This is a genomic window from Flagellimonas meridianipacifica (genome assembly GCF_003001695.1).
Classification (GTDB): Bacteria; Bacteroidota; Bacteroidia; order Flavobacteriales; family Flavobacteriaceae; genus Flagellimonas; species Flagellimonas meridianipacifica.
Window position 1 is genome coordinate 230,686 of record NZ_PVYX01000001.1, and the last position, 57,671, is coordinate 288,356.

49 protein-coding genes (2 of these 49 only partly in view) are annotated in these 57,671 nt (G+C 40.6%); 21 read left to right on the forward strand and 28 right to left on the reverse strand.

Annotated features, from left to right (window positions below):
- The 3 genes from CLV81_RS01025 to CLV81_RS01035 form a co-directional block, all read right to left on the reverse strand.
- A protein-coding gene (locus tag CLV81_RS01025) for a CusA/CzcA family heavy metal efflux RND transporter (protein ID WP_106143210.1) crosses the window boundary here: on the reverse strand, positions 1-744 show its 5' end (the start). The gene continues 3,600 nt to the left of window position 1, outside the view; only the first 744 of its 4,344 coding nucleotides appear in the window; its start codon is at positions 742-744; its stop codon lies beyond the left edge, outside the window.
- A 123-nt stretch (positions 745-867) separates the two neighbouring features.
- The gene (locus CLV81_RS20880; RefSeq protein WP_106143211.1) at positions 868-1,176 is read right to left on the reverse strand and encodes a DUF6660 family protein; all 309 of its coding nucleotides are present in this window, start codon (positions 1,174-1,176) and stop codon (positions 868-870) included.
- Positions 1,177-1,406: 230 nt separating this feature from the next.
- Entirely contained in the window at positions 1,407-3,269 is a 1,863-nt protein-coding gene (locus tag CLV81_RS01035; protein WP_106143212.1) for a tetratricopeptide repeat protein, read from the reverse strand.
- Positions 3,270-3,575: 306 nt separating this feature from the next.
- Here CLV81_RS01035 and CLV81_RS01040 point away from each other — a divergent pair, with 306 nt between their 5' ends.
- Positions 3,576-5,624, forward strand: coding sequence for a thiol-activated cytolysin family protein (locus CLV81_RS01040; RefSeq protein ID WP_106143214.1), 2,049 nt, complete (start codon positions 3,576-3,578; stop codon positions 5,622-5,624).
- Between the two features lie 342 nt (positions 5,625-5,966).
- Here the strand turns inward: CLV81_RS01040 and CLV81_RS01045 are convergent, their stop codons facing one another.
- The 11 genes from CLV81_RS01045 to CLV81_RS01100 form a co-directional block, all read right to left on the reverse strand.
- The gene (locus tag CLV81_RS01045) at positions 5,967-7,256 is read right to left on the reverse strand and encodes an agmatine deiminase family protein (RefSeq protein ID WP_146129798.1); all 1,290 of its coding nucleotides are present in this window, start codon (positions 7,254-7,256) and stop codon (positions 5,967-5,969) included.
- 245 nt (positions 7,257-7,501) lie between these two features.
- Positions 7,502-8,467 carry a proline iminopeptidase-family hydrolase gene (locus tag CLV81_RS01050; RefSeq protein WP_106143216.1) on the reverse strand — a complete coding sequence of 322 codons (966 nt, stop codon included), beginning with the start codon at positions 8,465-8,467 and terminating at the stop codon, positions 7,502-7,504.
- A gap of 149 nt (positions 8,468-8,616) precedes the next feature.
- Positions 8,617-9,921: a serine hydrolase domain-containing protein gene (locus tag CLV81_RS01055; RefSeq protein ID WP_106143217.1), complete on the reverse strand. Its 1,305-nt coding sequence runs from the start codon at positions 9,919-9,921 to the stop codon at positions 8,617-8,619.
- 176 nt (positions 9,922-10,097) lie between these two features.
- Positions 10,098-10,589 (reverse strand): nuclear transport factor 2 family protein, encoded by a 492-nt coding sequence (locus CLV81_RS01060; RefSeq protein ID WP_106143218.1) that lies wholly within the window; start codon positions 10,587-10,589, stop codon positions 10,098-10,100.
- Between the two features lie 225 nt (positions 10,590-10,814).
- Positions 10,815-11,195: a hypothetical protein gene (locus CLV81_RS01065; protein WP_106143219.1), complete on the reverse strand. Its 381-nt coding sequence runs from the start codon at positions 11,193-11,195 to the stop codon at positions 10,815-10,817.
- Between the two features lie 13 nt (positions 11,196-11,208).
- A complete protein-coding gene (locus CLV81_RS01070; RefSeq protein ID WP_106143220.1) occupies positions 11,209-12,114 on the reverse strand; it encodes a serine hydrolase domain-containing protein in 906 nt (301 codons plus the stop codon).
- Positions 12,108-12,401: a hypothetical protein gene (locus tag CLV81_RS01075; protein ID WP_106143221.1), complete on the reverse strand. Its 294-nt coding sequence runs from the start codon at positions 12,399-12,401 to the stop codon at positions 12,108-12,110. Before CLV81_RS01075 ends, CLV81_RS01070 begins: the two co-directional genes overlap by 7 nt.
- 88 nt (positions 12,402-12,489) lie before the next feature.
- On the reverse strand, positions 12,490-12,798 hold the full coding sequence (locus CLV81_RS01080; protein WP_158259051.1) for a helix-turn-helix domain-containing protein: 309 nt from the start codon (positions 12,796-12,798) through the stop codon (positions 12,490-12,492).
- 1,011 nt (positions 12,799-13,809) lie between these two features.
- Positions 13,810-14,319, reverse strand: coding sequence for a hypothetical protein (locus CLV81_RS01090; RefSeq protein WP_211297979.1), 510 nt, complete (start codon positions 14,317-14,319; stop codon positions 13,810-13,812).
- A gap of 543 nt (positions 14,320-14,862) precedes the next feature.
- Positions 14,863-15,318: a hypothetical protein gene (locus tag CLV81_RS01095; protein WP_106143224.1), complete on the reverse strand. Its 456-nt coding sequence runs from the start codon at positions 15,316-15,318 to the stop codon at positions 14,863-14,865.
- Positions 15,319-15,705: 387 nt separating this feature from the next.
- A complete protein-coding gene (locus tag CLV81_RS01100; protein ID WP_106144857.1) occupies positions 15,706-16,059 on the reverse strand; it encodes a tRNA-binding protein in 354 nt (117 codons plus the stop codon).
- A gap of 304 nt (positions 16,060-16,363) precedes the next feature.
- On the opposite strand from CLV81_RS01100, the gene CLV81_RS01105 reads away from it, so the two are divergent.
- From CLV81_RS01105 to CLV81_RS01115, 3 genes are all read left to right on the forward strand, one after another.
- Complete coding sequence (locus CLV81_RS01105) at positions 16,364-16,927, forward strand: Crp/Fnr family transcriptional regulator (RefSeq protein WP_106143226.1); 564 nt, start codon at positions 16,364-16,366, stop codon at positions 16,925-16,927.
- Between the two features lie 193 nt (positions 16,928-17,120).
- On the forward strand, positions 17,121-17,510 hold the full coding sequence (locus CLV81_RS01110; protein WP_106144858.1) for a RidA family protein: 390 nt from the start codon (positions 17,121-17,123) through the stop codon (positions 17,508-17,510).
- Between the two features lie 12 nt (positions 17,511-17,522).
- A complete protein-coding gene (locus CLV81_RS01115; protein ID WP_245911884.1) occupies positions 17,523-18,554 on the forward strand; it encodes an alpha/beta hydrolase in 1,032 nt (343 codons plus the stop codon).
- Between the two features lie 323 nt (positions 18,555-18,877).
- Here the strand turns inward: CLV81_RS01115 and CLV81_RS01120 are convergent, their stop codons facing one another.
- The 8 genes from CLV81_RS01120 to CLV81_RS01150 all read right to left on the reverse strand — a co-directional run bounded on the left by CLV81_RS01120 (position 18,878) and on the right by CLV81_RS01150 (position 24,274).
- A complete protein-coding gene (locus CLV81_RS01120; protein WP_106143228.1) occupies positions 18,878-19,081 on the reverse strand; it encodes a hypothetical protein in 204 nt (67 codons plus the stop codon).
- A 12-nt stretch (positions 19,082-19,093) separates the two neighbouring features.
- Positions 19,094-20,137, reverse strand: coding sequence for a relaxase/mobilization nuclease domain-containing protein (locus CLV81_RS01125; protein WP_106143229.1), 1,044 nt, complete (start codon positions 20,135-20,137; stop codon positions 19,094-19,096).
- A complete protein-coding gene (locus CLV81_RS01130) occupies positions 20,118-20,474 on the reverse strand; it encodes a plasmid mobilization protein (protein WP_146129799.1) in 357 nt (118 codons plus the stop codon). The genes CLV81_RS01125 and CLV81_RS01130 overlap by 20 nt, the downstream gene beginning before the upstream one ends.
- A gap of 171 nt (positions 20,475-20,645) precedes the next feature.
- Positions 20,646-21,131 (reverse strand): hypothetical protein, encoded by a 486-nt coding sequence (locus tag CLV81_RS01135; protein WP_106143231.1) that lies wholly within the window; start codon positions 21,129-21,131, stop codon positions 20,646-20,648.
- A complete protein-coding gene (locus CLV81_RS01140) occupies positions 21,128-21,916 on the reverse strand; it encodes a hypothetical protein (protein ID WP_106143232.1) in 789 nt (262 codons plus the stop codon). The genes CLV81_RS01135 and CLV81_RS01140 overlap by 4 nt, the downstream gene beginning before the upstream one ends.
- Positions 21,917-22,130: 214 nt before the next feature.
- Positions 22,131-22,577 (reverse strand): JAB domain-containing protein, encoded by a 447-nt coding sequence (locus CLV81_RS01145; protein ID WP_106143233.1) that lies wholly within the window; start codon positions 22,575-22,577, stop codon positions 22,131-22,133.
- A gap of 246 nt (positions 22,578-22,823) precedes the next feature.
- Complete coding sequence (locus CLV81_RS20425; RefSeq protein WP_146129800.1) at positions 22,824-23,063, reverse strand: hypothetical protein; 240 nt, start codon at positions 23,061-23,063, stop codon at positions 22,824-22,826.
- A gap of 401 nt (positions 23,064-23,464) precedes the next feature.
- Entirely contained in the window at positions 23,465-24,274 is an 810-nt protein-coding gene (locus CLV81_RS01150) for a M23 family metallopeptidase (RefSeq protein WP_106143234.1), read from the reverse strand.
- A gap of 104 nt (positions 24,275-24,378) precedes the next feature.
- Here CLV81_RS01150 and CLV81_RS01155 point away from each other — a divergent pair, with 104 nt between their 5' ends.
- From CLV81_RS01155 to CLV81_RS01235, 17 genes are all read left to right on the forward strand, one after another.
- On the forward strand, positions 24,379-25,590 hold the full coding sequence (locus CLV81_RS01155; RefSeq protein ID WP_106143235.1) for a hypothetical protein: 1,212 nt from the start codon (positions 24,379-24,381) through the stop codon (positions 25,588-25,590).
- A gap of 112 nt (positions 25,591-25,702) precedes the next feature.
- Positions 25,703-26,518, forward strand: coding sequence for a hypothetical protein (locus CLV81_RS01160; protein ID WP_106143236.1), 816 nt, complete (start codon positions 25,703-25,705; stop codon positions 26,516-26,518).
- Between the two features lie 66 nt (positions 26,519-26,584).
- Positions 26,585-27,919, forward strand: coding sequence for a toprim domain-containing protein (locus CLV81_RS01165; protein WP_106143237.1), 1,335 nt, complete (start codon positions 26,585-26,587; stop codon positions 27,917-27,919).
- A 9-nt stretch (positions 27,920-27,928) separates the two neighbouring features.
- The gene (locus CLV81_RS01170; RefSeq protein WP_106143238.1) at positions 27,929-30,394 is read left to right on the forward strand and encodes a type IV secretory system conjugative DNA transfer family protein; all 2,466 of its coding nucleotides are present in this window, start codon (positions 27,929-27,931) and stop codon (positions 30,392-30,394) included.
- Positions 30,394-30,792, forward strand: a complete 399-nt coding sequence (locus CLV81_RS01175) for a helix-turn-helix domain-containing protein (RefSeq protein ID WP_106143239.1) — start codon at positions 30,394-30,396, stop codon at positions 30,790-30,792. Before CLV81_RS01170 ends, CLV81_RS01175 begins: the two co-directional genes overlap by 1 nt.
- 360 nt (positions 30,793-31,152) lie before the next feature.
- Complete coding sequence (locus CLV81_RS01180) at positions 31,153-31,836, forward strand: ParA family protein (protein WP_158259052.1); 684 nt, start codon at positions 31,153-31,155, stop codon at positions 31,834-31,836.
- 3 nt (positions 31,837-31,839) lie between these two features.
- Positions 31,840-32,310, forward strand: a complete 471-nt coding sequence (locus CLV81_RS01185; RefSeq protein WP_106143241.1) for a hypothetical protein — start codon at positions 31,840-31,842, stop codon at positions 32,308-32,310.
- A gap of 173 nt (positions 32,311-32,483) precedes the next feature.
- Positions 32,484-32,663 (forward strand): hypothetical protein, encoded by a 180-nt coding sequence (locus tag CLV81_RS20430; protein WP_146129801.1) that lies wholly within the window; start codon positions 32,484-32,486, stop codon positions 32,661-32,663.
- A gap of 303 nt (positions 32,664-32,966) precedes the next feature.
- Positions 32,967-33,278: a DUF4133 domain-containing protein gene (locus CLV81_RS01195; RefSeq protein WP_158259053.1), complete on the forward strand. Its 312-nt coding sequence runs from the start codon at positions 32,967-32,969 to the stop codon at positions 33,276-33,278.
- Positions 33,263-35,821, forward strand: coding sequence for a TraG family conjugative transposon ATPase (locus tag CLV81_RS01200; RefSeq protein WP_106143245.1), 2,559 nt, complete (start codon positions 33,263-33,265; stop codon positions 35,819-35,821). Before CLV81_RS01195 ends, CLV81_RS01200 begins: the two co-directional genes overlap by 16 nt.
- On the forward strand, positions 35,808-36,425 hold the full coding sequence (locus CLV81_RS01205) for a TrbJ/VirB5 family protein (RefSeq protein ID WP_106143246.1): 618 nt from the start codon (positions 35,808-35,810) through the stop codon (positions 36,423-36,425). The genes CLV81_RS01200 and CLV81_RS01205 overlap by 14 nt, the downstream gene beginning before the upstream one ends.
- Positions 36,426-37,340, forward strand: a complete 915-nt coding sequence (locus CLV81_RS01210; RefSeq protein ID WP_106143247.1) for a TraJ family protein — start codon at positions 36,426-36,428, stop codon at positions 37,338-37,340.
- Positions 37,341-37,344: 4 nt separating this feature from the next.
- Positions 37,345-37,971, forward strand: coding sequence for a hypothetical protein (locus CLV81_RS01215; protein WP_106143248.1), 627 nt, complete (start codon positions 37,345-37,347; stop codon positions 37,969-37,971).
- Positions 37,968-39,002, forward strand: a complete 1,035-nt coding sequence (gene traM, locus CLV81_RS01220) for a conjugative transposon protein TraM (RefSeq protein ID WP_106143249.1) — start codon at positions 37,968-37,970, stop codon at positions 39,000-39,002. The genes CLV81_RS01215 and traM overlap by 4 nt, the downstream gene beginning before the upstream one ends.
- Positions 38,999-39,991, forward strand: coding sequence for a DUF4138 domain-containing protein (locus CLV81_RS01225; protein ID WP_106143250.1), 993 nt, complete (start codon positions 38,999-39,001; stop codon positions 39,989-39,991). The genes traM and CLV81_RS01225 overlap by 4 nt, the downstream gene beginning before the upstream one ends.
- A gap of 3 nt (positions 39,992-39,994) precedes the next feature.
- Positions 39,995-40,543, forward strand: coding sequence for a conjugal transfer protein TraO (locus CLV81_RS01230; RefSeq protein ID WP_106143251.1), 549 nt, complete (start codon positions 39,995-39,997; stop codon positions 40,541-40,543).
- Between the two features lie 18 nt (positions 40,544-40,561).
- Positions 40,562-43,603: a TraQ conjugal transfer family protein gene (locus CLV81_RS01235; RefSeq protein WP_106143252.1), complete on the forward strand. Its 3,042-nt coding sequence runs from the start codon at positions 40,562-40,564 to the stop codon at positions 43,601-43,603.
- Positions 43,604-43,637: 34 nt separating this feature from the next.
- Here CLV81_RS01235 and CLV81_RS01240 read toward each other — a convergent pair whose 3' ends face one another.
- From CLV81_RS01240 to mads5, 6 genes are all read right to left on the reverse strand, one after another.
- Positions 43,638-44,126 carry a hypothetical protein gene (locus tag CLV81_RS01240; RefSeq protein ID WP_106143253.1) on the reverse strand — a complete coding sequence of 163 codons (489 nt, stop codon included), beginning with the start codon at positions 44,124-44,126 and terminating at the stop codon, positions 43,638-43,640.
- 378 nt (positions 44,127-44,504) lie between these two features.
- Positions 44,505-45,212 carry a PP2C family protein-serine/threonine phosphatase gene (locus tag CLV81_RS01245; protein WP_106143254.1) on the reverse strand — a complete coding sequence of 236 codons (708 nt, stop codon included), beginning with the start codon at positions 45,210-45,212 and terminating at the stop codon, positions 44,505-44,507.
- The gene (gene mads8, locus CLV81_RS01250) at positions 45,209-50,554 is read right to left on the reverse strand and encodes a methylation-associated defense system ATP-binding protein MAD8 (RefSeq protein ID WP_245911886.1); all 5,346 of its coding nucleotides are present in this window, start codon (positions 50,552-50,554) and stop codon (positions 45,209-45,211) included. Before mads8 ends, CLV81_RS01245 begins: the two co-directional genes overlap by 4 nt.
- A gap of 106 nt (positions 50,555-50,660) precedes the next feature.
- Positions 50,661-52,214: a methylation-associated defense system protein MAD7 gene (mads7, locus tag CLV81_RS01255; RefSeq protein WP_106143256.1), complete on the reverse strand. Its 1,554-nt coding sequence runs from the start codon at positions 52,212-52,214 to the stop codon at positions 50,661-50,663.
- A 2-nt stretch (positions 52,215-52,216) separates the two neighbouring features.
- Positions 52,217-56,953: a methylation-associated defense system protein kinase MAD6 gene (gene mads6, locus CLV81_RS01265; RefSeq protein ID WP_245911887.1), complete on the reverse strand. Its 4,737-nt coding sequence runs from the start codon at positions 56,951-56,953 to the stop codon at positions 52,217-52,219.
- Positions 56,941-57,671 carry the 3' portion of a methylation-associated defense system restriction endonuclease subunit S MAD5 gene (gene mads5, locus CLV81_RS01270; RefSeq protein ID WP_106143257.1) on the reverse strand. Its footprint extends 682 nt past the window's final position, so only the last 731 of its 1,413 coding nucleotides appear in the window; its start codon lies off the right edge, out of view; its stop codon occupies positions 56,941-56,943. Before mads5 ends, mads6 begins: the two co-directional genes overlap by 13 nt.

Genomic DNA, 57,671 nt, shown 5'->3' on the forward strand with positions numbered 1-57,671 from the left:
TCTGATGTCATCAAGGTTACGTACCAAACCTTCCCCACGGATGAAGTTGGCCTGGTGGTTTTTCTCGATGTAGGCACCGCCCGTATTTTTATTGTTCGCTTCCAAGGCTTTGTAAACATCTGTGATCGCAAGACCTATGGCTTTTAGTTCATTGGGGTCCAGGGCCACTTCGTATTGTTTTATTTTTCCGCCGATGGCGTTGATTTCAACAACCCCCGGGACCATTGCCATTTGCCGCTGAACGATCCAGTCTTGCATCGTGCGCAAATCTGCCAGGGAATATTTGTCCTCAAACCCAGCTTCGACTTTCAGCGTATATTGATATACTTCCCCCAAGCCAGTTGAAATGGGTCCCATAGAAGGTTGGCCCAGTTCTTCGGGAATCTGCTCACGCACTTCGGTCAGTTTCTCGGAAACTAGTTGACGTGGCTGATAGGTTCCCATATCATCATCAAACACGACCGTTACCACGGAAAGCCCAAATCGTGAAATCGAACGGATCTCCTTGACATCGGGAAGATTGCTCATTGCAACTTCTATGGGATAGGTCACGAATTGTTCGATATCCTCTGTGCCCAGATTGGGCGATTGCGTGATGACCTGTACCTGGTTATTGGTAATATCCGGTACGGCATCGATGGGAACTTGGGTCATACTATAAATACCTGCACCAACTAATGCAAGCGTAAGCAGACCAATAATAAATTTGTTGTTGATTGAAAAATCAATGATTCTGTTAATCATAAAAAATTGGGTGTTAATTCAGTTGACCTATGGCGCACTTTTCGCAAAAACAAAATGTGCAATTGACGTTTTCCAAAAAGGGAAAACCTTAAAAATGGATATAGCTATCCTATAAAAACTGAATTATACCTGCGGAGGCTGAAAAAGAGAATGATAAAAGTTACTCCCAAGGCTATCGAGATAGTTGAAAGACTCTTTTGGCACTTCGGGTTGATAAGGTTCGAATGAAGGCAAACTAAAACTTATCGTGTGAACGTGACAACAATGGCAATGACAAAAAGGCGAACAAAGTTCACAGTCTTCATCGTGTTCCCCACCATAGTCAACAACAGAAACTACCTGGGAATCATCATTACTCTTCTCTATATCACTACAAGGCACTACATTGAGCGCCAAGAAGTAAGTCGATAATATGATTGCCAAAAATTTCACGATGTAAAGATAAAAAGTTTTTCGTGCAACAGTGTTGCAAAAAATTATGAGGTTTCAAAAAACGGTAAGTTCATGGGGCAGAATGGAAAGAATTATAGGATTCCCTAGACCCGTTTTTACAATTGGGACAAAAGACGGAGGACGTAATTATTTATGTCAGAATTAAAATTGTATGGATTATTTTACTCCAATTGTTGTCTTTTTTTCTCCAGCATGATTGTTCCTAGCTTTTATAGACCTTTAACAAAGTGATCAAAGTCAATATCTTTATCAATATTCAGTTTTTGTTTTAGCCTGTATTTTGAAGTGTGTATACTTGCAGGAAGCACGTTGAGGATTGTGGCAATTTCATTGTTATTCAGCCCCATTTTAACGTAAGCGGCCAATCGAAGCTCTTTATCTGTGATTTTGCTGGACAAAGACTTCAATTTTTCTTCAAAATCTTGGTGAACTTCTGAGAAATACGACTTAAATACTTCCCAATCCTTATCCGCTGCGCTTTGTTTTTTTAGAAGCATCACCAGACGTTTAAACTCAAGCTTGAACTTTTCGGGGGAGTCCTTTATGTTTTCCAAATTCTCTTTGATCTCCGCTATAAATTGACTTTTTTGAACCAAGTGCAAGGTCTGGCTGGTCAGTTCTTTTTGTTTGTGTTCTAATTCCTTGGTAATTTTCTCTCTTTCAGCTTTGTTCTTTTTAATGCGTTGTCGAAACCCAAAAACCAAAACTCCTGTAAGGGCAAGGGCAGAAGCCATACCGCTTGCATAAAGTCCCTTAGTCAATTTATCAACCTTGGCTTTTTCATTTAAGGTCTTAATTTCCTCTTGTTGTAGGGAGATTTCAGCTTCTTTTTGTTCGGTTTCAAAAATTGCCCGTAGTTCCTCTATTTTTTTGATTTTTTCTGAATCAATTAAAGAGTCATTGATCCTTTTGAATTGCTTGTACTGAGAAAGAGCTAAAGTGGTTTTGCCAAGAGCTTCGTTGGACCTGCTGCTAAGTTCAAGTGTTTTTTTTAAAATGGATTGATTTTCGGTTTTTACTGCGTAGCGCCTGACCACATCAAGGATGTTGCTGGATGCGGTTGGTTCATCCAGCAAGAGATAAGCCTCTGCCAGCTTGTTCTTTGCGATCGCAGCCTTTCTTAAACTATTGATCTTCTCTGCTTTTTCGATAGCGTCATTTAGGAACTGAACCGCCAATAAAGGTTTTTCTAGTTTAATATGCGTTGAGCCAATGTTTGTCAAGGCTGTGACCTCCAGTGTTTCTACTTTTACCTCTTTTGACTTTTGGATACTCCTTTCAAAAAATCCCAACGCCGTTTTTTGTTCGCCAAGTAAATGGTGCATTAAGCCTATATCATTTAGGGCCTGCGCTTGGTAATAAATGTCTTCGTAATCTTCGTAAATTGCTAAAGCTCTTTTGTTATATTCCAAAGCTTTATCAAAGTTTCTTAAGTTATGTTCGAGTATAGCCAGATGATTATAACAATCGGCTATGCGTATTGAATCTCCTATTTTTTCGAAAAGATTTAGACTCTTAAGGGCATATTTTAATCCAATTTCGTAAAAACCCTTGTTTTGATTTATATTTCCTTTGAAGCCATAAGACAATGCGATTCCAACAGTATCCCTTAGTTTGATGACATTTTCAAGATCCATATTGTTGATGCTATCCGCGGTTTTCAGATTACCTTGAGTGAACTCCAAAATGCCCAAACCACGATATACTTTAGATATGTAAAGTCCATTATTTATCTCTTTTGCAAATTGAAGACTGGTCTTATAGTAGTATCGAGCCGAATCAATTTTGTCAAGGTTATAGTAAATTATTCCCAAATGGTAGTTTGCAAGGGATATTCCAGAATCGTAGTCCAGCTTATTTGAAAACTCTAGCTCTTTATTTGCAAATTGTTTCGCCTGCTCTGGATCTCTATACATGTAGTGGTTAACGATGTTCTTTATAGTTTTGATTTTTAGGGTATCCAAAGGTTGCTTCTTGAATTGAAGCAATAGGCTATCAATATCCATTCTGTTTTGTGCAAACGTTGACCCGAATACAAAAAAAGTAAAAAGGGTAATTTTCAATGCATTCATCGTAGATTATTTGTCCTTGCAAGATACCTATTATAGCTACTGGTCCAGCAAATTACGTCTTGGCCTACGTCCCTATGTACATATATAGTCTAGGAATTCCAATAAGGTTGCACCCCCTAAAACCTTTGCTAAGGCCTATTTTTGTTGATGTTTGAGGTTTTATTGAATTTTTTCAAAATTGACTTGTCTATAAAGTTGTTAGATAAGGTTTGTCTGTTCTGTCTAGGGTTTGTCTAGCTTGGTTTTTAGGTTTCAGCTTACGGGGCTTCTAGTTTTGGAGTGTTGAATCTTAAAAACTAAGGAATTATGAAAACAAATCAAACGCTCTTGACAAAAATCATGGTCATAATGCCGCTAATACTCGTCTTTGTTGTGTATTCGTGTAGCAAAGATGAATCACCTAGCGTTGACCCCACTGAGCCAGAAGCGCCGGGAGGTTCAGTCAGCGAACTATCTATTTCCGAAGTGTTAGCGAGGGGAGTAGTTGAAGATTATCCCGTGGAACGGGTTGCAGACACTCTTGAAGTTTCTGAGCCCTATTATGAAGAGTACCTGGAAAGTACTTCCGATGGCGACGTAACAAACACCTACTTCTGTACCACTAAAAAAGTGAGTGTCCTGGACGGAAATGGTCAGTTCCCACTTTTTAACCCAAATGCCGAGGCGATATGGCCTGGTAATCTTTTACAGGGTAAGACCCTTAGTAAAAATTCTCAATCTAGCATTAATGTCGATAGAGCTGGTGGCACCGTATCCATCAATTTGCTTAATGGTAATAGCGCATCTGCGATAACTGTTGATGAAGTGACAAAGGGCAATATGCAAATTGCAATGAATGAAATTATTGCCAATGATCCCAATATAGTTCCAGCCAACTTTCAATTAGAGGTTGAAGAAGTCTATAGTCAAGAACAAATGGCATTGGAATTGGGTGTTAGTTATGAGTCATTTAACATCAATGCATCCGCCAATCTTTCTTTTTCAAATGAGAAAGAATATAATAGGGTACTAGTGAAATTAACACAACAGTACTATACTATGTCTATGGATCAAATCAATGGTCTGGGTGATATTTTTGCGCCGGAAGTAACAGGTGAAGATTTATCGCCTTTTGTTCAAGCAGACAACCCAGCAACATTTGTATCCTCTGTAACCTACGGGCGTATTTTTTATATGTTGGTAGAGTCAACCAGCTCTGTCAATGAACTTAGGGCAAGGGTTGAGGGTACTTACCAGGGTTTACGATCTAAAATTGAAGGCGAAATTGAGTATGACCAATATAATGCGTTAAAAGAAGTGAAAACCAAGATTATTGCCTATGGCGGAAGTGCCCAAAGTGCCTTCTCACTTACTGGAGAGCTTGATATAAACACCATAGGTCAAAAACTAGCGGAAAGCACTAATATTACTGAAGCTTTGCCCTTATCTTATGTAGTTAAAAGTGTGCTTGAACCAAGTAAAACAGTGGGCACAAAATTGGCTACCGAATATGATGCGGTAGTATGTACGTTAAGAGGACCACGACCAACACAAGTTTATAGCAATTTGGTTGGATTGTTCGAAGACGGTGTTGGTGCAGCCACTGCGGTTGCGGGGTCAAACGCCATTTTATTTAATGGAGCTGGTACTGAGTATGTTTGGTTTAATGGTAATACAGGAAATATTTCACCAAAATATTCTATTAAAGATGCCAATGCTCCACTCGGCATAATCCCATTTAACGCTTTAGATTCTGCAACACTCGCACGACCCGGAAATATCTTTGTCTATGACAAAAACAGTAATGAAATCTTACAACTTGTTTTTGACCAAAACCCCTATTCAGGAAACAGTAGTACTATTCCAAATAACAAAATAATTTCTGAAATTAAAGGGCCTGTTCAAATAGAAGTTTGGCATAATTCAAGTTTACTTGATGGCGAAACCTTTCCATTATCGGGCACTGGTTTTGATGCAGTAGTTTATTTAGGTCAAGAATATGAATTTTACACCTCCAATACGCCTTTCACAATAACAGGACATAACGAGTATACCTATGATCATGCCTATTTTCAAAAGGGCAATAATAATTCGAGTGCAACGGAGTCTTATATTCTAGATATTTACGAAACTAGAAACATTATTACCAACAATGTAACGGATTCTGGCATCAATACTTCCAGGAAATGGAGTGATAAGGAGGATGTTTCAAACGATGAAGATTTTCTATTTTCAGATATCGGAGCTGCTTGTAGTTTCACCCAGGGGAATACGGCATCTGGTTTCAAGCTCCTATATTTTAGCTCAGATGGCAAGTCATTTTTTATTAGAAATGATGTTAATGGAGATTCGGAAGGCCCTTACGTAATTGATTGATTTATATTCATGCAGTCGGCACCTTAAGTTGTGATTCAACAGCTTGGTGTCGGCTGTTTCTATTGTTTTATTTTTAATGGTGTAACCTTCATTTGATTATTGCACTGATTTGAGTTTAGTAATAAGGCGAGTTCATAGGACTAATTGGGCGGGAGGGCTAGATTCCCAAAATATGTTCCTTTAACCGTGCTAGAAAGGATTACTGTTTACTGTCTATGCTATGACCTGGCGCCTTTAATGCGCAGCCTATTAAGAATTATTTATAAGCTCCAATGTAGGAATCTTAAAACAAGTCATGGCTGGTGATAGGTTATAGGCGTCGTTGTGCATTGAATTTATTGTTCAATATAATAGCAACTTTGGTTGATGCATACTAATACAATGCAAGCCTCCACCTCCTAAATTTACAGCTAACGCATCCAACATCACCACTTTTTTTGTCGGGAATACTTCCCTAAGTATCCGAAGCGCTTTTTCATCCTGGAGTCTGATTTTATCGGGCATTCCTTCTCGCCAATACTTCTGACCAATGACGACATTATTAGTAATAATAAAATTTAGATAGCTGGCAGGTGCAACCACGGTAATGGTATCTCCTTTTGGAAATTCGCTTCCATCAACATAATCAAGTGTTTTGATATAATCGTATACATAATCGCCTGGATTCATTGTTGTGAGGATGGTTTGCGGTAATGGCAATCTTACTATTCTAAATGCATTGCCATCTTGATCGGTGCTTTTCGAAAGTATTTTGAAGTTTTCTTCCAAACGCCTATGGTTTTCCTTGGCAATTGAATCTTTTAGCTCAGTGCTGTCAATACTAGCTAAAAGAATAGTGGAATCATTGACAAATCGAGCAAATTCATCCACATGGCCATTGGTTGTAACCACCGTGTATGCCTTAGTGCTGTCAGATGTTGATAATGGGCCAAGAAACGTATGGCTATCTTCGAGAAGTCCCTCTTTTAACCATATAACTTTTTTGACTCCAAGCAGTCTTTGATATTCCGCCTCCATTTCATCCTTGGACATCTGCGGGTTACGACCTTTTTCAACGGTCTCAGTCACCATTAAAGTTCCTTTACCATTAAGCTCACGGTTACCTCCCTCGCTGACCATTGCACTTGATATAAGGGGAAGATTCAATAATTCAGCAACCCTTTCGTCATACTTCTCTTCAGTTACTGAATTCAGTTCCGTTGTATCACCATAACCCCAAGAATCGAAATTAAAGTCCGCAATGGCATGGCGTCCATTTTTGGCTTCGACGAATACTGGTCCCATGTCCCTTGCCCAAATTTCTACGGATGGAATGACACGAAAAATTAGATTTTTCGAATCTGCGTATTTTTCAACTAATTCGGATTTAGCCTTTCGAAGCACATTGTCATCAGCACAGCTTATAACAATTTTTAAATCACTTATAAGTGCATCAATAATGGCCATTGTTACCTTCTCTACCGATTCACCTTCTTTATGATCGGTTGTTGGCCAAATTAGCCAAAGAGCGTCAATTTCTTCAAATTCGGCCATTTGTCTAGTAATCTTCACTTGCTCTAGATTCTTATCAGAAATGGAATTACAGGATAGGACCAATAAGAAAATTGCCAATATCAGAATAAGAGATTTCACTTTTTTAGATTTATGATGCACAACTTGTTACATGGGGAACTAAAGTAGCTAATTAACAGTTTTCATTTCGAGATAAAAAGACTTTTTGTTCCTGTTTTTGGAACTGGAAAGGAAAATCAAGGAGTGTCCCTTGCATGGGTCGTTTTATAGCACTAAAATAATACCGCTAAAGGTCTTGTGTATTTGGCGTTGCCTGCTTTTGTTGGTAATGAACATCATGCACGTTGTTAGCAGTAGTGTTCTTTTCATTTTTCCAATTCGCTTAAAAACGAATCTATAATTTTCAATTCAGTTTCTTCCTTATCATTCAATGTTTGATGCCCTGCTCCTTCAATAATTTTCAATCTTGAATTAGGAGTGATTTCATGATATTTTTTAACTGTTGAGGGAGTCGCTGTATCGTATTCACCCGTAATATACAAAACAGGGACATCTATTTTTTTTAATATCTCTTTGCCGTCATAGCCATTTAATTTTCCATTGACCGAATATTCCTCACGTCCCCACATATATTCATAAACCATACTTTCCTTTGCGAACCATGAAGAATCAGCTTTTATTATATCTTTAGAAAAAGGGGTTTTGCGAGTATAGAATTCATGATAAAAATAATCTATGGCTTTGTTGAATGCTGTTGTATCAGGGATAGAATTATTTTTGTGATTTACTAATGGTACTCTAACTGAATCTGGTAATTGAGCTAATAGTTTATCTGAATCATCTTGCCACATATTTAAGTCTATGCATGGGCTTCCCAATATTAATGCTTCTATATTTTTTGGATATTTCTTGTAATATTCCGCACCTAACATTGTACCCCAAGAATGACCATAGATTATTACTTCTTTAAGTTTTAAGTGCTCAACTAAACTATGAGTTTGTTCAACAAAAGACTCAATATTCATCAATGTTGTATCTGTTAAAATATCTGAACGACCACATCCTAATTGGTCGAATAATATAACAGACCTTTCTTTAGCTAAAGATTTTAAAGGGTTTAGATAGTAACTTGGATATCCCGGTCCGCCATGAAGAACAACTATTGGCGCTCTATTTCCTGAGCCAAAAACTTCATACCATATTTTTCCTCCATTCACTTCTATGAACCCTTCTTGAGGTTTTAGCAAATTCGACTCTTTGCACCCGAAAAATTGTAACAAAAGAAACCCAAGAAATATTATTGGTGGTATCTTCATCAATTGGTTTTTCATTTTTATTCATTATTGCTAACGCCAAACCAAAATGAGTATGCGGCCCACTTGCTAAAAGCACCGAAGTTTCTGTTACGTATTGCTCTATCAATGGACTCAGTTCGTATATTCATTTTAGTGTTTGTTATGAGTTGTATTTCAGCAGTTATTCAATTCTCAATAAATGCACTATAAACGACCTTCTCAAGTCTTGCATTAATTTCATCATTATGTCCTGAAAACGCGACTTGTCGAAGTTGGATGACTATAAGTTCATTCAACGGATCAATCCAAAAAGTAGTGCTAAAAGCTCCACCCCAGGAATAGGTTCCTTCGGGTTTATTGGGATGGTCTGCCGTTGCAATATCAAAACCAAACCCGAACCGTGCAGTTCCCCAAGGATAAGAAATAGTATCAATTTGGTCTTGGTGCATCATTTGTGCAGTTTCTGACTTTAATATTCGCGTTTCACCCAATACGCCATCGTTCAGCATGGTCTGGCAAAACAGGAAGTAATCTCTTGCAGTCCCTGTCATTCCACTTCCACCTGAAAAATAGGTCTTTGCTCCTGCAATAGGGTAATTTGGAATATATAGCGGATGACCTTCTAACTTCAAAGGCTCAAACTGACCTAAAGTATCGGTTACATAATTGGCACCAAATAAAGGAGTCAGATTTGCTGTGGCGCTGGAATCACTAAAGTAAAAGTCAAATGTGGTAGCGCCGATGGGCTTAGTAATATTTTCTCTGATATAATCATCCAATTCCATTCCGGAAGCTACTTCTATTACCCGCCCGAGTACATCAGTACTCAACCCGTAAGTCCATTGTGTACCTGGCTCATGAACGAGTGGAAGTTTGCCAAATCGGTTCATTGTATTTTGGAGCGTCCAGTCTTGATAAGTGTTAAGAGCAGGTATATTAAGTTTCGCATTAATGGCATCTCCATGGTTCTCATATCCATATGTTAAGCCTGAAGTATGAGTAAGAAGTTGATGTACAGTAGGTTGTGTTTTAGTCGGGACGCTAGTCCAAGTGGTGTCCTTAGGATTAAAACCAGTGATAATTTCCATTGAATCAAAAGATGGAATGTATTTGCTAACCGGATCATTCAATTTGAGTTTGCCAGCTTCTATAAGTTGCATCGCCGCTACGGATACAACAGGTTTTGTCATACTTGCCATTCTGAACAAATGATTTTTACGATAGGGCACAGACTGTGCAAAATCTGCCAAGCCCACTTCCAATTCGTATATAATTTTTCCGTTTTTAGCAATTAGAGTAACAGCTCCAGGGAACTTTTTTGCCTCGATATATTCTTTAACCATTGATTCAATTTTGGCAAGCGAATCCATATTCATGCCGACTTGCTCAGGAGTAGCAAACTGAAATTTTCCGAAGGTTTCTTCTTTGTCAGTTTTGCACGAAATGGCAAGAACCGATGCAATTGCTAAGATGATTGTTGAAATTTTCATGTTTTCAAATTTATGTCGAAGTTGGTCGCTGACTCATAATGGTCTCGTGTATGGCTTCGTTGCGGAAAACGTCAAATGGACTTTTCCGCCATAGCCACTAATTTAGCGAATCAGGCTGGATTTTCCGTTTGGAAATTCCTGCCGCAATTAATTATACACGTTGTTAGCCACTGGCTTTAGTCTTCTGTATCAACAGGTTTTTGGGTTGACGTAACACTATCAATTTTCCATTCTTCATTATACTTTTTATAAATTGCTGTCCAAGCAAAGTGTGTTTCTTCTTGAATTTTATTCCCTTTCTGATCTTTATAAGTTAGGGTTACGATTTTGTCAACTAAAGTGTACGCCATACTTCCATCGTCTGAAAACCTAATTATTGGTTCTGATGCATCATCCCATTTAACAAATTCGACTGCTGAGAAGTATTTGTTATAGCGTGATATTCTTTCTTCTTTTGTTGAACTGCTGATGACTCCATTACCTATACCTATAAAATTATCGGAAAACTGGTTGGCAAAGGCATTTGAGTCTTTATTAAAATGATAATCTCTTTGAGCATTATGTAGTTCTAAAATTTTTTCTCGTTCCTTTGATATATCTATTACACCTTTTTTACTACAGGATATAGTAATCGTAAAAATTAAGATAAATAATAATACTGTTTTCATATTCTAATATTTAAATAGCTTGTGGCTAACGGTTTATGTATGACTCCGTTGCGGGAAATCCCTAAGGATTTCCGGGTAAGGAATCAGTACAAATTAAAAGGAGTAATATTATCTGAATTATAGAGTAACTATGGATTATACACATTGATAGACACTGGGTCTTATGTTATCTGAGCAATACTCTTATAATGGTCGCATAAATATTGTTTTATAATTTCTATAATGCTAAAGCAATAAATATAGGTTCCCGAGAACCATTGCTGAAGTTATCACAGGTGTTCCTTTCATATGAAGCGCCACAGAAATAATAAAAATATTTATTGTTACTGGTATCATAAGAATGCTAGATAGCACTACAAATCGATTAAAGAAAACTAGAACACCTATGATTATTTGAAAGTAACCAATAAAGTTCCAGTAAAATCCCGTTTCATACATTGCATTAAAGTATGAGCCAACAGGGTTGTCATTTGTTAAAATAGTAAATTTTATTCCAGGACATTTTCTTATTCCAGATATTATAAAAGTAAATCCCATTCCGATTTTAGCAGTCCAATAAACATATGTTAAGATGGGTTTAGTTTTTAAGTTGTCAATGGAGAACATATGTATAATAAGTTTACTCTTTAGGTTTAAGAGTATTTTCTATAAAGTTCTGAAAGAGTATGATCCAATCACTATCATCAAAAAGTTCTGCTTCATCACCGTTTCTCACTATTATAGTGTTGGCCCTTGGAGAAACATATATTATCTGCCCTAAGTTGCCTATAGCCATAAAGTCAGATTTTGTATTCTTTTCTGGAATTCCCCACCAAAGGTAGTTGTAAGTCCAAAATTTTGGATTACTAAAATTTTGATACGTGCTATCCATTTTAGGTTGCATAGATTCATCAATCCAAGAAGATTGCACAATTTGATTATTTTGCCATTTTCCATTATCTAAAGCTAGTTTTCCAATTTTTGCAAAATCTATGGCTCTTGCATTAAACCCGCTTTCCATTTTTTCAAAATTATTTTCGTCGGTACTCCATGTGGCATCATACTCCGTTCCAATCTTTTGCCATATTTTGGATTCTAAATATTTTGAAATGGACTTTCCAGTAGTGCGCTCTAAGACTAGACCAATTAGTAAAGCATTGTAATTATTGTATTTAAATTTAATTCCTGGTTTTTGCTCGATTTTAGAATGCTTTATAGCTACTTTTCTCAAGTTTGGATGATAGTAGGTTTTAGGGCTATCTCCAGTAACAAATGGGAAGCTTATATTATGGGAATAAGAAAGACCTGATTGCATTTTTAGCAAATGCATAATTGTAATATCTCTAAATCTTATATCTTCTTTCTCAAGTTCTGGAACATATTTTGTAATTGGATCCTCAATGTTGCCGATTGCACCTTCATGTATGGCGATACCCATTAAAAGCGATAAAATTGATTTAGAGACCGAAAACGATGTTTGTAATGAATTACGATCATTGCCAGAAAAGTAATTTTCGTATAATAATGTATCATTCCTTATTACAATAAAGGAATGAGTCTTTTTTTCTTTAAGAAGTTATCCAGATTGGATATGGTTGAATCTTCTTCAAAGGTTTTAACCACATCACTTGTTTGTGCTTTTGTGCCATTAATGAATTTATATGCTACATGCGCCTTTTTAATGTCTGCATACTTAAATTTTTCAAAGTCATCATAGTCAGCATCTTGCCAAGCAACAACACGATAAATATATCTTGGGCTGTAAAAACAAGATTGTGTCAAAGTCAAGAGTCCAATAATTAATAGGGTTCCAATAATAATTGGTTTTTTCATTATCTAAAAGTTTCCAGCTAATGTACTTTTGACTTAGTACGGTTGGATATGTTTCCTAAGATTTTTGGTTCGAACCAATCGGAAAATACTATTGAATACTTTTTTTCCTATAATTTGAAGGTGTAGAATTCGTTTCCTTTTTGAAAGCCGAGAAGAAAGTGGACTTGGATTTGTAACCAAGATCATAAGCCAGTTGTTCCATTTTTAAATTAAACTCATCACCTAATAGCCGTCTTTTGGCTTCTTCAATTCTATAGGAGTTTGTGAGAGTTATAAAACCAACTTGTAATTCCTCATTCAGAATTTGTGAAATATTGTGAGTACTTAGGCCGCTTTTTTCGGAAAGCATTTTTAATGAAAAATCTTCATTGAGATAGAGCTTCTCAGTTTCTATCAAGGTGGTAATTTGGTTAAGCTTTTCTCTCTTGTAAAATGAGGATAATGATGACTTAGAGTATTTCTTACTCGGGAATTTAAAAAGATCAGTTTTACCAAGGAGATAAAGAGTAATAAGATACATAGCAAAAACACTAAACAGATCTGCAGAATAATGTGGAAATGGACTTTTAAAGAATACTTAACCTTCAATCTTGCCTCCTTGCGAGAAGAAAAGAATCAGGCTGCCTAATATCAAAATACCTGTTACATACGTCAACCAGTTAATTTTTTCCCGTTCAACTTTTTTATCATTTCTTCTATATTTTATGATTTGTACTATTGAAACGCATCCATAAATAAACAAATGCAAGGACAAAAGTTCAACGACTACCCAACCCTGAATGTTCCATGGGTCAGTCGAAAAATGTGGTTTTACTAATTCTGTTGGAATATTTGTCCGAAACTCCATGAGGTATATGGACTTTTTAAATACACCTCGTTGAAAAAAGAAGTTAAATGAATAAATAAAATAAAACAGAAATGGAGTTAGATGAAAAAATTCGAACTTGAGCCTTTTTAGGTTCATTTGTGATTTACAATATAAGAATGTAAATGGACCTAATAGGAATATAAATGGGATGGATGTCATAAATATATGAGGGTAATAGCTCATATAACCCGTACGCAAAAAAAAGGACTCAATTTGCATAATGAGCAAAACCGTAATAATGTAAACAATCAGTTTATGTTGTCGGTATCTCTTTTTTAAACTGAAAAAGTAAATAATAAGTATTGCCTGAACAATTCCAAAAATGATAGCGGTAGTGATAGGACCAAATTCTAGTATCGGATTTGAGGTTGAAATCACTTTAGTAAAACTTTTTATTGATTAATTATTGTTTGCTTTTACCCAATTATGAAACTTGTGGCTAACGTGTTCGTGTATGAACCGATTCAATGGTTTATACACATTGTTGTGCTTAGTTTTTCTTTAATCCATTATTTTGATTGGTTAGAAATTTTTTAGCCTTTAAAGGAGGCTGTTAATAGGGTATTTATCTTTTATTTCACTTAATTTTTCTCTTTGATTTACTCCAAATTCAATAAATGATCCATCAAAAAATTGTAAGAACGGACTTTTTAATAACGCTCCAAAACCAGGTGATTGCACTACACCTTCAACTAGAGCTTTTCTAGAATTCCAATCTCTTTCATTCAGCATTTTATTTTTGTGCTGTAAAAATAAATTCTCGACATGACGCACTTCTGCAGCAAAAAAGTAAAAACCTTGATTGTATTCTTCTTCGGTCAATGAATCGGGACTAGCTCTAAAACACGAAACTATTCTTGCCGATTCTTTAGAATTTGCAAAACTTAAAAGTAATTGAATATCTAGAGTCGTAATTTCATGAAATGTCGATGCTTGAGTAGCTTTAGTATTATCTCGAATTTGAAAACCAACGAAAATCAGTGAAATAATCACAGCCATCGCTGATATGATTTCAGCAATCAAAGCATATTCCTGGAGTATTTCATTCATATCTCTATTTTCTAATGTTATTGAATTCGTTTAATTTAAATTAAGCACAACGACCCGCTAAACGTAGTTCCGGGATTTTTATGGAAATATAGCGAAATCGTTCGACTGTCGTGTGCGAAGCTGTCCATGCTAGGTTGCTTGGCCTCGCATTCGACAGTCTGTCAAGAAGGCCGCAGAGCGGCCGTATCTTGTCGATTTTGCTGTATTGGGAATAAAAATTTCGGGATCAAATTACCGTTTAGTGCCCTGTTATGGCACGTTGCCGCTTGAGCGGCTCCGTTGCCCCAAGCTGTATGGAGCTTGACCGATGGTAATTTGGTTTAGCGGGTCGTTAGGGCACATTTCTTTTGGGGCGGGAGTGCGCCAGCACGTAGCGACAAAAGTCAGCCGAGGGCTGAATGTGCCCTAACGGTCTCGGCTATGAGTAGTTGCGTGGGTTAGCACTTAACTTTGCAAGTACATACCGAACTGAAAATCCGCGAGGATTTTCAGAAGCAGGCGAGACCAAGCAATTACTTATAGCCATTGTTGTGCGTTCGTATTTTATTCTTTCATTTCTACTCTAATCAGCCGAATAGTTTTCGTATCGCTTAAATTTTCTACCGTATGAGGTGCTTCAGGGTCTTTATACATTGTCAAAGGAAAAACAAGAGGTTCAGGTAACTTCCGAGTATCCATAATCACATTACCTTCTGCGTCTCGGTCAATGAAATCTCCTGCATCCATAATATATAGGACACTTTTCCATTGATGATGATGTACTGGCTCAATTTCGTTTGGTAAGACGGTTACTTCTAAAACTCTTACTTTATCATTTTCCAATAGTATTTTATGATTATTTGGTGCAGACACAACTGCATCTTGGTCTTTTGGCCAATCAGCTGGATTTCCTGTTTTATACAAAAGTTTTTGTTCGTCTGTTATTTGTCCGAATACTGAAATAGTTGAAAATACTGTATAGCAAATCGTAGTAATTAAAAATTTTGAAGTTGATTTCATATTTGGTCAGTTTTAGTTTTAAGTGCTTACTCTAATCGGTTTTCAGCTATCCCGTTTTGCTTTATTAAACAGTTGTTTGTCATATGACGCACAACAGGGGAATATAGTTATTAACTAATATAGGATTATATCATCATTGATTATATACCGTTTATATTTCTCACCTTTCTACAGATTTACCTCCCTTAAATGGGCGAGTTATTGAGACTTTTCGGAGTGAATTAGTAGATTCCCTAGAAACGTTGATTTTATGGGATTAATCTAAACTCCATCCGAGACAAAATGCCTACCCTGGTTCAAGATAGAAGTTGGGAACGCGAAAGATTTCCTTCTTAGATGATTGATTTATCATACCTGAAATTTTAGTAGGCAACTTCGAGTATCATTTTATCCTATTTTGGTTCCATTCTGTATTTCTCGCTCAGGTTGAATCAAAGTCACTTCATTGTTCTCACCAACACCACCCAAAATCAGACACTCGCTCATAAAGTTCGCTATCTGTTTGGGCGGGAAATTCATGACCGCCACAACTTGTTTGCCAATCACGTTCTCTGGACGGTATAGGTCGGTTATCTGCGCAGATGTTTTACGAAATCCAAAATCACCAAAATCGATAATCATTTTATACGCTGGATTTCTAGCTTCTTTAAAAATCTCACAGGAAACTACAGTACCGATTCTCAATTCAATTTTTGCAAAATCATTCCACTGAATTATATTATTATATTCCTTTGAGATCATAACTGTGCTTTTGGGGTTGCCATGATAAAATAGCATTTGTTTTGTAAACGCACATCGGCCTACTAAATTAACAAATAGCTTAAATGGGAATGTTCTACAAAACTAAGATGCTCTACGCATCAACCTCATCGTAACGGCCAGGGTTCTAAGGTTGCTGCTTGTTATATTCCCTATTGTGAAGTAATTTCAAGAAATACGTTGGTCGTTTGGACGTATACCCGAATGGAAATGAACGCTGTGGAACTTGATTTTACTTTCTGTAAAAGCATCGATGATAGGATTCATCATTTTAAAATAAACTTTAATGCACGAAAGACTTAGGAACCATTTTGAAGAAATCGTTGATCTGACCGATCAGGAGTTCGCTTTTGTGCTTACCCAGTTCAAGACAAGGGAATTCGAAAAGGGTGATTTCATTTTTCAAAATGGTGATCCGATCAAATATGCATATTTCATTGTTTCCGGACTTGTGAAGCTTGTGTACCATGATGAGAACGCCAACGAACATATCGTTTCCTTTGCCATGGAGGACTGGTGGGAGAGTGACTTTAATGCTTTTTTCAACCGATCGGAGGCAACCTACTCCCTAAAATGCTTGGAAGCTACCCGGGTATGTTACCTTACTTTGGAAGGCTACCAAAAACTAAGTAAGGGACTACCAAAAATGGGGATCTTTTGGCTCCAAAAATCAAATGGGGGATTCATGAGCTCCCAACGACGAATCCTTTCCCTGCTCACCACAAATCCAAAAGAAAGGTACGAGCAATTTTTAAAGGAATACCCTTCCCTTGGGCAAAGAATTTCCAAGACACAAATAGCGGCTTATTTAGGTGTTTCCCGAGAAACCCTAAGTCGACTCCACTCCTAGCAAGTGTTTTTGTGACCCAAATCACAACTGATGGGCCATTTCTGTGAGTTGGCTCACAGGTATGGCCTTTGTCCATTTTTCAACTTTGTACCATAAACTTTTAATAACATTTGAGATGGAACGAATTACAGTTTTAGCAATTGTGCTGCTAACGATAGCAAACCTTCGTGCTCAAGAAAAAACAGAGAAAAACATGGAAAGAAAAGAAATCAACCCCTGGACATGGCAAGATGAGCGTCATTACGCTCAGGCCATTGAAGTAAAGAACCCTGAAAGAACCTTGTACATATCAGGTCAGACCGCAATCGATGCCAACGGCATCTCAAGTACGGCTGATTTCAAAAGTCAGTTGCTTTTATCGATTGCCAACCTTGAAGAGGTACTGGTAAAGGCAGGATACAAAAACACGGATATTACCCGGATTACTTTGTATACCACATCCTTTGATGAATTGGGCCAGAACTTTGGAACCATTCAGGAATGGATTGTATCGAACAACATTAGAACGGCAATAACCGTGGTGGAGGTCAGTAAACTGTTTGAAACCACAGTGGTGGAACTGGAGGCAACAGCCGCGAAATAACAAAACATTAAAATGATGAAGACTTTAATTAAACTTTTAATACTTATTGCGATAAGCAATCCGGTAAAGGGTCAAGTAGAGGACTATTTGACAGATCAACACCTTGATCGAGGAACCAAAGAGTTTTTAAAAGCTCTCAATACCTCCGGTGGACTTGCCCTGGAGACGCTTTCAAAAGAAGATGCCCGGCAGGTCTTAATTGGGGCACAGGCCGCTGCGGATGTTGATTTTTCTGGTATCGAGGAATCAGAAAAAACAATCGAGGCGGATGGATACGAAATCAGCTTGAACGTTGTTCGCCCCGAAGGCGTGGAAGGGGAACTTCCAGTATTCATCTTCGTTCATGGTGGCGGATGGATTTTGGGAGATTACCCCACACATAAGCGGATGGTGCGGGACTTGGTTGTAAGATCTGGCTTATCGGCGGTATTTGTAAACTATACTCCATCCCCAGAGGCTAAGTACCCGAAGGCCATCAATGAAATTTATGCTGCCACCAAATGGGTTTCCGAAAATGGGAAACAGATCAATGTTGATGGATCAAGATTGGCCTTGGTCGGAAACAGCGTAGGGGGCAATATGGCGACGGTAACTGCAATTAAGGCCAAGGAACAGGGTGGACCCGATATCAAGCTACAAGTGCTTCTTTGGCCGGTAACGGATGCTTCATTTTCCCAAAAGTCATATGAAAAATATGCCAAGGACAGGTTCCTGACCACTCCGATCATGAAATGGATGTGGGACCAGTATACGACAGATCCAGAAGAAAGAAGATCCATTTATGCTTCTCCGCTCCAAGCTTCTTTGGAACAATTGACAGGCCTCCCACCGACTTTGATTCAAGTTGCAGAGAACGATATCTTAAGGGATGAAGCAGAAGCCTATGGGGGAAAACTTGATAAAGCGGGTGTACCTGTGACCATAGTGCGCTACAATGGAATGATTCATGATTTTGGGTTATTGAACTTCTTGGCCGAACTACCGACAACCAAGTCTATGTTCGATCATGCAGCCACAGAGCTTAGAAACCACCTGTTTAAATAACCGGTACATCCATCAACAAAAAGCCACTCACATGAGTGGCTTTTTGTCTTGTATTCTATATTTTTCCAGGGATGAAGTGCCCTTAGGCTCAAAGTTTCCAATGTATTTACCATAATAACCAACATGAAGTGGTTTCTGGCAGATTCTAGGTGTCCAGTAAAACCGTCTTTTCATGAGACAAATTCGCCTGATTTTTACTTTTTAAACTATCAAGTTCAATTCTTGGTCTTTTTATGTTGTATCACAAATTGACTTTTTATGGAACACATCAAAAACTGTGGATGAATATATAATTCGGGTTCTTGGCAGTATACTATCAATACTTATGGCGGGTAAATTACACCCATGGAAACCATCACTTTTATCCAATGTGTTTTTTGCTGTTCCCTTTCTGACATAGGTTTGGGTTGTGGTGCACTATCCATTCCGTCCCTTTCCTTTTTCTTTCGGACAAGGATGGCTTCCAACTCCTCTATAGAGAGGGTTTCTACCACGGCATCGAGTATTTTGTTGTTCACCAAATCCACACCTACAGATTCTTAAATCCTTCTCCTCCTTCGTTTTCTTTTTCGCTTGTACCTATCCTGTTCTTGAAGTTCCAGCCTGAAAGCATTCCAAGGATTGTCATCGACCAATGGCTTTACCCATCCCATTGTTTTATTCTTTCCCACATGGTACTCTGATTTCTCATGAGCATTTTCAGGCCGCTGAGCATTTCCCTTTGGAGTTCCAACAGTTCTTTTCGGTCCAGGTCCGATTTCTCCAAAAGTTCCCGCATTTCGTTGACTTGGTCGGCTATTTTCGAGAATAATTGAACGGTCTCTATCTTGTTCATAATCCAGATGTTTGATGATATTGTTCCATGAATACTGTCTGCCCAGGGTGCTACCTTTATAAACCACTCCTTCGTGGTCAAAAGATATCCCTGTGACCTTTCCTGTGGTCAAGCTCGCATTGAACATGGGATACACTTTCTTTTTCTTGAGCTCCTCTATAAACCCAACCACGTTGTTCGATCGGAGCAGTGCGCCGTCTATCCGTTGTTGCAGTACCAGTTTTATGGGTGCTTGTCCCGTGCGAATCGCCTTTTCGATTTCGTTTTGGGTGATGCCCGCTTTCTTTTTCAGTTCGGACCTTTCCAACGTGGAAAGTCCATATTTGGTCTCCAGCTTTCGCACCAGTTTTTCGCTTCGCTTATAATCCTTGCTATCGGAGACCACCTTGCCCGAATACTTTACCCTATTGGCAATGATGTGGATGTGCTCGTGCTGGGTGTCCGTATGGCGGTACACGATGTACTGATTGTTGTCAAAGCCCATTCCTTTGAGGTAATCAAAGGCCAGTGCCGTGAATTCCCTATCGCCCAGATTATCCCCTATCGGAAGGCTGAGCGATACATGGTAGACCACCTTTCCAAGGCGAGGGCGTAGCTGTCGTACTATATTAAACTCCCTGGTCATATTGACCACGGTATCATGGGTAATATTGGTGTCCAGCACGCATCCTTGGTCATTTTCGACCTTTCTTTCGTTATAGGCCAAGAGCCCGTAGAAATCCTTGCCCTTAATCTGCTTTGCTATCATTGTTCAGGATATTTGATTTTAGGCCATTCAAAAGGTGTTTGAGTTCGTTCAGTTGCCCATCGAGATATATCGGGTTCCGCATGCCCAAATGTGCCTGTTTGGTAAGTTGGTTGATGTTGTTCCCGATACGGGAAAGTTCCACGTACACCTTTCGGTCAATGGGCGAATACCGCATCCTTGGTAGGGCTGACCCAGATATCTTTTTCCGAATGAATTGGGGAATGGTGAGGCCCAATGTCTCGGCATTGCTGGCCAGTTCAAGGTAACCGTCCACATTGAGCCTAAAACTTACGATTATAGCCTTTAACGATTTTACATCCTTTTTGGGTCGTGCCATTTTTAGGGGTTTGGGGAGGATCCCCGACAAGCCTTGCGAACAGGGTGAGCAGTTTTTGTTTACAAAAACATGGCTTGCTTCGTGACCTCCGATTTCTTATGGCAAACCTAGGGCAGTGTCGGATTTATTATGGGCAGTAGCGTACACGGGTTGCTGTACGCTACCCAGGGATCAGCATTGCAGAACATCCCTGTAGGTTACTTCCAACGATAGTGCCGCTTCCTTGATTTCAAAATACAATTGGGAATAGGTGACCAGGTGGGCGAGGGTCTGTCGGTATTTTGCCTTTCTGAGACCATCGTTCTCATAATGGCGGCAAGGGTCTTTTGGATGGACCTCGTTCGGTGTAGTAAAGGAATTCATGGCACGATGGGAAAACTCAAATCGTTGGGAAGCTTTTCTATGGATGCTCTCAAGGGTCAGCTCTTTTGGATATTCCTTGACATCATAATAGCCTTCTTCAAGAATTACGATAAAGGCTCGCCTTCTGGATAATTTCGGTTTTTTTCGGGACTGGTACAATTCCTTTTGGGCATCCGTCAGGAGTTGCTGTGCCAATTTTATCTGCTCTGAGGTATAGGTATTTCCCTCGATCAAGATGTCTGCTCCCTTGTCCCTTTTTTTAAGGTATCGCAACAAGGCACCGACCTCACTCATGGTTTGGGCCCTCCCCTATCTTTTCCCTTTGAACGGCTGTTTTCGATGGCCGTCTTTAAAACCGTCGCCAATTGCTCCTTCCGAAGATGAAGCCCGACCAAATTCGATTGCACAATATCCCCGGCAAGTATATAATCCATCAAAGTGGTATTCCCTTCCATTAATTTAGCCTTGGACATTAGCAACAAGAGGCCTTTTTCATGGTCGTCCAACTCGGAGCCAAAAAGGTCAAGGTGGTTATCAAAACTGTAGAGGTACTCCTCTATTTTGATCTCATTCTGTCCGATGGCAAGCTGCTCAGTTTTCCAATCCACACTTTCCAAAAATTCTTTGGCCATATAGTCCATTGCATAGCGGCCATATTCCCATTTCCTGTACGAGACCGATGGGTCGATCAATTCCATTTCCACAAAGTCCATGAGCTGTTCATTGGACAGCACATCCTTAAGGTTATGTTGCATCTCAAGTAGTTTCTGAAATTGTGACCTTGCCCCCTCGTCCAGATTATTCAGCAAATGTCCACTGAAGGATTGGGGAATATCGAACATACCATTGGTGTTGTACTTTATGGATTCCATAAAAGTTGGCCTTTTTTCCTCACTTACTTCATCATAATGTAGGCCATAGGTAAACAATACTTTTATAACTGAAATGAGCTGCGCTTCCGACAGTCGTATGCTGGTGTTGTCAGGGGAAGAACCGCCCTTTTCCCAAAAAACTTCTCTGAAGGAAAGTCCCCCTACAGGGCGGGATAGGTCCAAAACGGTATGGAAGGTTTGCGACATAGGGTAAATTTAGGCAAAAGAAGTATTCTTTTGACCAACCCTTATCGATGGAAAAGAGAGCAACGGTAAAAAACCATGGCACTACATAGGACCCATGAAGGCCATATTTGAAAAATCTATGTTATGGTGTTGTTTTGGTGATGGTGCGTTTTTATGGTCTCTTTATCCTCATGCCAAATCCGTCCTTTTTAAAATGTTTTTGATGGAAATAGCATCAGATACAACCATCATCGGCAAAGCTATAGTAGGAACCATCGGGGGCCAGTATGATATGATCCAGCACCTGAATATCAAAAAGTTTGGAGGCGTTCTGTATCTTTTTGGTGATGCTCTTGTCGTTGGCACTTGGCTTTAGGGTGCCACTGGGATGATTATGGCAAAGTAGGATTCCCACGGTAAGGCTCTTGAGGATAACCGCAAAAAGGATGCGCAAATCGACCATAGTTCCCGTTATCCCCCCTTTGGAAATCTCATAGATGCCCTTGACCCTGTTGCCATTGTTGAGCAGTACCACCTTAAAGGATTCCTGCAGTCCTATCGTGCCCTTGTCCCAATGCTCGTACAGGACCTCAGCCGCATCGGCTGATGAGCCTATTTTTTTCCAGAGGGACGCTGGAATCTCGTGCCGATAACTCACCTCTATTTCATTGATGGTCCCCATAGTGCAAAATACAATTTATTTGTCTGTTTTTCAATTACTTAACTTACCTCAAGATACGATCACACCTCTTTAAAAACCAGTAAAATCCCCGCTATTCCCACCTTCCACTTCTTTCTCCCCCATCCACAAAAAGGCACCCTTCAGGGTGCAACTCAAGGCATGGGTAAAACCAATGTGATAGGGCGGTTTCACGCCCTATCGCATTACCAAGGAACACGGACAGGGATTTCCGCACCTCCAAAGGTCTCAGGCAATCGGCCATGGCCATTTGCTCGCCAGATAATAGCCCCAAATGGACAGTTCCATGGCAGCGAACAGCCATAGCAGATCCTTGATAAAGGGAACGGCCAATAGCAGGAACAGGATGAGCAATAGGGGAAGCCGTAAAAAGCGTTTCAGTCGGAATACGCCTTTTACGGTCAACAAGACAAAGAAAGCAAAGGCCAAAAAGGGCAATTTTGAATAAAGGGTCTCCAAGGGTAGCATAGGTTCTTGTTTTAGGGTTTATTCTTTTAGTTGTATAGTTGGTCCGGTGGTCATTGCATATGAAAATGGTGAACTTTTGGATGTCCCTTTCGCCCGGGCATTTAAAGCTTGTTTTTATGGATTTTCTGTTTTCGGTTATACCTTCAATTTACCCTAAAGCATAGATAAAACACAGTTTTTCAATAGTTTACATCACCTCTTGCTTCATTTACCCCTATCCAAAAATATGCGCCCCTATGGGGCGCTGCGTTACCGATTGCAGCGATAGCTCTTCACGGTGCCCTCCTGGGGGTCACCGTGGGGACTTTAAGCGGAAAGCGGGCCCGAACGCCCAAAATATACAATGAAAGTACTTTTGATATTGAATGGAACTGTCAGATAAGGATAGTATGACGACCCCTTCAGTTCGATTGGCTCAAACGCCTGTAGACATCATATTTGATGTTAAAGGAAGGTGCTGGATCCAATCGATTACCGTCCTTGATGGTCTCATAGTGCAGGTGTGGTCCGGTCGAAAGGCCGGAGTTTCCGACCGTTCCGATATATTCATGAGGGGGAACTTTTTCCCCTATGGTGACGGCCACTTGGTCCATATGGCCGTATAGTGTCACAAACCCATGGCCATGTGTAACCATAACATGAAGCCCATGCCCATTTGGGTCGTTTCCGATATGGGTGACGGTCCCTGCCGCTGTACAATAAATTGGGGTTCCCTTGGTTGCGGCGAAATCCACTCCAAAATGGTGTCTCGTAATTTGATGAATGGGGTGGAACCGTTGCCCGTAAGGACTTGATACTACAAAGCTTTCCTTGTACAGGGGAACACAGGAAGGCACACTGTCCAAAATGAACGGTCGCATGGCAAAAAAACGCAGTAACTTCTCCATTTGGCCGAAGTCCGTAATCTCCGATAGCTTTAGGGCCATTCCCTTAAAGAGCACATCACCGGTGAGCGTTTGCCTATTTTCCATGGAAAGGGTCGATGGCCTTTCCATGGTTCCTTGCGGGGGAAAGGAATCGTCCGTCCAAAAGAAACGCAGCCCCCAGCACAGGAAAAACAGTGCAATAAAGGCCCAATAGTATCCATTATTTGGGGTAAAGTGGGATGTATCCTTGGAGTCTATCTGTTGCTGCACTCTGTCAAATCCATAGTTGACCCTCCAATTTTTGGAGAGGAATCTAAACTTCGATTTGAGGTTTCGGCGCCACATGGTCAGAAGAATTCTTGCTTTGGGTTTGTCATTTCCAAAATTTAATTATATTTGTAGTGTTATTTGCAAATATAATCGATTTTTACACATATAAAAATATATTCATGAACAACAAATGGCGAAAATGGGACGACCTTCTGGACCTGAACGCCCTTTTTAAGTATTCCGGTTTTGAGCCATCTCGCAAGGAAAGCGGGTTCCATAGCTACAAGATGGGAAAGGACCATGCCATGGTCATCCAAACTGAGGAGGGGCAACGCTATTATAAGGCCAGCAGACCTGAGCACAAACTGGCAGCGTTTGACCTTGTGCTGGAACAGCTCTCCAAAACGGAGGGCTCCACAAAACTGGGGCTCTGGTCAAAAATCGATGCTTTTTATACAAAGCTGGAGGAAAAGGGCCTATTTCTTTTGGAACAGGAAAAAAGCGACGTCCTAGAAACTAAGAAGAAAACGTATAACCATTTTGAGGGGATGACAGCGACCCATTCCCTACTCCCCTATGAAGTAGTCAATGATGACGAAGGCCAGTTCGCGGGAAAAGTGTTCGCCGATACCAAGGGGAGGCTGGTTTTTCCGTTCTACAATCTTGCCAATACCCTGACCGGTTATGTCGTCGCGGATGGAAATGGACATTCCCTATTGGGGGAAAGTGATATATCGGCCTCGGTCTGGTTCAGTAACGTCCCGAAGTCGATAGAACATTTGGTGGTGCTTAGAAGTCCCATGGAAGCCCTGGCCTTCCATGGCCGTTTCCAGTTGCGCAATGCGGTCTACCTTGCTTTTTTGGACATCAACTACGATACCGCAAAGATTTTGGTACGCATCCACAAGACCACCAAATTGAGCAAGATGGCCCTCAGTCTTACGGGAAGGTCCAAAATTGAGGGCTATATCCATGATCTTATGCTGATGTCCTTTCTGAACGATTCCAAATTTTTGGTGCGGGTGGGCAAGGATCATTTGGGCATCCGTTTCGCCCCGGAAACCGATAAGGCCCTCACCAATCTGTTCAAAGAGATAAAGAAATTCAACAATTCACTGGCCCAAGAATATCTGGGCTTCAATAAGATGCCGGACCAATCCCTATTGAACCAGCACAGCATCGTACTCACACGGGAAAAGGACATGATTTTATGCCGTCTGCCCTTTGATGTAAACGCGCTCCGCTATTTTTTGTGGAGCTATTACAGAAACTATATGGGCAAGACCATAGAAATCATTAAACCCGTGGATGTAAACTGGGCCAAGGAGTTGGAACGGAGCGGTATATACAGTGGAGAAAGGGCAATGGAGGCCTTTCGTATGGCCGTATAAAAAAAGGGGCGCTCCCGCCCCTTTTATCCTTAATTCCGGATATGAAAATGGAAAGACATATCCAGATGGTAAAGTTAAACAAATTCGTATTAATCCTTAATTCAATTATAAAATGGAAAGACAGATCGCAGAAAAGGTTTTCGTCAAAGTGAACCAAAAGTGGCAAAAGGGAACGGTCATCTCCGAAAAGGACAGTACCGTTTCGATCAAGACCAACGAGGGACAGGTTTTTGACCTTCCCCGCAACAGTAGATGGTTGGAAACCCTGAAATCACCGGCACAACGGTATGCATATGGTGATGTCAAGGAGCAATTGGAGGGACAGTACATCAGTTTTGAAAAACTGCCCGAAAACATCCAGGACAACCTTGTGCAAGGCAGGGAGTACATGCACGAATCCACCTACATTTCCGAAGGGCAGTTAAAGGACAGTTCGAAAATGATCCAAATGGTGTATGACCGCGACCAAGGCTCCCGTCTTGACGTGCAGTACAAAAGGAACGAGCCGGTGACCTTGGAAAAGGCCGTTGCCTATAACCACAGGTTCACTGCCAAGGAATTTGAGCGAATGGTCGAGAAAAAAGAATTCATCGTGTTCCAGGGCAGTACCAACGATGGGGAAATCTTTCAGAAATTGGCCTATTATGAACCAAGACTCCAGGATATACGGACCAAACCTGCCCTCACATCCAACACGTATATCTATGGGGAGAAATTGACCTTGGAACAGGCCAATGCCCTGAATAGCGGAAAGGAAGTGGAAATCGAGATAAAGAGCAAGGCCAACGGCAAAAAGCCCTATCTGGTCAGCTGGTCGCCCAGAAAGGAGACCTTTATCACCAAGAACATCGATATGGCCAAGGCCATGAAAATGGAAGTGGTCACCGATGAAAAAAAAAAGACACCCAGTAGAGGGGTAAAACTTTGAACGGGGAACTACCCATAAGGGCCGTCCGCACCGGACGGCCTTTTTTATCAACAGAATCGTATTTCAATGAAAAGTTATTCGGAAGATCCGGGCCATTACAAGGCCCTGATATCCAAGATCAACACGGAAATCGATTTTCCAGGGTATTTGGGGGCCATGGGATATCGCTTGATAAAACGCAGCGCTGGTTCTTCGGAGTTTGAAAAGGACGGGGATCGCATTGTGCTGCAGACCAAACGAATCCCGGTCACCTATTTCAATCGCTCGGATTCGTTGGACAAGGGCCGATTCTTCACCTTTCTCAAGCGGAGATCGGACAATTTCTATGAGGCGGTACGGCAGGGATTGGAAAGTATAGAGAGGTCCTATGAAATCGTAGGACCTACGGCCGTAAAAAAAAGGCCTGCCCCAACACAATCCCTTGAGGAAAAGTACCATATCGGTCCCTTGAGCCGATGGGATTATCTGATAAAGGAACGAAGCCTTGACCAGGCGACCTTTCAATCCGAAGCCTTTAAGGGACGTATTTTCAATGCCTTCCATGTCAATGACAACAAGGGGCGTATTGCCAATATTGCCGTACCGAAATACGGTGTTGATGGAATTGTCAAGAACTATACGCTGTACAACCGGCCCTATACGGACAGGCGGGACGGTAAGACCAAAAAATTCCGACTGTTCCTCAACGAACGCTACCAATATCTTTTTGTCAGCAATCCGGATATCAAGGCCCAGAAAATTGTGTGCTTTGAAAGTGCCTTTGACGCCTTGGCCTACCACGAGCTGCACAAGAGGCCCAACTGCTTTTACATCTCGCTCTCAGGACATATCGATGACCGAAAGTTGGACCAACTCTTTCAATGGAAAGCATTGGTCGACCCCCATGACAATCTGCCCCTCCACCTGGGGTTTGATTCTGATATGGAGGGCATGCGATATGACCTAAAACTTTTATCCGCTTGGATGAACCGAAAATCCAAGACTGTTTTCATGGAGGTGGTCTGGAAACGCCCCGTCGCGGAAATCCGGCTGAACTACCGCTCAGGGCAACACGGCCAGATGGAAAGGGACAGTGAACAGCTCAATACCCTTATGGACCAGCGGTTCCAGGGCCATCCGCAGGCTATGAAAAAGGCCCTTGGCTTCAAGGACAAGGTGATTTGGGAAATGGACCTACAGCAAATTTTGGATATGGGCGAGAACCCCCTGATTTCCCGCGCCTATTGGAAAACGGTGATGCATGCCTTAAGCAAAGTTTACTCGGGCAACAACATCCAAGTGGCAAAACCAAGGATGGGAAAGGATTGGAACGACGAACTGATTCTAGTAAAAAAAAACTGCATTCGTTGGGCCAGGAAAAAATCAAAAAGATGGGTCAAGGAATTGGAAAAGAACCAATAACACGAAAAAATGCAAGATAGAAACCGCGGCTACATAGGCATGTACCTTTCGGCCTTTTATTTTACCCTGGTACTCTTCACGGAGTATTATGTCCTATATGTTTACTATTTCGGCCATCGATGGCTAGCCGATCATGCCTATGCCCTACTGCTCCAAAGCGGATTGCCAACAACTGGAATAGAATCACGGTGGATTCTCTGTGGGATGCTCTTTGGAGGTATCATGATGTACCGACCAAAGAAGAAAAAAGGGCTGCACAAAAAAAGGATTGTCATGGGCCTTATGGTAAGTGCGGCACTTTTGCTTGTGCCCGCTTGGTTCCCTGCCAAAAGCCCGGGTTGGATGTTGTTGTCGATGGCGGGTTATGGGCTATCCTATTTTGGGCTGATGACCTACGGGATGCAACTCTTTGCGCTTTTCAACTTTAGCAACCCGGCCGAGGAGGACCCTTTCAATGAAGGCAATGAGACGTTTTTGCAGATGGAGGAATGCCTGGATACCGAGTATTCGGCCAACATTCCCTATACCTATTTCCATAAGGGAAAAAAGCGAAAGGGCTGGCTCAATTTTGTAAACCTTTTTAGGGCCCTTTTGGTCATCGGCACCCCTGGCAGCGGCAAGTCGTTTTCAGTAATCGAAGAGATTATGGGGCAGTTCATTTTCAAAAAATACGCCATGGTCATCTATGATTTCAAGTTCAATGCCTTGACCAAAAAAGCCTATGGATACCTTCAAGAGGCGAGATCAAAGTTGGGAAAACAGAGGGAGCGGAAATTGCCCAAAATGTACTTCATCTGTTTTGACGATCTCCAAAGGACCCATCGCAACAATCCCATTGACCCCTATGGCCTGGTCAACCAGTCGGATGCCATAGATACGGCGGCAACCTTGATGAAAAACCTGAATCCGGAATGGATCAAGAAACAGGACTATTTTTCACGCAGTGCCATCAGTTTTACCAGCGGTTGCATATGGTATTTGAAAAAAAAAGCGGAAGAAACCGGACTGTATATCTGTACTCCGGGGCATTTGGCCCTATTGACCACCGTAAAGATCGATGTGCTGATGGAAATTATGATGCAGGATGTGGAGGTACGCCAGATATTGGTACCCTTTAGGGACGCCCTTGAAAAAAAGGCCATGGACCAATTGGCGGGGCAGACCAGTACAGTACAGATAAGCTTGTCAAGTATTGCCACCAAGGAAATCTTCTATGTGATGTCGGGCAACGATTTCAATTTGGAGGTCAACGACCCCCAACATCCCAAAATCATCTCGTTGCAGAACAATCCGGGCCGCAAGGAGGTATATTCCGCCCCTTTGAGCCTTTACATGAACACCATTCTCAAACGGATAAACCGTCCAGGGAGAAGGCATATGGCGCTCATTATCGATGAGCTCCCAACCATTTTTATCATGTTGCTTCGTACGATCATCGACACGGGAAGGGAAAACAAGATTGCCACGGTGCTCGGAATACAGAGCGTGGGGCAGCTCATTTTGGATTATGGCAGGGAATTGGCCGATGTCATCTACGACAATTGTGCGAACATCATTTGCGGGGCAGCGAAGGGGGAGACCGCCAAACGGTTGACCGAACTTTTCGGGAAAATACACCAGGAGAAGATATCCACCAATACCAGCAGCAGCGATACCAGCACGAATCTGAGCACCCAGATGATGGACCTGCTCCCAAAAAGCAAGATTGCGGCCATGTCCACGGGGTATTTTGCGGGGCTGACGGCAGATACCTTCGAGGACACCATCACCGAGAAAAAATGCTATGGGCTGTTACAGCCGGATATATCTGCCAAGAAGCGCGCCTCGGCCCACGAGCTTCCCATAGTGAAGGACTTTAGGCCCAAGGATTTCAAAGACCAACAGGAAGAGTATATGCGGTTGGTCGATGAACTTGATCTTCTGGAAGGCGTCATACCGCTTTTCCAAAAGGAAGTGGGGTATCTGGAGTTTTACGGGACGGTATTGGACAAGGTGGCCAAAACGCGGTTTCAAAATGGAACCCAACGTAAGTTGTTCAAGGACCTGGTGAAGCGCTTAAAGCTCTTTGATTACAGACAAGGGTTTGGGAAGGCAATGGAAAGGGAAAACAAAAAAGGGGCTTTGCGGAGGCTCTATGTCGAAATCATAGATGAGTTTTTGGTCCACTGTGAAATGGACCGCATAGCGCAGGAAGTCTTTGATCAAATCCTCGACGAGGTAGATGCGCTGGTAAAAATGGAATACAGGGCCATAACGGGCAACGAACTTGAGACGGCCATATTTGATGAAAAGAAAATAAATGGTGAAATTGCAAAATCAATGAATCGGTCAAAGACCGAGGTTAGCGCTTTTTACGATCATTGGGGAAAGGGACTCGATAATGAGACCGCTGCAATGATCGATGGATTAAAGGATGAATTTGAGAACGAAAACAGGGAAGGGTATTGTAGCTTTCCTGTAGAAAACATGGATTAATGGATATTGAATCGATTATCAATTTGGATTCCAATGATTTGGGATATATCGGCGAACGCCTTAAAGAGATCCGCAAGGAACTCGTGGACATGGATGATATCCAGGACAAGCGGTTCAGCGAGTTTTCCCTGACCAAATTGAGCGAGCGTCTGAACATGGCGCGTTCCACGTTGGCCAATGTGGAGCGGGGTTCCTCCATGGTCAATTCCATTAAGATCATTCTTTACTTCTATAGCCTTGGGTACAACCCTATTTGGATACTCTTGCCTGACAACGAGTTCGTCACCAAGCGAAACCTTGGGGAGAACATGGTATACAAGGAGGACATCCAGGAAAAGTACCGCGACCTCGAAAAAAAGGTGACCGATGCCCTTGGGGAATTCAAGAAATCCCTTTGAGCACTTCTTTCCGTTTTTGCATTTTCGCACATACTTGAACTCTTTAGGGCACCATAGGTCCCTAAGGCACTGCGGGCTTGGAGGCCCTGTAGGGCAATCCGGGGAAATCGATGAATAGTGGGCATGTGATCCTACTTTTTTAGAGGCTACCGGGTCATATATAGCCATATAGATAGTACTGAATATTGCGATAATCATTGCTGTCAATACATATAGCTATACTCATATATAGCAATAATCAATTCATCATTTGACCATAGCATGATCGTATTACATGACCATAGGGTCATTCATTCAAATGGTAGAATGCCCATAGCATCATATGGTCATATGCTACCCTGGTCAATTAATTTTATTTTTATGGACACAAAAATTATTTCTTGTGCCGGTGAAAAAGGCGGTTGTGGAAAGACCACAATGAACATTATCCTGGCGACCAACCTCTCTAAATCCTACGGGAAAAAAGTGGTTCTTATCGATATGGACGACCCACAGTATTCCGTGTTCAAAAAAAGGGAACGTGACCTACAAAGGGTTTCCCTAGGGAAAAGGGATGATTTGGAGTTGTATCCCGTGGTGCGTTCCAATGTGGGAACTTTGGACCAATGGATACGAAAGTATTACGGAATAGTGGACTATATCATCATCGACTTTCCCGGAAACCTCAACGAGGAAATGGTACAGGGGCTGCTGTACATCGAGCACTTGTTCATCCCGTTTTTCCTCGATGAACTGGAAATAGACAGTACGGCGATGTTCTACAAGACCTTGGAGGCGAATTTCCTCAATAACGAAGATCGCGTCTTACGGTCGCTCAATCCATTTTTCAACCGATATGAACTGGTGAAGGCCAACAAGTTCAAAGCCGTTCGGAATACCTTTGAACGGGCCGGAATGCCCATCATGGAGGAGGTGGTCATGGACCGTACCGTGTATCGGGAACGTTACAGAAACACCCTTTACCCCATACCGGAGGGAAAGGAGAACAGCGAAATGGGAATCAAAAAATTTATAGAACGGGTACTAAAAATTTCAAAAGGATAAAAAATGGGAAAGAAAATAAACGTCCAGGAACTACTGGATTCCGCAGTACTGGACAATGTGGATACTGGTGAGGAAACCAGGGAATTGAAAGCGCAACGCAATACGGAGCTGTCTGCCAGCGTTGAGAATGATGGTAAGAAAGAGAGCGCAGCCCTGAAAAAAGGAAAGGAGGGGACGGGTAATAGGTTCAGTGGAATAACAAACGCTACCGGTCTATCGAAACCAAACACTGGAGAACGGAAAAAAATAGAAGCATTTATGGCCCTAATGGAAAGCGATAACTATCCGGACAGGAAAGAGCAATTTATCTTTAGGCTCAGTAAGGCCTGTTTTTCAGATTATGAAAAACTGACCAGTGCCTATAATTACAAAATGGGAGAAAAGGCATCCAGGAACGATATCATGCGGAAGGTGCTCGAACACTTCCATAGCCAGTATATTCCACAACTGTTAAAAACCTTGGAGCGGATTTGAACCTGGACTGGGACCATATCGTATATATCATCATCGGGACGTTGTGCCTGATATGGTATGTGGTGGTTTTTCGAATACTTCGAACGGACCGCAAAAAAAACCTTTCAGAAAATAAGTCATTTGTGCAAAAAATAAATATATTTGCTAAAAATGAATCGTATCAAAACGTAGACATGGACCAATTACTCAACCAAGTCAATGAAAATGAAACCAGCTCTGAGCTGTTGGATATTTTCAGTGCGTCCGATACCGATGAACACAAACAATCCTTAATTCCGAAAGAAAATGAAAAACTCAAGGTCATCAAAAACACCGATGATCCCCCGGAAGGGGATCCCAAGGACACGGGCTAAATATCTTCTAGTCCTCACTCTCCTGTTATTTTGCCACACACCCGGTCTGGCCCAGATAGAGGAACTTGTCAACCAGGTCGATGCCGCCGAGCAAGGGGCAGAGCGCATCAGCGACAGCATTTTCAACATTGTTCATTTTTGTGCCGGGACGTTGACCATTATCTCGGGGCTCGCTTTTTTGATCATCCGTGAACAGAACCAGGATATGGCCAGGAAAGTGGGCAATCTGGTCATTGGCCTATTGATATTTTGGGCGCTTGCAGCCATGGCGGATACTTTAGCCCAATGACCATGGAAAACCGTATGGTCAAAATACCAAAAGCCCTACAGAAGGATGTCTTCTTTTTCGGGCTAAGGGCCAAATATGTGGATCAGGCTTTCAAGGGCACTTTCATTTCATTGGCCATGGGCCTGGTAATCAGCAGTATCCTTCCTACCCTTTTGAGCATGCTCCTGTCATTTGCCCTGGCCATACTCTACACGGGCCTAATGTTGTACTACTCCAAAGCTTATGGGAGCAATGGCTTTATAAAATCCCAAGCGGACCGAAAGCGGCCGAATAGCATCAAGGGTCACGTTAACAAAAAAAAGCTGTTGGTATGGCGAAGAAAATGACCCTCATGGACGCATTTCCCATTTATGGCTATGAGTACCCCATACTGGTCTCAAAGGAGCGTGGTTGTTTGGGGATACCCTTACGATTGGAGCTACCCGAAGTGTATACCCTTGATGAAGGGGACTATCTGACATTGAACCGTTTGGTATCGGGCATCATCGAAATCATGGGGGAAAATTGCCTACTCCACAAACAGGATATGTTCTTCGGTGAAAAATACACCATGGACCGGGAACGTTTGGAACGGGATTTCTTTGAGGCCGAGGACGAATGGTATTTTCAGGACAGGCCCTATTTGGAACACCATTGTTTTTTGACCCTTCATAAGGTACCAAAAAACTACATCGATAGGACCCCACAGGGCGCCAATCAGTATTTGCGAAAGGACAGAAAGTACTTTTTCAATAACCATGTGCCCAGCGAATATCTGAATGCTGATGTCGCGTCCGACTTCGAGTCCAGGGTTCGTGCGGTGAACGACCTGATCAACGAATCGGAGCTGATGCAATCCCGAATATTGGATTATGAGTCTCTCTTCGGCGAAGGCGGGTATTATGACACGTATTTGGAGGCTGGTTTTGGTCAGGGAACGGGAAGGGACCTCGACTTTAGTGACCATAAGATATATATCGGAAACAAACGCGCCCAGTTTTTCACTTTGGAAAATTTGGACCAGTTCTTTAAGGAGGACATGGCCCAGCATGAATATTTTGGAAAGTATTGTATCGGGGAGAACCTATTTCCCATAGGCAACCTGTTCTCCCTGGGGTTCAAGATTCCACAGGAGCATATCATCAACCAGTACATCTACATCCCTGAAAAAGAGAAGGCCATGTCTCGGTTACGGGCCAAGGCAAGACGCTTGGACAAATATGCCCGCAATACCAAGGGCGATAAAAACAGTGCATACAGGGACCAGATATATGAGTTCCAGCACCAAATATTGAACGACCACAAAGAACTGGTCTACTACCATTTGAACGTAATGGGCCTATCGGCCTCTGAAAAGGGTTTTGGGGCCATGTGCAATACTATCCGGTCCCGTTTCAAAAAACTGGGCATCAACGTGAAGGAAAATACAGTAGACCGGAAAAACCTGTTCCTGGGGGGTATCATGGGCAATGGTATAGGGACCAGTATGGAAATGTTCAGTCCCTTATCTTCTGAAATGACGGCCAGTCTCTGGTATTTTGAGGGTGGCTACAGAAATCCATTGCATGGCACACACGGTCTTCGTATGGTGGACAGGACTTCGGGAAAACCCTTGTTGGTAAGCATTTATAAGGAACCCGAACGCATGGACTGGATATTCAATCGGGGGATGTTGGTCGCCTCCGGTTCTGGAGGGGGAAAGACCTTTTTTGCGAACAGCTATCTGTTTTCAGAATACCGGGAAGGTGCCGATATCGTGATCTTGGAAAATGGCAATTCCTATGACAAGCTATTGGCGGTTCTTGACGGGGTGGTTGTGGAAAATGACGACGAGCACCCATTTACCTTCAATCCCTTTGCCTTGGATCGATACGATACGGTGGTCAAAAATGGGAAAAGGACCCTTTCGGAGCATAAGCTGACCCAGTTGGTCGCCTTGGTACACCTTTTGACCACCCATCATGGGGAAGGAACGGAAAATACAATTAATGCAAGCGTTTCCCAGACACTCATAGAATTGATGGTCCAAGGCTATTATGGCAATAATTTGGGCCAGGAAAACGCAAAATTCTCCTTTAACGGCTTTTACGACCAGGTAAGGGAACACTTGCCCAAAATCGTAAAAGAAAAGGGCATACGAAGTAAGGTGTTTGACCTCAATGTGTTTTTGTTGCTTTTGGGGAAATACGCTCATGACGGACCCCGCGCTTATCTCTTGAACAGTGATGACGATAGGATTGCGCGCCTCAGCCAAGAGCGGCTCATCTATCTCAAATTGAGCAATTTGATAGACAACGAACAATTGTTCCCCATCATCGCTTTTTTGATGATCGATGTCTTCAACAAAAAATTGAAGGACCCGCGAAAATTGGCAGTGAACAAGATACTGAACGTGGACGAGGCATGGAACCTCTTCGACAACCCTATAATGGCCAATTATCTGGATGCCCAATCCAGAATGGCGAGGAAGTTCGGCGGACAGCCCATCTTTATTTCGCAAAAGGTGGACGATTTTGTGAAATCCAAATACATCGGGAACACCATTGTGGTAAACAGCCATATCAAGGTTCTTTTGGATCTGAGCGAGTTCAGCAATTCCTTTGAAAGTATTCGTGGCATGCTGGGCCTTAACAAAAAACAACAGCAAGCCGTCTTGTCCCTGAACCGTGATCTGCCAAAGGGAAGAAAGTTGCGGGAGATGGCCATTTGTTGGAAGGACCGGGTCAAGGTCTTTGGACTGGAGACCTCGCTGCCCACCAAATGCATTTTTGAGACCAATCCCTATGAAAAGGCCAGCATAGCTGAACTGCATGAACAGCAGGGAAAGGATTGGCAGCGGACCGCAAAGGCCTATGAACGTATAAACACCCATGCCCATGGAAAAATATAAAATACTATTCTACTGCACCTGTATTGTTCCGGTCCTGGCATTCGGTCAGATACCGGTGACGGATGCCGCTGCAAATTCCCAATTGGCCATTCTGAACAAGAACATTTTGGCCATGAACTCACAGCTATCGACCTTGAATTCCAACATGGCCACCTTGCTCAAGCTCATGGAACGCAATACCGTGGCCAACAGCAATTCCTCGCAATTCCTCTCCCAAGAGGTCACCGCGAAAAGGACGCCGGCCAGTTACGTATTGGACTCCCCTGAGATTTCTGAACTGTCAGCCCTTAAGGACAAGGTGTTGGAGGCCTACAAGGGCACACGAAAAAGTTTGGACACCTTTACCTATTTGCAGGCAACGGAAAAAAAGGAAGCGATGGACTTTTTGGTCACGGTCGTGTCCCAAGTATCCACTTTGACGGCCCAAGGAGCAAAGGTATCCTCTACCCCTGAGCTTATTGATTCTGCAAACCGTTTGTCCGCCCTGTCCACCATTAATGAAAAGATATCCAAAGTATTGGAGGAGGTCATTTCGTTGAACAATGCACTTATCCAGAAAAATGAGCACCGCAAGGCGATGTATTCCATGATAAAAATTAATTGAATGTACTTGGTAAGAACGGAAACAGGATTTAGGGGCGTGGTCAACAACATTTTCGACCAATATGTGGATGATGCCTTCAATTCCCTTGGCCCCACTTTGGGCATTGGTTTCCAGGTGGCCAAGATCGGTCTGATCATTTTTGCATTGACTCATTATACATCAGATGACAGGGCCGATGTGCTCAAGGCCCTAAAATGGTTTCCGCTGATGTTCATTCTTTGGAACTACCGTGAGTTTGCCTATGCCATATTCGAGTTTTATGACAATTTGGGAAAGGCCTTTATAGGGACCCAACGGAATTGGGATTCCATTGGTGAGCGGGTGGCTCTGGCACAAATTGATGTGGCCGCACAGAACGGTCTCAGTTGGAACCTATTGGACATGGACATCGACGCGCTACAGTCCATAATGCTGGTCGGAATGGCCAGTTCGGTAACGAACTTTGCCCACATCATCTCGACCTTGATATTCGTCGGCATAAAGGCCCTTTCCATTATTTACCTGTTCATCATCATCATTTTCGGCCCAATCAATATCGGCCTTTCTTTTGTACCGGCCTTTTCCAATATGTGGAGGGCATGGTTGCAAAAGTTTATGAGTGTATGTCTTTGGATTCCCATGCTCTATGTAGTGGACCTCTTTATGGTGAATCTGGTGGATAAGCTGGTGGAGCATTTGATCACTACGGCAGCCAAGGATATCGCATTGATCATGACCTCATCGCTCCTCATCCTGATGACCTCGTTTTTTTACATCAAGGCCCCTACCCTGGCCAATTTCGTGGTACAGGGCATGAACATATCGGGTTCGGGCATCGTTTCCAAACCGAAACATTATGGAAAAAAGGCAGTCCAAACGGCCATGGATATCAAGACCGGTGGGGCGAGCAAGGGGGTGCGCACTTTAATACAATGACGTTATGAAAGGAAAGTATGTCATTTTCAACGATATAGAAAGAAGCAGGAAGCATCAGCGCAATGTCGTATATCTATGCCTTCTTTTGGTGGTCTTGACCTTCGGTACCTCCCTGCACTTCATTGGAAAGGCCAACGAGCGGGCCAGAAACAATGCCTATATGCTACATGGGGGGCAACGGTTGTCTCTAGACCCATTGCGCGACAAGCAACAAAATCTCGAGATTTTATGCGAGGGGCACATCCGCAATTTCCACGAACTGTTCTTTTCCCTGGAGCCTGACTTACAAATGATAAAACGAAACATTGAGGAAAAAGCACTTTTTATGACAGATAATTCTGGTAAACGACTATACGGTCGTTTGGTCGAAAAAAGATATTTCCACGATGTGGTAATGCGTGATTATCGCTACATTGTTGAGCTCGACTCCATTGATTTGGACTATGCGAGCTACCCCTTTTATTTTACCTACTATGGTAAACAGGCCATTGAAAAGGGCAGGTTTACCACCTACAGAAATCTAATGACAAGTGGCTACCTGAAAGAGGTAGGCACGACCCCCAATAATTTGAACGGTATCAAGATTTTGGATTTTAAGGTACTGGACAATTCAGATATACGGGACCAATGAAAATACGGAACACAAATAGCATACAGGCATTCAAAAGATGGGTGGTACGGTATCGGAATTTTGCCATTGCCTTGCCCATAGCGTTGATCCTTACCAGTTTCTTTATAGTTGAGAACGTGAAAAAGTTCAATGGCCCCAATGACCGGGAACAGATACAGGAAAATGGGCTGAACCTTGAGCTTCCCGGAGAACAACCTGATTTGGATGTCAAGGAGAATACCCGGCTACGCACCAACGGACAGGACGGTCAAACTAAACGGAATAGTCTTCCCCCTAGTCCATCACTGGAAAGTGAAAAAGCATCGGAAAAGGATTCCCTTCAGGAAATCGTAAAGCAATTGGAGGCACTTTCCTTTGATACATCCAAGGAAGTCGACGGCAACCGAAATCCCCCATCGCTATACCGGACGACTACTATGACAAAAGAAAAGGAGACCCTGAGTGAGGAGGAACAAAAACAACGACTAGTGGAGCAGCGTTTGGCCTATCGGGAAATGCTGCAGGAGGGTAAGGAAAAGATTGTGGGCAGCACAGGGTATGCCCCTTCAAAAAATGACCGTAGAACTGATAAAATTAATACATCTAGTGTTTTTAGAGCGGCCGTGTACCGCGACCAGTTCATTCTCCCTGGTGACAATGTGGAGCTCATCCTATTGGAGGACATGGTGCTGGGCGGAAAGTTCTTCAAGAAAAACACATTTATATATGCACTGGCCTCGATTCAGGGGAACCGAGTGCTATTGGACATCGATAATATCAACCACGTCCCAGTTCAGGTGACGGTAAAGGATTACCGTGATGGACGGGAAGGGATTTACAATAAAAGGGCGGGTGAACTATGGAGGGAATTCAGTGCGGGAATCGGCGACGATGCCCTTCAAGAAGTCTCCAATTCGGTCGTGAATGACTCTGGGGGATTGGTCCGTGATATGGTCAGTGAAGTTGGGACCTTCTTACGAAACAAAAGGCTCAAACAACGGGACCGGATACTGTTAATCAACGACCATGAGGTTTTGCTTTTGATGGAATGAAAAAACTGTATATACATACGATCCTCTTTTTTGGTGCGGTCTTCTTCGCATACGGACAGGTGGATACTATCCAGGTCGCGAGGGACTATAAGACCATGCTGGTTTTTCCAAGTCCCTATGATTTTGCCGTGAATGGCAAAGAACTCAATTTTCTGGAGTCCTTTCCACAGGGAAGTAATTCACCCACGGCACAAAACATGGTCCTATTGATATACAACGATGTGGCCCCGGACAAGATGGACTACACGAATTATACCGTATACACCAAGGACGGGCTTGCCTACGATTTTATCCTGCAACTGGTGGACATTCCAGAGAAAATGAGATGGGCCATAACCATTCCCATGGCCGATAACAAAAATCAGATGGTTCGTAGCGCAATGGTAAAGCAATTCCAAAACAATGGCCTAAATGACCCAATGCGAGCACTGGAAAGCATGGAAGCTCCAAGGCATAATTTCAGTGCTGGTAGCGAGGGGGGCTTAAGAAATGAAGGGGAGAAAAAGGATGCGGAGGTTTCACAGCCCATTACCTTGGAATTGTACAAAAAAGATAAAAAGGAGTACATCCGTAGGCGTTGTTTTTACAACCAGTTCAACAAACCCAAGGTGGCAAGGTTGTTCGACAGGTCAGGCAGGGTATTCCTCTGGCTGGACGGGGTGTACTATGACAACAATGAGATCTATCTGCAGTTCCGTATCGAGAACAAAGAGTCCATTGATTACGACCTGAACTTTTTAAAGTTCAGTATTGCCACCAATTACCGGAACAGTTCCAGCAACCAAAAATTGGACCATCGGCCCCTATTTGAGTATAAGGTCCCAAAGCGCATTAAGGGCAATTCGGCAAATCACTTCATTGTCGTATTTGAAAAATTTACCCTGGACCGCAAAAAGGTATTGGTGGTCGATATGGATGAGGACAAGGGGAACCGGAACCTTTCCCTGCCCATTGACCACTACTTGATCAATAAACCCCTAAGCTTTTAGCCTATGACAAAACGATTACGCTACCTTGTTTTTTTGATTTTGATGTTGTCCAGTGTGTCACTAATGGCCCAAATGCGTGGAAACCTGGCGTCTTCGGTCGGGGTCAGTGGAGGTTACGTGGAGGACGGCTTTGGAGTGATGGGAACCTTTAACTTCCATCCCAATCGGTTCAAATATTTTCAGATAAGCGTTCTGGCGGCTTTTGCTGAGGATGGCCCTACGGACATCCCCTATAACATATTTACCATACAGCCCGGGCTCTACTACAGGGTCTATATATCACCCCGTAGAGGTTTCAGCCTTTTTGTGGGCGGGGGAGGCCTGTTCGGTTATGAGGTGATCAATAATGGAAGCAACGAGCTTCCCAATGGAGCATTGATTGATGCCGAGAGCCAGTTTATTTATGGCGGCTATCTGGGTGCAGAGGCTGAGTTTGCATTGAGCAATGATTTTTCGCTTTTGATCAAGGCCAACGAATATTATCATATCAATTCCGATGTAGGAAACTTTTATCCCTATGCGGGATTGGGATTGCGCTATTTTTTGTTTTGAGAATTTATATGGAACACTATGAGAACACACACCCCACGCTATATAGTATCCGCTACAGTACTGTGTCTAATTCTATTTTTCGCATGTAGCAAGGATTTTGAAAATATCATCGAGGACTCCTTCGATTTTTCCTTTTCGGGAACCAACGAAGAGGACATCTTCATTTTTGAGGCTTCCAAGACCGACTTTTCCCTTGAACCTGAGCGCACGGTCTCCGATGTGACATATTACATGCGTTATACCATGATAGATGGAAAGGGCTATTATTTGGGAAGCGAAAACGATACGATACGGGAAAACGACACGATTCCCCTAACTGATTTTGATATAAGCCTAAACTATATGGCCGTTGATACTGGTGCCCATAAGGTTAAGTTATATGCTTGGGATTCCAATCAACTGACCAAGGAACTGGACCTTGTCTACAATACCAGCTTTGCCAGTTTTGGCTTTGTATTGACCAAAGGTTCTGAGGCCCTTATCATCAATAGTAAAAATCCAATCAATGCCACGCTGATACGGGACAAGGAGACGGTCGGACCACAGAGCGACGGTACTGGGGATTTCAAAATCACCTATCAGTTGGAAAACGGCACAGGGCTTTTATATGTTGGGGATACCGCCCATGAGCCGGGCAAGGAGTTCCGTTTGCCGAAAGGGGTGACCGAGTTTGGCTATCAGCCCGAGACCTTGGGGGAGCATCGTCTGACCATGACGGCGGTAGCCCCCGATGGGGCCACGATAACCCGGGAACTGTTGTTACAGGTCGGCAATCTGAACTTTAGTTTTCGGGCAACTGCAGGCTCTTCCCAAGTGGAATTGAACACCAACCTGGCGGTGAACATCGACTTGCAGACACAGGATGAGGAAAGCGATGTCACCTATGAAATAAGCCATGCCTTTTCCCCAGAGAGCGAGGGAGGAGGAACTGTCAGGGATCAGAACGGTGGGGTCATGGACCCTGGAACCAACAGACCAATATTGCCCGGCAACTATAACTATACCTTCCAAAGTGTGGAGCTTGGCCAGCGTAAAATCTATTTTGATGTTAGGGACAGTAACGGTCAGACCAAAAGGGACAGCGTCGAGATAGCCGTGGCCAACATTCCATTTACCTTTTCGGGAAGTTCGGAGAGCAACTCCGTCTTTATAGGGGAGCGGACTCAATTCAACTTCAACATCAAGTCCAATGGGAATACCAATAATATCCAGTACAGTGTATCCTATGAGATCTTGGATGGAAACGGTACGCTCAGAAATGAAAGTGGTACGGAGCTCAGGAATTCCACGGATTATCCCGTGAACTTCGGCAATTTCTCATTGTTCTACATTCCGGAAACCACGGACACGCACAGGATTTCCTTTGTTGTCACGGACAATTTTGGACAGTCTTCCGAACCTGTCATCATTGATCTCGAGATCAAGCAGAACGAATTTGAAGTGACCTTCACGCCATCCAAGACCTCGGAATTCAGCAATATCCCAGTTTCGGGCATTATCAATATCGATGAGGAACCCGAGGGCACCAATGACACTTATGAGGCATTTTTCACTTCCGGTAAGAGCGGGCAGGTGAGCATTGGCGGAAACACCTATGGACCAGGCGAAAAGTTTAATCTGGGTGCGGATGCCAATAACATCTTTTATACGGGCTTTGAGCCCGGGGAGCACAATCTGGTCTTCAGCGTGGAATCCGGCTCAGGGGTGACCCACGCCACGAATCCCATTGCCATCACCTACCAACAGGTCGATTTTTCATTTACGGGAGGTATCCAAAAATCGGATATTTCCATTGGGGAGGTCACCTCGGTCAATTTCAACATTTCGGAGACGGTGGGATCTTCCGACTATACCATGCGGTTTACAATGACCGGGAACGCACTGATAAAGGATACGAATGGGAATACCGTAAGCCCTGGCAACAGTTATGACATTCCCAAGGGGAATTTCAACTGGAGCCTGGAGGGGGTGAGCGAGGGAACGGTATTGATAACCTTCTTCGCCCAAAACGAAACGGGATTGGAGAAACCTGTTGAAATTACGGTCAATGTCAGTCCCAAGGATTACAATTTCACGGCCAATGCAACGGGGCCCGGTGGTTTCATTGGGGAATCCACCACAATTAATTTCAACATCACCGAGTTGGGACTAGGGGGCGACACGTATACCCTGTACTATTCCACGGGCAATGCCAATAGCAGTTTTGAATTTGATGGAAGCGTTTATGGTCCAGGTGAAACGTTCACTGTCCCGGTAGGATCGTTTACAGGGAACTATACAGGCCTCTCTGAGGGCGACCATGATATTGTATTCAATGTCAGATCTTCATCCAATGTACCAAAGATGGCCAATGTGAGCCTATCCTATGAACGATATGTGGAACAATTTGATCTTACCATAAGCCAGGCACCTGGAGACCGCCTGGAGGGAGATGCGTTCAACATTACGGTGATCACCAATGCCGAGGGGACGCATGACCCAACGGTGACCTATGAGATGGTCTTCTCATTTCGTGGGAATCGAGCAGGATACATCATTTATTCGGGAACTCGATATGATGAAGGGGAAACCGTTCCCTTAAATTATGGAAGTACCAACATGACCTTTTATCCAGATACCCCGGACAAGTTTTCCATCGATTTTGCAGTGGACAATTCAACAGGCGAGACCCGAAACGGAAGTACTTTTGTGGATACCCTACGAAGGCCAGTCGCACTTGTTAAAGGCGAAAAGCACAATGTGAGCTGTGGTGGATTGAACGGCTGTGATTATCAGGTACGGATATATACCTGCTTTGACATCGGGTGTTCCGAAGCGTATGGTGGAGCCACATTGGACCAAGTGGAAATCAGGATTTACAATAGAAGGGACAACCGCTGGGATACACGGGTCTTCAACTACAATGAAGCCATCGGCAATGGGGTTGACCGATACTTTTTGTTAGAAGAAGAAGCTCGGGAAAGCCGCTTGAGATACCTTGATCAAGATTTTGAGGTCCGGGTCAGGGATACCAATAATCAATGGAGCGAAAGGGTTACTGGAAGAGTAGTCAGAGTTTAAAAAGAGGGGGCGCCCCAGGTTAACCTAACTTAAACTAACTTCTTTTAAGGGTGTAAGTGATGACGACTGCCTGTTCATCCAAAAAATCCTCCTCTTCAACTACCAATCGATTTTGGGTAAATTTAATGATGAGCCAATCGTTACGATTATCAAAGCGTATGAGTTCATTATTGATGAGTTCATAAGTATCATCTTCCACATTCTGGAAAGCTGGTACTTCTCCACAGGACAGGCCATTTTCGTTTATTGAAAATGCACTTTTTTCACCTGACCCTCGAGAACTAAAAAATGTCAAATTATCTTTTATACATTGACGGATTTCATTGGTATTGAACAAATCCACATTTACGGTTCCATCTCCATTGATATCCACAGCGGTATCAGAATCGATGGCTTCATATTCCCATTGTCCGAACAGGGTCTCTGCCCTATTATCCATGGCAACGGTGCCATCGTCATCACTACAGGATAAAAGGAGCGTCACAACGAGCAAAGGTAACAGCAAATTTTTTGAAGTTTTCATTACAGTAGATTTGTGGGGTTTATGGTAAAGATAGCGATATCGAGGAATTGTAATCAAGGAAGCCCCCTAAGATTCAAAATTTCGGTAATCGAGTTGGCCAATGGTTAAGGCCTAATGATCACTGATTTACCAAATTATTTTCAAAGGACCCTTTATTTGAACTTTTAGACGGTTAATAAAAATGGCTTTATAGTAGATTTAAACTCTTTACAAAAAGCGGATTTTGGAAAGAGTTGAGATTTTTTGAATCGGAACTAGGGGGTTCAGCCAAAACTGAAAAATATATCCACAGGTCAAAATGTAAAGAGTTTATAATCTTTTTATGAATAAACGCCGTATTTTCTTATTTGTATAATTAAAAGCTTCCCTGTTTTTGTTCTACTTCATGGAAAGGAATATAAAACTAGCATTATCTTCTGCCTCCATTTTTAATCTTCTGCGAATTTTTTCAATCACTTCATCCAATGATTTACAGCTATTTAGTAAATACTCAATACTATGACTATCAATAATATTGTGCAATCCATCTGAGCAAATTATTAGCTTGTCTGTTTTATAGTTTAATTCCAATTCATCGTAAGAGACGATAGATTTCTTTGCATTACCTTGAACAGAGCGGGTTACTACGTGTGAATATTTTGATTTTATTTCTGAAATATTGGGAGTAACATCATCTAAGGTCTCATTAAATAAATTGTGGGACTTGCTTTCAAAATCTAATTTGCTTTCTGAGTACTTTAGAATTTTTATATCCCCTATCCAAAAACATCTGGCTATATTGTTTTCAACAATCACGCCCCCCACTGTTGCTCCTAGTTTGGACTGATTTAGTTCTTGAAATTGTCGAATTACCAGATTTGCTTTGTTAACTGCTTTCTGAATACTTTCCTCGTTAATTTCATCGACGGTAGACAAAAAAGTAGAAATGCTTTCTACTATCATCGATGCTGCGAGCTTTCCATTATCGTAACCTCCCATTCCGTCTGCTATTAAATAGAGATTCGTTCCTGAACTTAGGCTGCTCTCCCAAATCACATCTTGATTTGTTCCCCTGTTTCCTTTATATGAAAATGCAATTGATTTCATTTATTACCTGTAGCCTGTATAGTGCCTCCTCCATGCTTTGTCACTCTAGGTCTAGTCGAAACCTTTACCGGTTTAACTGAGATACTTTTTTCCGTTGCCTTGGTTGCCCATAAAAACCCTTCCCCAGGGGTTAAAGCGCTCATGTCCGCAGGAGTTAGAGTAGAAAGTTGGGTTATTGACTTTTGAATATGTTTAAGCCACTGCGGACTATTAAACTTATGTAGTAGCACAATAGAACTCAATTCAATAATTTCGTTAGGAAGACTTGGCGGATCTTGACTTGCAATCATTATACTCACTCCCTTATGTCTCATTTCCCTTATTGCTGTTACAATATTTCCAGTCAGGTCTTTATTGTCCATATATTTATGTGCCTCATCGAAGACAATGAATTTATTAAAGTGCAATCCGTTAAGATTCTTTACCGCAGAGAAAATATTAAGCATTATAACAAAAAGTCCTAAGGCTTCATCTTTTACAATAAATTCATCCCTCAAATCAACAATGACTAATCGTCCTGGCATTAATACATCGCGCATCATAAAGCTGTCATTAATATATTCGCGAGCAAAACTTAGTTTCTGTCTTGCCAATGCTTTTTGAGAATTACTCAATAGTTCTGACTCTTCTACACTTTCCGAAAGAGCATTTATAGTTATATTAGATCGATGCTGTTTCATAATTGATTTGAGTTGTCTAATATAGGTAGAGTCATTTCCTACTGCTCCTAAAATAAACAACCAATCTTGAACATTAAGTTCCTTAGAATTAAAGGCTATTGGCAATACTTTAATAGATGGATATTCAGCTTGCCTTTCTACAATTTTGTCTTTTGGGGTGAGAATAATAACGTCCTCGATGTTATCCGCTTCAGCTCCATAACGTGCCTTCAATTTTTCTAATTCCCGATTTTCATCATTAGAATGTACCATTGAGGTAAACTCAGGCGCATAGTCCATACTTTCACTATAGTGAAAAATGACCCCAGCTAGTGGTGATGGAAGTAGGTTGATATTGCTAAATTGTTTAAGAACCATTTCTGAGATAGTCCCAATAGTATAACTTTTACCGCCGCCTTGAACTCCAAATAGACTAATGGTGTTTGTCTCGCTAAGGTCAATAGCAATTTTTTTCTGTAAAGTACTTTCCCCGAGAATTCCAAATTGATTGCTTGGTAATGTTTTACCAATTAGCATGTCAAATTCAGGACAGATATGTTCATTATGATTTGACACGAATTCCATAGAATCATCTTCTGTGTTTAATTCTATTTCCGTTTCGGCCGCCCTAAGGGTACCTTCTTGATTTGTCGGATATACCGTTTGCTCGGTCGGCGGACTTGCTGTAAAGTTATCAGGTTGAGAATCTGCTTCTGTTGAATTCTCAACCTCATCATCTCCGCTAGAATCGGATGTACTCTCGCTGGATTCAAATTTCGATTTGAATCTTTGAATAAAAGGTTTAAGTTCACTTATATTTCCAAAGGCTTTTGTAAGGTCTTTGTCAAAATCACTTTCTTCAAGTCTCTTAGTATTTAAATCTGAATAAGGGTCAAGAATATCATCAATCAACTTCCCTCCGAAAGTAAAAAAGGTGGACTCATTATCTAGGACTACCTTTTTATGCCTTTCTGATGCTGCAAAATCAAAAATTAAACCTAGTTTTCTAAAGCAAAGACTAAACCCCGAATCAAGTTTTTGTAGAAAAGCTAAATACTGATTATATGCTTTATTGGATAGATACTCATATCTATGTGCTCTATCCAAATAAAAGGTCAATAGTGATTTTAGTTCCTTGTTTTTAATTTCTCTATCTAACCTATCAAAAGAACTATTGTATGAAGGATCAAAATGATTTCTCAAGGCTTCTATTGTATTTTCTATCTGTTCGAGCATTTTTAACCTAAGAGCATCTTTTTCATTTTCTCCTAAGGCTTTACGGCATTTTATCTCTATTACCGAGATTAATATTTCTTTTCTATCGAGATCGATTGAAACAAGCAAGTTATCTGCTCTTGATTTACTTCCAGAAGGTAAATTCTCGAATAGGTTTTGATGCAAATCGATCGGGATCAGAAAAGCATCTTCTAACATTTCCTTTTTTTCCAACACTCGCTTGGTAAACGCAGAGCCAATTACCTCAAACGCCTTGTTTTTCGAAGAATTCAATTGAAGCACCAACGAACTACTAACTGCTCTTAAATCTTCAAGAAGAATTTTTATTTTATGCTCGTCCTCTTCATTATGAATATCAAGGTTGAATTCTTCAAAGTGAGGCCCTAGTAGCCCTAATACTTCAGAGGTAGGCCTTGTTGTAAGATATGACGAAATTCCTAAAGCCTCTTCTCCAGGAACATAGTCCAGTAAAAATGGGATTTTACCATCCTTAGATGGTTGATCAAATATCTGTGGCCCTAGGTCTTTATCAAATGTTATTACCCAATCAGAATAATCGTGCAAGTGAGTAAGTAGAACCTTATCCTTATCATTTAACCTAAGTTGCGTAGAAGGTACGGATGGAGTGTGTTTTGACACTAAAGCCCCGCTTATAAAACTTTGAAGGTTTTCAAAAAGTTTAATGCCGTTTGCACCTGCCGTATCATATTTTAGTGATAGTTTATTACCTTGAATGAAACGATTCCACTTAATTTGAGATCCATTTGCATCTACCTTCACTGTAGACTCAGTAATTAAACCATTCAAATAAAAGTTGCGATCTTCTATAGTTGGTTTTATAAGTTCGATAGTTATAGGGAATGGACTTACCAAAAAACTCAAATGAGAGGTATAAGATGAGGGGTCTTTTAAGAAGTCTGAAATATCGTTGATTGAAAAACGTAATTTTGGAAACAATCTATTCCTAGAAGGTTGCGAAAATGCCTCAGCTTCTTCAGAGATATTTGATTCTGGATTGATTAAGGTCTTTAAAGCTTCTCCATGCTCAATTATTTTGTCATCTCCCTTAAAAATTCGGACTTCATAATTGATACTCTCAAATGATTTTTCTTTTTCTAACTCGACAAATGCATTAGCAAATACCTCTGCATCCCCCGCATTGAATAAATTAACTACCAATTTATCTATATAAGGATGTTGCAATAGGTAATTTTTAATATGTCGAATTACCAATTTGATACTTAAATCAGTCTCTACATAGTTGTCCCTTGTGATATTAAATAACAACCTTAAATAATGCTGGAGTTGCCTAGAAATAGAAGTCATTCCATTTTTAGATTCTTGGGATACCGTACTTAGGTAAAGCCCCCATCCAAATGATAGCTCGCCACTATAATTAAATTGTTTTTGAGATATTGTCTCAATTAGAACTTGTTGGTTATTTTCAGGAGAGAGCTGACCAATAAACAATTCTTCTAAATGTTCTGACCAAGATTCTTTGTGCCCTGAAAATTCTTTTGTTCTTTGTTCCCAATTCTCAAAAACTTCTAAAAGTTGTAAAGTCCAACATAAGCGTAATGGATGTAAAGGTGATAGGAGAATTGCTTCGACTTTACTTCCGTCAGGTAATTTACTTTTGACCTTAACAAGGTCAATCATTTGCAATTCGATGAGAAACTCTCTAAGTTTTGTTTTCTCATCTAACGTTATCTCGTCTGTCGCTAACTGGTTATTTAATTTTGTTGTCCATTTGGTATATGTATAGACATATTTTCTGATGTTCTGTTTGAGATTGAATATGTCTGCCGTTTCAAAAATTCCATTAGCTCTTGTATTTGAATTAATAATTGCTTCAAAAAGTTGCAATCTTGACTTTAGTAATGATTTCGGTACAATTTCGTTTAGTTCGCTTTTTACAAATTGTAATTGTTCAAAACCTATTGCCAGCTTATTGCCTTTTAGTTGACATCTTACATAGCCTAAGCTATCGGCATTTGTGAGAAATTTATTTTCTATTTGACGCAGTTTAGTCGAGATGTTGATTTGATAATTATGTTGGTCAGAATAATTGATGTGAAACGTAGAGTTATGTTTTTCCTTTCCGTCATTAATCCAAATGTTTGATGTTTCCGAAGGTTTTGGTAATTCAATTTCGATATCATTCTTTAACGCTTCTATGCGATATTTGAAATAGGCTTGTAAAACATTATTTAGTTTATCCTTACGCTGATCTTCATCGCGTTCTAATGACTCCTCAATTACGTAGTCAAAATCAATCGAATCACAGCTGAGCTTATATGGAAAAGAACTTTTTGGTGTACTTTCATCTTCTTTCTTAGCCTCCTCCCACGCTTTTTGAATTTTGGACTCACGAAACTCGTCATTAGCATTTAACATATTACCATGTTCGTCTTCAGCTAAAACCTTTATAAAATAGGATCCTTCCTCGATGATATTCGGGTTCAGCTCAAGTGTGGCATCTCTATAAGGTCTATTAGAATTTGAGTTTTTGATTTTTCTTAGTACTGTAATTTCTTCTCCATTACTTCCATTAACAGCCATCAGTATAATCCTAAAGAATCGTAAATCTTTTATATCCTTTGGATTTGGATTGGTGTGAAAACGAACTTTTAACTTTGCTACATTACCTTCTTGTGCGTAAAGGACATTGGTCCCATCTTCCACTTTTAAATCTTTAGACTTTATCTCGTCAGTTATCAATTTAATATGCGTAAAGTCTAAATCCGGAATAGGCCAGTAACTGAAATTTAATTCGTTATAGCCATTTTTAATAGCATTACAAATCTCTTGGGCATTTCGTGCTCCTTTTTCAGTTTTGAGAAAATTGACAATATCCTTTTGTATAGAATCATTTTCTAACCTTAGTTCAGCTATTCTATCATATAGTGGTTTATTGAAAGCTGATAATAACTCAACACTTTCTCTATTGAAATTCAATCTTGACCTAATTTTTTCAACATGTTTTGAAAGAATCTCATCAGGTATCAAAGAAAGTTTAAATAGACAATTTCCAATTGCCGAAGGCTCATACCTCTCTTGGTCAATAGCTATTAAGTAGTCTATTACTTCAGTATTTGAAGGGTTTAAATAGTTTATAATATCATTAACTACCGTGTCATAAACATCATCGGGAACTTGTTCTATTAGAGTATTGACCAATTCTTCTTCCATACCTTCTAGAGATATCTCTTTAAAGGTTGCGTTACCATACGAATCTTCCGCAGCTGTGCGGCTGTTTGATGGTATTAAGATAAGTAGAGGTTTGTCCAGCTTATTGCGAAGCTCGATAAGTTTTGTCGCGGAAATAAATTTGTGACTTGTGTTTTCGACTTCGGAAACAATATAAATATCTAGATGTGAATGTTTTTCAATAAGAAGATCCCATAAATATTCTAATTCTATAACACCTAGGCCTGTAATTTTCATACAATGACCAGGGTCTGCCGCTTTGAAGTCAGTGTCGTGCAACTGAAGAATAAGGCCTATAATCTTTTGGTAGTAAACGTTTATGGTAGTCGATTCCATTCTTTTCTTAATCGTTTAATTCGTATCGAGGACGCACTCTTTGTAATATGTAGGCATCACTTAAATCGTTGTAAAAGCCTATTTGGCGTAGTTTCATTTTAAATGATTCTACATTTTCCTTAAAAGCTAAATGCGTATTCAAATCTGCATCTGTAAATCTTTCCTCAGAAAGGCCATTGATGATTAATCCATATCGTGTTCTTATGTTTTCTATTAATTCCTCTATGGATAGCGTTTTCGTAGTAAAATGATCTTCTTCAACATTTAATACCAATATTTGAACTAGCGTCTCCAATAGTCGAGTCCCTAAGACGAAACGCCGTGGATGCTTTTTACTTCGTCCTTGGGCCATAAATCCCCGTTCCGAATTCTTCTGTGAGAGATTATCAATAAGCTGTATATGATACCTATATTGATAAGCGCCGCGTGCTTTCACTATTAGTTCAATATATTTATCAAAATAAGAGTCTTCATACTTTACCATATCTTTAATCAGTTCCCTATCATCTTCTTCTAGCGAATTGTATAGATTATCCCATTGAGTCTCAAAATAAATTTCAAATCCCATAGGCTTTTCCGCTAGGACCTTAAGCGCTTTTTCTAGATTTGTTGAGTTTGTTTTCTCCAATTTTAATCTTCTCAGGGCAGCATTAATTTGAAAGGTAGCCTTGATATAATCGTAAATACTATTCGTTAAACTCTCAGCGTCATAACTCGCAAGTTTTGCGATTTTGCTTTCAAAATCATCTGTTGCATCTATTACAATACTCCAATTATCACTATGCCTAATAGCTCCTTTTTCTACCATTTCAGGTAGTAGAAAAACTAGCTTTTGTATATAAATTGACAAATGAAATGACGTAATAGTCTTCAAATAATCTACCACAACGTTTCTCGGAATTTTTCTTTTATAAACTAGCAAACGTCTCACATCATCACAATAGAGTTTGGCTTGTTCCTCTAATAGCGGCTTGATTTGATTTAAAGAACTATTCGTATCTAAAAAACCAGGTTTAACATTTTTAATAACATGCAATAGTCCAAGACTGTCAACATCCAAACCAGTTCTTATATTAATTTTATTAGTTGTGTTATCCCAACCTTCCATTAGAAAGCTCTTTAGTTCCTCTTTTACGTTGGGATTTGCGCCAAGCATTAAATATACTTGATCTGCGGTGTTGTAATCTCTTGTGTGGGCTGCGTTTCTAACTCTATAACTTTCGAGGTGGATTGGTCTAAGAGAAGATATTTTCTCCTTATCCAGATTGCCTCTATAAACCATGTTTACCAGATTACTTCTCATCCAAAGCACTGCGGCTTCCTTGTTCTCGCTAAAGCCTTTTACAGAACCATCTTCTTCTAGCTTTCCAAAAACTCTCTGTAGAGTATCCAAGTCAATAAAAGAATTGCTTCTTGCGCGTTGTCTAGGTCTTATGCCATTGTGCTTTAAGAGCATAAACAAATTCACAAATACATTATCTATGTTTACAGCTTTTGCATCCCCAGCATAAATAAGTTCGTTCCTCAAGACGCTTTCTTCTTTATTTAGTTTTATCGCCATAATTATAATTGCATTGTTTTTATACTAAGATGATTTTTAACATCCTTGCTTATTTCATAAAACTCAAGATTATCCCTTGTTACTATTACCTTATTATAAGTGATGTTCTCAAGTAGATTTTTAAAGATGGTTAGCTCCACAAACTTTCCTCTTATATCATTAAGGGAAGGACTGTACCCCTGCTGAATAAAATAAAGCATTTCAAAAAGATCTAGTGAAATAACTAATTCAATATGTGTTTCTTGTTTATGTCTAAATACAAGACTATCTGGTTCGTATTCTAGATATTTAACTAGATGATCCGTACGACTTACAAATAGCTCAAAATCACTGAGATCGAATAATCTGAACGATCTACTAAATGGATCGTTGATTTCAGAGGTACTTAATACTAAGTTTTTTCGCCAAATAGCCTCATTCTCACATCCTTCATTCATTGATATGGCTCTAGAAATAGATATTTTAAGACGCAATAAAGAGTCTTCTGTTAGTTGTTCGTATAGTCTGGGTATTGCTTTTTTTACAGTTAGCGTATTTGTAGCTCTTTTAAAGTCTGTCCAACTATAGCCCTTATAGGAATCCAAAGAAATTACTTCCATAAATTCAGTAGCCTGATTAATAATTGACAATTGCTTTATTCCTTTTTCCTCCCTTTGTACAAGAGGTTTAATTTGTTTCAGGCATGCTTTTGTGAAAGTAGAATTATCCACAAAATCTTCTTCATCAAAATGGAACTGTTTGCTTTTAGATTGTTCATCATTTGTGATGTAATGTAGTTTTACATCTGAAACACTATTCTCTTTTTCCACATTAAGCGCTTTATAAAAACTCTGCAAGGATTGATACGGAAGCCGTTTTTTATAATTGCCTACACGTCCTTCATAATATTGATGGCGCACGAAGGATTTCTGAATTGACTTTATCTTATCCAATATTTCATTATCCTGTTCGTGAGCTGGTACCCAAATCTTGTTTGTATTGAAATCATCAAGTAAATGGAATTCACGATCAGCAAATTCTAAATAATGTCTTGCCACGTGTTGGCCAAAAAACAAATCTCTATCTAGATTCGGTATTGCTACACTACCCACGTCTGTTTCGCGTAATAATTTCACTAAGCGATCATTATTCCCAGAATCCTTATAATCCGGATTCGTGATATTGAAATAATATAGCTGCCAGTATACTTCTGGTTTGTTTAATAAGCTGTTATAAGCATCATCTACTTCTTCGCAACTATGGTCACGTGCAATCATAAAAGCAATAAAAGATCGTAAGTCACGCATTGTAATGTGCAACTCGCGCTTTAACCCAACTGTACGAAGTAACCATTCCAATCTTGTAATAACCTCATTGCCAGAAGCTGGGTCGTTCAAAGAATCAACATTGTATTTGATAAAACATTTGTTTGCTAATGAGCACCCTTCACACTTAGTCCAAAGACTCTTTTTAGTCAATGCTTTGACTTGTTGTCTGAAGAGGCTAGGTTCCTCACCATCGATAGCAGTAATTGATCTTAAATTAAGATTGATAATCATTAATCCTGGAGGTAGGTCAAAATGACCTTCTTTGTAGAAATATTGGTCAATTGTGTCGTGAAGCGATTTGTACTTTTTAGAAGTTTTCAAAAATTCCACCAATCGCCCTTCATTTATGGCAATGATTCTTCCTTCACTAGCTTTGTAAAAATTTCTCAGTCCTTCAAAAGGATGAAAGAAGGATTCTAGAACTTCATTATTCACTTTCCCGTCTTCATCCTGTGACCCATCATAATTACTTTCGAACGAAATACCGTTTACTTCAAATTCAGCTCCATTTTTATGTTTAAACCGATTTAGTTTTTTCACACTAGCCGCGTCTTCTATTTTTCTAATGAAAGCCGTCTTACCATCCCCCGCATTGCCAGTAATTATTATTAGTTTAAATCGTGCATCTAGTATATCTGGTATTAATTTTCTATCCAATTTAGAAGGTGAATATGTGGCCTCGTCATATTGTGATCCTCGATCATTAACACGTGTTCCCCAATTCCCAGACTTTGATTGACTATAAAGTGAATTAACATAATCTACCATATCAATTCCTTCAACATCTATCTTGTGCTCCTTTAAGCGGTTAGTATTTTCTTTAAAGGAGTGCTTTAAAGCGTCGTATACTTTAAGGATATTCCCATCATTAAAATTACGAGCACCACCTGCCCAAAAAGTCTCATTGATCAAGACTTCATTATCAACTTTGATTACCACTTTTAATTTCTCTTTTAAAGAAATAGAGGTTTTGTAGCCATCGATTTTTTCTTTGAATTTGTTTAAGGAAGAATATATGGTTTTCCGTAATTGACCATAATTTGACATTTCATTTAATAGAGTAATAACTGTACTACCTTGTCTAATCGAAACTTCTGTATGATATTCTTTCTGATCAAGTACTACGGAACCAGCTTTTTCTTTGTTCTCTGAAAGGAGATTTTTTATTCCTATTTCACGCAAGCTGTCTAACATTTCTTGAGCAGAAGAAAATCGCTTATTACTATTTGTTCCAATTGATTTTAGTAGAAATTCACAAAATTCATCGGAAATCCTTTGATTAATTGTTTTCGGATTTTCCGGGTCAATGCTTATTTTAGGAATGCGACCTTGTGGCCATGGGTATTTTTTGGTGACTAGTTCATATAATGTAATTCCCAATGCAAAGGTATCTGCGGAAAGATCCCAATTGATATGATGTCCATCCACTAAATCTGGTGCCAAGTACGGATTAGTTCCAACATAAGCCTTATCATCTTGCTTAAGGGAGGCCACATTAAAATCAATAAGTACAAAACGTCCTTCATTATCCCATATAATGTTTTGCGGTTTTACATCACGGTGCAGAATAGGTTTCTCTCTATTTTGCAAATAGCTTAGTGCACAGAGCATATCCTCTGCTAGTTTATAGACAGTGCCTATTGGTAAATTCGCATCGGTTTTTGTATAAGTGCTTAAATTGTCTCCATCAAGAAACTCAGTTGTGGTGTAAAATTGCCCATAACGGGTCTGTCCGTTCCATACAAATTTCACAATATTAGGATGGTCTAATTCCGCTAACGCTTTGTATTCATCTATTACAGAAGCAACACTAACACTTTCATGAAATAGTTTTAAGGCAAAATCACGTCCTTGCAAATCATGTTTCGCTTTGAAAACACGAGAATAACCCCCACGCCCTAAAATCTTATGAATAATATAGTCATCTACGCGATCCCCTTCCTTTAAATCATATGTATCAAGTTGGTCATTTGCTATAGGAGAATTTGTAGCCTTCGTAGGTTCTTTGCTTGAAAACTCAACTTTTAAAGCTTCTTCGATATTAGTTTCTAATTCTTCTATACTATCTATGCGCTTATCACTATCGGTTAAGATGGTTTTTAAACAGATATCATCTAGCCATTTTGGTAACGAACTATTCTCCGCGGACGGTAATCTATCTGTTGATAGTTGCCCTCCTAGTTTATCAAGTTCAAAAGGATTTTTTATGGGTTCTTTTCCTGTAAACAACCAAGCTATTAATACCCCTAACGAATATATGTCCGATGCTCTAGAAGCGTCTTTAGCAATAAGTTCTAACGGATGGTACGGTGTGGCACTAGATTCATTAATCGTAGGCATCACTGTGTAGCCATGGTCATTATGATCCGTAAAGTAGGACTTACCAAAGTTCCCTAAATACGCATAGCCATTACTTAAAAAGATATTATCAGGATTAATATCCCTATGGAAAATATTCTCCTTATGGGCTGATTTTAGAGCACTCATTACATTCTTTAAAATGCTTATACGTTCATCAAACGTGAAGGTTTTATTTCGTGACGCTGAACGTAAAGAATCATCTTCCATCAAGTCCGTAATTTCGTAAAAAAGATGATTTTCTTCATCCAGTTTGAACTCGACAGGAAGAATGAACGGATTTGAACGGATTTTTATGAGCGCATTATATTGATTTAAGATACTTTCCTCGCGCTTTAGCAGTTCTACAGGTGATAAACCTACCACCTGTAGTGAATACTCCTTAACCCTTTTCCGTATGTTTGAGGTTACATTTTTGAGCTTTACCAGATATTCTACATAATTATCCGATTCTTGTTTTAAGATTTCTACAATCTCGTAGCCTTGTACTTCTTTCTTTTCATTAGGAGCTTTTTTATTTTGCTCTCCTATTAAGAATTGAACAATATCATTTTGAATATCAACGATAGCTGTTTCCCATTTACCAATTTGTTTGGGATTTTTAATATAATCAACTAGTTCGTTGGTAAGTATGAAAGATAGCTTACCTGCCTCCTGTCTTAGATTTGGAATGAATGAATTGGGATAGGAAAGCGTCACCATGTTTTGAATCCAAGCCTTTCCCCAATCTCTATTGGCCTCCTTAAGTTTTGATGCTAGAATAGCTGTTTTTTGGCGACCAGTTTTGAGTGGATTCGGTTTTTGTCTATCATTAATGTACCAGTAATCATCAGCACCTTCTATGCGGCCTTTCCAGTCTTTATTTTCTATATTATAAATAGCATGGGGAGCAACCACTATCAGATCATATTCCCAAAACTGAGTGCGATTATTTCGGGGGTTGGTAGAAGCTATTTCCACATTTGGTATCAAGAAGTAGGTGTCAGGGAGTTTTATCTGCAAAAAATCAAGCAAACGCTTCTCCCCGGCATTCACTACCGTTTCAAAATAAGGTGGTTTAATTATTTTTGCCATTTTTCTATTTCTTTTTCTACTAATGCTATTGCCTCTTCTTCTTTCGACAAAGCTTGATATAACATAGTATGAGCTTTTTTTACTGATGTATCTATTTCATTCATGACAGGTTTCTCCAGAATTGGGACGGGAATATCCTTTAGTAGTGATGGAATCGGCCTACAAAGTTTAGTACCGGACTGAGTAGCCCTTATCAATCTAAATCCATAATCAGAAGAGAGCCAACTATAAAGATAACCAGAGGGGACGTTATCGTTAGTTTTCATTCGAATGAACTCACCTGCAACCAATTGCCCTTTTAGTTCTTCATTAGCAAAAACAGGTCGACAAAATGCTTCGTTTTCCCCTAAAGTTCCAACGCCGGCTATTAGAACTTCCCCATATTCAACAAGCTTCTCGGTATTTATATATCTTTTCGATAACATTTTCCCTTTTTTTCTAAAATTGAAAATATCAGATTGATTTATAAGTTTAATTGACTTTGAGGAATCTATTTCTAACCGCTTGAATGAACCTGTTGAGAATAAACCCGTTTCATTTAGGCATTCTCCCAACGGTTTATGCACCACTTTCTTAATTCTCTTTTTTACTCTCTCAAGACGAGAGGAGTGATTGAAGGCATTAATCGTCAAAGAACTAATTTCCGAGATATTTTTATGAAATGCAGAAACCTTTCTGTTTGAAGAGTGATTTCCAAAACAATCGTAATCTTCAATAT

Bases quoted from the DNA above. Each gene is read 5' to 3' on its own strand.
- CLV81_RS01040 (WP_106143214.1), top strand. From the start codon at position 3,576: ATGAAAACAAATCAAACGCTCTTGACAAAAATCATGGTCATAATGCCG.
- CLV81_RS01245 (WP_106143254.1), bottom strand. From the start codon at position 45,212: ATGAAATCAATTGCATTTTCATATAAAGGAAACAGGGGAACAAATCAA.
- CLV81_RS01185 (WP_106143241.1), top strand. From the start codon at position 31,840: ATGGGAAAGAAAATAAACGTCCAGGAACTACTGGATTCCGCAGTACTG.
- CLV81_RS01075 (WP_106143221.1), bottom strand. From the start codon at position 12,401: ATGAAAAAACCAATTATTATTGGAACCCTATTAATTATTGGACTCTTG.
- CLV81_RS01170 (WP_106143238.1), top strand. From the start codon at position 27,929: ATGCAAGATAGAAACCGCGGCTACATAGGCATGTACCTTTCGGCCTTT.
- CLV81_RS01225 (WP_106143250.1), top strand. From the start codon at position 38,999: ATGAAAAAACTGTATATACATACGATCCTCTTTTTTGGTGCGGTCTTC.
- CLV81_RS01150 (WP_106143234.1), bottom strand. From the start codon at position 24,274: ATGTGGCGCCGAAACCTCAAATCGAAGTTTAGATTCCTCTCCAAAAAT.
- CLV81_RS01035 (WP_106143212.1), bottom strand. From the start codon at position 3,269: ATGAATGCATTGAAAATTACCCTTTTTACTTTTTTTGTATTCGGGTCA.
- CLV81_RS01100 (WP_106144857.1), bottom strand. From the start codon at position 16,059: ATGATCTCAAAGGAATATAATAATATAATTCAGTGGAATGATTTTGCA.
- CLV81_RS01160 (WP_106143236.1), top strand. From the start codon at position 25,703: ATGGAAAGACAGATCGCAGAAAAGGTTTTCGTCAAAGTGAACCAAAAG.
- CLV81_RS01235 (WP_106143252.1), top strand. From the start codon at position 40,562: ATGAGAACACACACCCCACGCTATATAGTATCCGCTACAGTACTGTGT.
- CLV81_RS01165 (WP_106143237.1), top strand. From the start codon at position 26,585: ATGAAAAGTTATTCGGAAGATCCGGGCCATTACAAGGCCCTGATATCC.
- traM (WP_106143249.1), top strand. From the start codon at position 37,968: ATGAAAATACGGAACACAAATAGCATACAGGCATTCAAAAGATGGGTG.
- mads6 (WP_245911887.1), bottom strand. From the start codon at position 56,953: ATGGCAAAAATAATTAAACCACCTTATTTTGAAACGGTAGTGAATGCC.
- CLV81_RS01110 (WP_106144858.1), top strand. From the start codon at position 17,121: ATGGAAAGAAAAGAAATCAACCCCTGGACATGGCAAGATGAGCGTCAT.
- CLV81_RS01115 (WP_245911884.1), top strand. From the start codon at position 17,523: ATGATGAAGACTTTAATTAAACTTTTAATACTTATTGCGATAAGCAAT.
- CLV81_RS01210 (WP_106143247.1), top strand. From the start codon at position 36,426: ATGTACTTGGTAAGAACGGAAACAGGATTTAGGGGCGTGGTCAACAAC.
- CLV81_RS01240 (WP_106143253.1), bottom strand. From the start codon at position 44,126: ATGAAAACTTCAAAAAATTTGCTGTTACCTTTGCTCGTTGTGACGCTC.
- CLV81_RS20425 (WP_146129800.1), bottom strand. From the start codon at position 23,063: ATGCTACCCTTGGAGACCCTTTATTCAAAATTGCCCTTTTTGGCCTTT.
- CLV81_RS01200 (WP_106143245.1), top strand. From the start codon at position 33,263: ATGGCGAAGAAAATGACCCTCATGGACGCATTTCCCATTTATGGCTAT.
- CLV81_RS01145 (WP_106143233.1), bottom strand. From the start codon at position 22,577: ATGGGGACCATCAATGAAATAGAGGTGAGTTATCGGCACGAGATTCCA.
- mads8 (WP_245911886.1), bottom strand. From the start codon at position 50,554: ATGAAAATTACAGGCCTAGGTGTTATAGAATTAGAATATTTATGGGAT.
- CLV81_RS01215 (WP_106143248.1), top strand. From the start codon at position 37,345: ATGAAAGGAAAGTATGTCATTTTCAACGATATAGAAAGAAGCAGGAAG.
- CLV81_RS01050 (WP_106143216.1), bottom strand. From the start codon at position 8,467: ATGAAAAACCAATTGATGAAGATACCACCAATAATATTTCTTGGGTTT.
- CLV81_RS01060 (WP_106143218.1), bottom strand. From the start codon at position 10,589: ATGAAAACAGTATTATTATTTATCTTAATTTTTACGATTACTATATCC.
- CLV81_RS20430 (WP_146129801.1), top strand. From the start codon at position 32,484: ATGGACCAATTACTCAACCAAGTCAATGAAAATGAAACCAGCTCTGAG.
- CLV81_RS01230 (WP_106143251.1), top strand. From the start codon at position 39,995: ATGACAAAACGATTACGCTACCTTGTTTTTTTGATTTTGATGTTGTCC.
- CLV81_RS01195 (WP_158259053.1), top strand. From the start codon at position 32,967: ATGGTCAAAATACCAAAAGCCCTACAGAAGGATGTCTTCTTTTTCGGG.
- CLV81_RS01180 (WP_158259052.1), top strand. From the start codon at position 31,153: ATGGACACAAAAATTATTTCTTGTGCCGGTGAAAAAGGCGGTTGTGGA.
- CLV81_RS01205 (WP_106143246.1), top strand. From the start codon at position 35,808: ATGGAAAAATATAAAATACTATTCTACTGCACCTGTATTGTTCCGGTC.
- CLV81_RS01125 (WP_106143229.1), bottom strand. From the start codon at position 20,137: ATGATAGCAAAGCAGATTAAGGGCAAGGATTTCTACGGGCTCTTGGCC.
- CLV81_RS01175 (WP_106143239.1), top strand. From the start codon at position 30,394: ATGGATATTGAATCGATTATCAATTTGGATTCCAATGATTTGGGATAT.
- mads7 (WP_106143256.1), bottom strand. From the start codon at position 52,214: ATGGCGATAAAACTAAATAAAGAAGAAAGCGTCTTGAGGAACGAACTT.
- CLV81_RS01140 (WP_106143232.1), bottom strand. From the start codon at position 21,916: ATGTCGCAAACCTTCCATACCGTTTTGGACCTATCCCGCCCTGTAGGG.
- CLV81_RS01135 (WP_106143231.1), bottom strand. From the start codon at position 21,131: ATGAGTGAGGTCGGTGCCTTGTTGCGATACCTTAAAAAAAGGGACAAG.
- CLV81_RS01155 (WP_106143235.1), top strand. From the start codon at position 24,379: ATGAACAACAAATGGCGAAAATGGGACGACCTTCTGGACCTGAACGCC.
- CLV81_RS01065 (WP_106143219.1), bottom strand. From the start codon at position 11,195: ATGTTCTCCATTGACAACTTAAAAACTAAACCCATCTTAACATATGTT.
- CLV81_RS01095 (WP_106143224.1), bottom strand. From the start codon at position 15,318: ATGAAATCAACTTCAAAATTTTTAATTACTACGATTTGCTATACAGTA.
- CLV81_RS01130 (WP_146129799.1), bottom strand. From the start codon at position 20,474: ATGGCACGACCCAAAAAGGATGTAAAATCGTTAAAGGCTATAATCGTA.
- CLV81_RS01055 (WP_106143217.1), bottom strand. From the start codon at position 9,921: ATGAAAATTTCAACAATCATCTTAGCAATTGCATCGGTTCTTGCCATT.
- CLV81_RS01105 (WP_106143226.1), top strand. From the start codon at position 16,364: ATGCACGAAAGACTTAGGAACCATTTTGAAGAAATCGTTGATCTGACC.
- CLV81_RS01090 (WP_211297979.1), bottom strand. From the start codon at position 14,319: ATGAATGAAATACTCCAGGAATATGCTTTGATTGCTGAAATCATATCA.